Source organism: Chitinophaga sp. YIM B06452, assembly GCF_039655965.1.
GTDB lineage: Bacteria > Bacteroidota > Bacteroidia > Chitinophagales > Chitinophagaceae > Chitinophaga.
The window spans coordinates 461,372-519,042 of record NZ_JAWLKY010000003.1 but is presented as its reverse complement, the minus strand read 5'-3'; the positions used below and the strand labels follow the sequence as shown (position 1 = coordinate 519,042).

Genomic DNA, 57,671 nt, shown 5'->3' with positions numbered 1-57,671 from the left:
CCTGCAGCATCATAGGTGTTCATCGTCAGTACCGTCGTCTGGGGCGTGGCGCCACTGCGCGGGTTGGTGTGGCGGACATAGCTGCTGAGCACCTTGCCGTTAAAATCATAGAGGCTGGTTACAATGTCTTTGCCGCCGCCGGTATTGTCGCTGATGGCTTGGATCACCCGGCCTTTGTTGTCATAAAACATCGTGGTGGTCAGCCATTGGTCAGATGTACCCAGCACCTTTATCCGGCTACCGGTGGTCAGCCCTTTGGTCATGGTGCTGGCGGCGGTGACAGATTCCGCATAAGGATTGGTACCTGCCTGGGGCTTGGAAAGGTCTGCCGATTGCAGGCTGTGGCTGCCGGTATACGTGTAATTATCGTAAAAAGTATAGGTCAGTGGCTGGTAGCCAGTGATGCTGGGCAGCGGGTTGCTGACGGTGAGCTGGGTAGTCAGCCCTTGCAGGGCAGGATCGATCTCGGCCACGAACTCCGCCGCCGTTTCACTTTCAAAGCCTGGCTGAAACGTGACGCTGCCAGTGGCTTTGTAGCTGGTCAGGCCGGTTTGCCGGTTGCCCACTACCAGGTCTGCAACTCCGGGAGCGGTATAGGTTAATGTCGTGCCTGTTGTAGCGGTGTTCATTGCTGTTTGCAGCTGGTCCCGCGTGGAATTGGAGGGATAGAGCGCTGTCATTACCGGCCGGTTCAGCGCATCATAAAAGGTCACCAGCCATTCTTTGGTGGGTGATTTAGCACGCTGCACAGAGTCCTGAGTAAACACCAGCCGGTCCCGGACGTCATAGACCATCTGCACCGGTCCGGCGCCGGGAACCCGCTTTTCGATCATGCGCCTGCGTCCATCGTATTGATACCGGAAACACAGCTCGTCGGCAATGGAGGTGCTAATCACCCAACTACTATTAATGAGTTCTACGGCCCGGGGTGGGATTACACAGCGCAGGTTGTTCAGATCATCATACACGTAATACGTGCAAAGCCAGCCTACATGGGCTGTGCCAGGGGTAACTGCCAGCTGCACTTTCTTCAGGATGACCCGCTCTTCTTTGTCTTTATACTCCACCACCTGGTTGCCCGCTTCATCCTGGGTGATATTCTTATACAACTGTCCTGCGCCATATACCCTGCCAGCTGCACTGGTCGGAATAGTGACACTGGTGGGCATGTCCCAGATATGCACTGAATCATTTACCGCATTAACCAAATATTGCAGGCTTACCGGTTTGTTACCACCTTCCAGCGCCCAGCTGTTGCCGGGTGCATAAGTGCTCAGCACCCGGTTCAAAGGAGAGGCTTCAAATGCCGTGCGTTTATAATAGATACTTTCACCCTGTGCACCGGGATTGAGTGTTGCATTCTGGTAAAAGGCGGCCTGCCCGGCAAAAGGCGCGGTCTTGAATAAACCGTCACTGGTATTACCCGTCTGGGGTACATAGGGCAGGTATTTTAGCTGCTCCCGCCCGTAAGCGTCATATATCTGCATGTTCACCAGGTCCTTACCACCGGTAGCCTCCACCGTTACACCACCGCTCATACCTTTGGATACCTGCTGGATCGGACGGCCTAACCCGTCAAAATATTGCGTGGCCTGTTTTACTTCCTTTACCGTCCGCGCCGTGGCCGTCACTACCGCAGGATCGGTGGTCGGCATGGCCGGCTCCCAGGTGCGGATGTAATTGATGGTGGGATTGGTATATGCTGCAGGAACAGTAGCCGCTGTCGCCGAAGGACGGGAGCTTGTGTTCGGGGCGTTCTGGGCCTGGCTAACATGGTAACTTAACAAACCCGCGATTAACAAAACATACTGAGGGATTCTGAACATAGGTATCAAATGGTTCAATGAAGAGATAAATAGCAAATAGCTAATAGTTCTAAATATAAATATTTTTTTTGGAAAGCAATATTTCCTGCTGCCAGCTAAGAACGTCGTAAAGACCGGGACTAGATAGAAGCAAGATGGAAGGATGACGCAGGGAAAGGGCCTGCATCAATACAGGAATAATACCGGATACGTGGACTTGCTGCGGAGATGATGTGGAAATAGCATGGAGATGCCGTAATAGTAGCATAAGGCATTTTTTCACCTAATGTAAATGGCATTTTGCATAATGAAATTGTGTTTTCTGAGAGAAAATATTGCTGTACAAAGCACGGGGTTAAACGAAAGAAGCACATTAGAGGGAAAAATGAAATGAAGGGGCATAAAGGTTCACCGGCAAGCGCTTGCCGGGCAATATCATAAGTATATTCTACAAGTTATTGCAGTCATAGTTTATTCCCGTTGCGGCGAATGAATGATCATCCCCGGCAGATAAGGCATAGGCTGGCGATAGCGCCGGGCCTGCGCTTCGTCACGGGAGTAAGTAACCGCCCCGCGATGCTCCACCATTGGCGGCAATACCGCGATCACTTCCGCAGCCGCATACTTCCTGTTCCGCAACATATACATCCGCCCATGCTCTTCCTGTAACGAAGTTACTTCCAGTATTACGCAGCTTACCGCATCCGGCGAAGCAGGTACCGTAAGCGTAAAAGCTTCCGAAGACTTACCCATTTCCAACAATACCGGTTCTGATTGCTCGGCAGTAGCTGCCGTGTAACCGGGACGGATACATACCGCCAAAGCTTTAATGCTGATATGCGTAGCCTGGGGATGCCCATTCAATGCCTCCATCGCCGGAACCGCCACTTCAATATTGCCATTACCATCCCGGGTAACTACGGGAGCAACCGTAAGCAGCCTGCCCAATTCCGCATGCGGCGTGAAACAAAAACCCTCCAACGCCCGGAAATGCCGGGGAATAAACCGTTTCATACCATGCAGGTCATCCTGCCGCAGCACGCCCAGCAAAGCCCGGTTCAGCCGGTTCCCCAATGTGCTTTCAGAAGCGGTATCCATGATACCCTCCAGGGCATGGCGTATCGCCGCACCCAGCTTGCTGGCCTTGCCAAAGCAGCGCCCGCTGATCTTACTGCGCGGGCTTTGCCGCACCCGTTGCGGCATGGAGCGCAGGTAGTACTCCCCGCCTACGCGGTAGCCGATGAGGTTGCCCAACCGGCCCGTGAATTTTAAAACACCTGTTTGTGTAGCCATAATTTAAGTTTTTAACTAAAGGTAAATCAATGCCAACTGGCCGTCCCGGGAAGCCATTCGTCAATTACGAATACCCGTAGGAACAGGCTTAGATAATTTCGAACAGGGGTTACACTCCCAATTAGTGATTATTTAAAGCCCGTTCTACCAGCATTGAATGTTTTCGAAATCATAAACCACCCGGTATTCCCCTGATGATCATTCCGTTAAAACCACCCTCCATCCAACACAATCCTGTCATTCTGTCATTTTTTTATGTATTTTTGCTGTCCTAAAAACGAAGACAGGATCATGCTGGAAACAGTACAGAAAATACACGATGAAAGCCGCCAGGGCGAGGCCATTGCCCCGGCCAGTGAAGACACGCGCACTTATTCAAAAAAATTCTATATAGAAAGCTATGGTTGCCAGATGAATTTCAATGATTCTGAGATCGTAGCCTCCATCCTCAACCAGGAAGGTTTCGGCGCCACCCGCAACGTGGAAGAGGCCGACCTCGTGCTGCTCAACACCTGTTCCATCCGCGAAAAAGCTGAACAGACCGTCCGCCAGCGGCTTACCGAGTTCAAAAAGACCAAGAAAAACAAACCCGGCTTCCTCGTCGGCGTACTCGGCTGCATGGCTGAACGCCTCAAAGCCAAATTCCTGGAAGAAGAAAAGCTCGTAGACCTCGTGGTAGGCCCCGACGCCTACCGCACCCTCCCCGCCCTCATCGAAGAGGCTGGCACCGGCCAGAAAGCCATCAACGTGCTGCTGAGCCGCGAAGAGACCTATGGGGACATCAGCCCGGTACGCCTGGACAGCAACGGCGTCACCGCCTTTGTATCCATCATGCGCGGCTGCAACAACATGTGCTCCTTCTGCGTAGTGCCCTTCACCCGCGGCCGCGAACGCAGCCGCGACCCGTATTCCATCCTCGCGGAAGCCACTGATCTCTTTGAAAGAGGCTACCGCGAAGTGACCCTCCTGGGCCAGAACGTTGATTCGTATTATTTCGTGGACGAGGCGAAGGACGAAACCGTCACCTTCGCCCTGCTGCTGGAAAAAGTAGCCGCCATCAGCCCGCTGCTGCGCGTGCGCTTTTCCACCTCCCACCCGAAAGATATCACCGATGAAGTGCTGTACGCCATGGCCCGCCATGAGAACATCTGCAACTACATCCACCTGCCCGTCCAAAGCGGCAGCAACCGCATCCTTCAGCTCATGAACCGCACCTACACCCGGGAATGGTACATGAAAAAAATAGACCGCATCCGCGAAATACTGCCGGACTGCGCACTGTCTACCGACGTGATCACCGGCTTCTGCACGGAAACGGAAGAAGACCACCAGGATACCATGGCCATCATGGAATACGCGAAATATGAGCTTGCCTATATGTTCGCCTACTCCGAAAGGCCCGGCACCCTGGCCGCCCGCCGCTACCAGGACGATGTGCCCGAAGACGTGAAAAAACGCCGCCTGGCCGAAGTGGTGGCCCTTCACCGCCAACACTCGCTGGAAGGCATGCAAAAAGAAGTAGGCAGGACCTGCAAAGTGCTCATCGAAGGCGTTTCCAAACGTTCGGACGCCCATTATTTCGGAAGGAACGATCAGAATAAAGTAGTGGTTTTCCCGAAGGAGAATTTCCAAAAGGGAGACTATGTGATGGTTAAAATAGATGACTGTACGGCCGGTACACTGATCGGTACGATCGTGCCGGGGCCGTACCAAAACTAACGGACATGGACAATATTCAAAGCATTAAGAACCGCTTCGGCATCATCGGCAACTCGCAGGCGCTCAATTACGCCCTGCAGGTGGCCGCACAGGTGGCCAACACCGACCTCACGGTGCTGATCTCCGGCGAAAGCGGCGTTGGTAAAGAAGTTTTTTCACAGATCATACACGCGCTCAGCGCCCGTAAACATAATCCTTTCATCGCCGTCAACTGCGGCGCCATTCCCGAAGGCACTATCGACTCCGAACTGTTCGGCCACGAAAAAGGCTCCTTCACCGGCGCGGTAGACAGCCGGAAAGGTTATTTCGAAACCGTGAACGGCGGCACCATCTTCCTGGACGAGATCGGGGAAATGCCGCTCGGCACACAGGCCCGCCTGCTGCGCGTGCTGGAAACCGGCGAATACATCCGCGTAGGCTCTTCCAAAGTGCAGAAAACAGACGTGCGCGTGATCGCCGCCACCAACCGCGACCTGCTGGAACGCACCGAGCAGGGCAAGTTCAGGGAAGACCTCTACTACCGCCTCAACACCGTGCCCATCCGTGTGCCTTCCCTGCGCGACCGCAAGGAAGACATTCCCATGCTGTTCCGCAAATTCTGCGTGGACTTCGCCGAACGTTATAAAACCACCTCCATCCAGCTGGACGATGAGGCCCGCGACATACTGGTCAACTATCCCTGGCCGGGCAACGTGCGCGAGCTGAAGAACATCGCGGAACAGATCTCCGTGCTGGCCCCCGAGAAACTGGTGCATGCGGCCGACCTCCGGCGCTTTTTACCGGAGCAGCCCGCGGTCAACCGCCTCCCGGCCGTGATCCCCAGCACGCACAACGGCGCAGCCGGCGGTGATTTCTCCAGCGAGCGCGACATCCTCTACAAACTGTTCTTCGACATGAAGAAAGATGTGACCGAGCTGAAGAAAATGTTCTTCGACGTGCTGCAAAACCCCGGCATGGCGCATGCCGCGGCTTTCCAGGACTCCGCTCCCATGCACAACTTCCAGCCTGCCGAAACGCCCGCCACGCCCAACATCATTGCTGCGCCGGCACAGCCGCTGATCATACACGACAACAAAATAGACCACCACGAGGAAGTGGAAGAAACCCTGTCTATCGCCGATAAGGAAAAAGAGCTGATCGAAAAAGCGCTGAAAAAACACAAAGGGAAAAGAAAGGACGCGGCGCTGGACCTCGGCATTTCGGAACGGACTTTGTACAGGAAACTGAAGGAATACAACATCAATGAGTAAATACCCTATGTCAAAATACTTTTACCTGGCCGCCTGCCTCGGCCTGTGGATGGCCCTGGGCGCCTGCACCATTAAATATTCCGCCAACGGGGCGAGCATAGACCCGGAAGCCAAGACCGTGCTGGTAAGGTTCATCGAGAACCGCGCGCCGCAAAACAACCCGCAGCTGAGCCAGCAGATCACCGAGAAGCTGCGCCAGAAGATACTCGCGCAAACCCGCCTTACGCAAACCAACGAGCAGAACGCGGATTATGAATTCAAAGGCACGATCACGGGGTATTCCGTTTCCAACGCCGCCGTAACGGATATCGACAAACCGGCCACGGCCCGCCTCACCATTACGCTGAATATTACTTTCGTGAACCGCATACCCGGTAAAAAAGGATTCGCTAACCAGTCGTTCTCCCGTTCCGCGGACTTCAACGCCTCGCAAACGCTGAATGACGCGGAATCGCGCCTGCTGGCGGAGATCGTTCCCAACCTGGTAGACGATGTGTTTAACCGGGCCTTTGCCAACTGGTAGAGGCGTTTATTTGATTTAAGTATTATTTTCATATTTTAGCATCCATGACCGCTAACAGGATCATTCACCATATTTTTAGCCAACCGGACCTCCGGAACGTTGACCAGGCAAGCCTGGAGCGGCTGGTGGAAACGTATCCCTACTTTGCGGCGGCCAGGGTGTTGCTGGCACAGAAACAATTCTCCTACACCCCGGACTACAATACCCCTGTTTTCAAGAAAGCGCAGTTATACACGAGCACGCCTCAATACCTTTACCAGCTTGCCATTGCGGGTGAAAAGCCTGTGGAAGCGGAAGAGCGCGCCAACGGGTTTGCGCCGGCAGCATACAGGAAGGAAGCCGTAGCGGGTGAAGACAATATCGTGGCGAAGCTGGAAGCCGAAGCGGAAGCGAGCCTAACAGCCGCTGACGCGGCGCCCGACCCGGATGCGCTGATGGAAACCGTTGTGGCGGAAGAAACGCCCGCTATCATTCCCGCCCCGCTCACTGTGGATGAGGAAATAGCCCTCGAAGACGAGGTAAGCGCAGAAGACCAGGCCATCCTGGATGCGCTGGAAGCGGAAGACCGTGCCACTGCCGCCAAGGCGGAAGCCGAAGCGAAGAGAATAGCTGAAGAAGAAGCTGCCAGAACGGCTGCCGAAGCCGAAGCAAAGAGAATTGCTGAAGAAGAAGCTGCAAGAGCTGCGGCTGAAGCTGAAGCAAAAAGAATTGCCGAGGAAGAAGCTGCAAGAGCCGCGGCTGAAGCAGAAGCGAAAAGAATTGCCGAAGAAGAAGCTGCGAGAATGGCTGCTGAGGCTGAAGCCAAAAGGATAGCCGAAGAGGAAGCTGCAAGAGCCGCGGCTGAAGCAGAAGCGAAGAGAATAGCCGAGGAGGAAGCTGCAAGAGCCGCTGCTGAAGCAGAAGCGAAAAGAATAGCCGATGAAGAAGCTGCAAAAGCTGCGGCTGAAGCCGAAGCAAAAAGAATTGCAGAGGAAGAAGCTGCAAGAGTTGCTGCTGAAGCCGAAGCAAAAAGGATAGCAGAAGAAGAAGAAGCAAGAGCCGCTGCGGAAGCCGAAGCCAAAAGAATTGCCGAAGAAGAGGCTGCTGCAAGAGCCGCGGCTGAGGCTGAAGCGAAGAGAATTGCCGAAGAGGAAGCCGCAAGAATGGCTGCTGAAGCCGAAGCCAAAAGAATTGCCGAAGAAGCTGCTGCCGAAGCTGAGAAAGACGAAGTGGTAGCCGTGGATTACGAAGCCGTTGAAGCAGAGATCGCCCGCACCTCTACGGAAGATGAAATTGTCGCTATCGACTACGAGGCCGCCGAGGCTGAAGCCGCCCGCACTTCCACCGAAGATGAGATCGTGGCCATCGACTACGACGCGCTGAAGCCGGAACAATACGAACCGGAAATTGAGGAGGAAGAGATACTCGTGCCTTCCCAGACCCGGCCCGAAGGCGCCGGCCTGACCCTGCCCAGGGCAGACCAGGAAACACCCCTGGAGCAGGTGGCCACAGACGATCATATTGAAGAAGCGGAGGAGCCGCGGACCGCTGCGGAAGAGGAAACGCCCATCCGCATCCACCCGATGGACACCCCGGCGGAAGAAACCGTGCTCACCTTCCAGCCACTCTATACGGAAGATTATTTTGCCTATAAAAAGTTGAAAGACCCGAACGCTGCAGATAAGATGACAGAGAAAGCCGCCGCCGAGATGAGGAGTTTTACAGACTGGCTCCGCGAAATAAAAGACAATTTTTCAGGTAGGGCCGCGAAAGACTGGTATCACCAGCAACTGCACAAGCTGTATGAAGACGACGACCCGGAAGTGACCGAAAGAGTGGAAAAGATGGCCATCCAGTCCATCACCCTCAACGACGACATCGTGTCCGAGACCCTGGCAGAGATCTGGGTACGCCAGCACCAGCCTGAAAAAGCGATTGCCATCTACCAAAAATTAAGTTTGCTTAATCCCGGTAAAAACGCTTATTTTGCGCAAAAGATAAACGAACTTAAACAACTCAGACAATAATAAATTACGACTAATATGTTGATTTTCTTTGGAGTATTGATTGTGGTGGCCTGTATTTTACTGGGCTTCTTCGTGCTGGTACAGAATCCTAAAGGCGGCGGCCTCTCCGGCTCCTTCGGCGGTTTCGGCAACCAGGTGATGGGCGTTCGCCAGACCACCGACGTACTGGAAAAAGGTACCTGGATACTCGCAGCAGCCATTGCTGTTCTCTGCCTCACTTCCACCATGTTTGTCGGCAGAGGCGGCGCTACCGGCCCCGTAAGAGGCAACAGCGCCATCGAAAAATCAGCAGGATCTGGCCCGGCAGCTACCCCGCCCGCAACGCTCCCGCTGAACCAGCAGACCGCTCCCCCGGCCCAGCCTGTAGACACCAACAAGAAGTAATATTATTTGCCAATATAATATTTGAAAGGACCTCGCCGTTAAAAGCGGGGTTTTTTATTGAATGACCGCCACTGTTCCATGAAACCGAGCATGAGAAGATTTCTCACACAGGGGAATGTTAATGCGAGGTTCCATCCGGCCTTGAAAAGACAAATATTAACGGATGAAACAAAAGACCAAAAAAAATAATTCCCCCTGGGTGCGCCGTATTGCCGTGATCGCCGCCTGCCTGCTGGCCGGCGCGCTCGTTGCCGGAGGTTACCTCCTGATGGGCCCCAACACCCGTTCTTTCGGTGATAAAAAATATTTCTACATACCCACCGGCAGCAAGTATGCAGACGTGCTCCAGGGCCTGAAAGACCAGGAGATCGTCAGCTCCCCCGCCACCTTCAACCTCGTTGCCCGCCAGCTGGATTACCCGGACCGTGTGAAAGCCGGCCGCTATGAGATCAAAAAAGGCATGGGCAACCTGGAGATCGTGCGCATCCTGCGCTCCGGCAGGCAGTCGCCCGTAAAACTCGTGATCAACAAGCTGCGGCTGAAAGAAGACTTCATACGCCTCGTATCTTCCCAGTTGGAAGCCGATTCCACCGCCCTGCGCGCCATTATGGACGACGGCGTGTACCTCCGCCAGTTCGGGCTGGACACACAGACCGTGATGTGCGCAGTAATGCCCAACACTTACGAATTCTACTGGAATACCACCGCCGGCAAAGTGTTCGAAAAACTGGAAGAAAGCTACGCCCGCTTCTGGACAGACCAACGCAAGGCAAAGGCCGCAGCCCTCGGGCTCACGCCCGCCGAAGTGGTCACCCTCGCTTCTATCGTGGAAGAAGAAACGAACCGCCACGACGAAAAACCGAACATCGCCAGCGTATATCTCAACCGGCTTAAACAAGGCATGCGCCTCGGCGCGGACCCCACCGTGAAATACGCGATGAAGAACTTCGCGCTGAAACGCATCTGGGGCGCTTACCTCGAATACGATTCTCCGTATAACACTTACCGTTATGCCGGCCTGCCGCCCGGCCCTATCTGCACCCCTTCCGTAAAATCCATCGAAGCGGTGCTGGAACCGGCGGACACGAAATACCTTTATTTCTGCGCAAAGGCCGATGGCAGCGGTTATCACGCTTTCGCCGAAACTTTCAAGGAACATCTCGAGAACGCACGCACCTACCAGAAGGAATTGAATGCAAGAGGGATTAAATAACCCTTTCTTCGTACTTTTACACCGGTCCAACAAAATCCCCGGATGATCGATGTAGAAAAAATCATTCTCAGTTCCAAGCCTGTACGTTGGGTGATCCATAAAAGCAAGTCGCTGGTGTTGCCGGGGTTCGACCGTGCGCCGCTGTACGACGTGATCGTGTTTTTCCTGAAAGAAACCGCGAAAGAAAGCCTCACCGAACGCGCCGCCGCGATCTCTTTCAACTTCCTGCTGGCTATTCCGCCCTTCTTCATCTTCCTGTTCACCCTCGTGCCCTTCATTCCTTTGCAAAACGTGGAGCCGACCTTATATGACCTCGCGGAGAGCCTCACGCCCAACTACAACAGCTACATCATCGTGCGCGACATGATCCACGACTTCCTCTACACGCAGCGCAATACCCTGCTTTCATTCGCATTCATACTCAGCTTTTATTATTCCTCCAACGGCGTAATGGGCATGCTCCGCTCGTTCGACAAGCTGCTGCCGGGCTTCAAGCAGCGCACCTGGTGGCAGACGCGGCTTACCGCGCTGATGCTCACCGTATTCCTCGTATTGCTGCTGCTCGTAACCGTCGCGCTGATCATCATGCAGGGCACCATCCTGAAAATGATCCTGCAAAAACTGGCCATTGCGGACGCCGTTTCACAATTCTCCATCGGCCTGGTGAGGTGGGCGCTCATCGTGCTGCTGTTCTTCTCCATCATTTCCGTGATCTACCGCTGGGGGCCGGCCACCAAAAAGAAATGGAAGTTCATTTCCGCGGGTTCCACCTTCGCTACTATTTCCATGATCGTGGTAACATTGGGATTCTCTTTCTGGGTGACGAATTTTGCGCAATACAACCAGATCTACGGCTCTATCGGCACCATTCTCGTGCTGATGCTCGTGGTATATTTCAATTCATTCATATTGCTGATCGGCTTCGAATTAAACACCAGCATCAGCACGCTGCGCGAAATAGCCGCAGAACGCGAAATGAAGGAAGCGCCTGAGTTACAGGGACTTTCATGACCTCTCCGTTAATATCATATCAATTTCCCGCTGAAGATTTTCTAAATTGGGATAGACGGCTTTTTATTCCCTGCGAAATGCCTTAATTTCATGTTGAACCAAATAAGGGAGCCTATGAAAAAGCAAATTCTTTTACTGCTTTTAGCAGTGCTTTCACTTGTGGCATTCCGTTTTCCCGATTCGCTGGATATCGGGGCGAAGCTGCCTAAGGCAGATATTAAAATGAAAGATATTTCCGGCAAGGAATTCTCGCTCAACGATGTAAAAAAAGCCAACGGCCTGCTGGTCATGTTCAGCTGCAATACCTGCCCATACGTAAAACGTAACCAGGACCGCACCCGCGAAATATGCCAGTTTGCACTGAAGAACAACATTGGCGTGATACTGATCAATTCCAATGAAGCCGAACGCAACGGCGGCGACTCTTACGAAGCCATGCAGAGCTACGGCAAAGGGCAGCGCTACGGCTGGCCTTATGTTGTAGATAAAGACAATGCCATCGCGGACGCCTTCGCGGCAGACCGCACGCCCGAATGTTACCTCTTCAACAAAGACGCCACCCTGGTGTATAAAGGCGCGATAGACGACAATCCCGGCAGCGCTGAAAGCGTACAGACCAAATACCTGCACAACGCCATCGCCGCCATGGTCAGCGGTAAACCAGTGCCGGTAACCAGCACCGCATCCGTAGGCTGCGGCATCAAACGCAAAATGTAAGATCAGCTCATCTTAAAAGCCGTTTAAAAATCATTCCCTGATTTGCTTACAAGCTTCAGGGGTTTGCATACATGCGCGCGGTTTGGCTTACCGACCTTTGGATCATGGAAATAAAACAAATTGCATTGGGCAGCCAGGGTTTGGTGGTGCCCGTGATCGGCCTGGGCTGTATGGGCATGACAGGTTTTGAAGAAGCACATATGTACGGCCCTGCAGATGAGCAGGAAGCCATCGCGACGATCCACCGTTCGCTTGAGTTGGGCGGGAATTTTTTGGATACTGCCGATCTATACGGGCCGCTGAAAAATGAACAGCTCATTGCAAAGGCAATCAGCGGTAAACGTGATCAGTATATTTTGGCCACCAAGTTTGGCTGGGAAATCGATGACAACAATAAAGTGACCTGGGCCATCAATGGTAAAAAGGACTATGTAAAGAAATCTTTAGAGCGTTCGCTGAAGAATCTCAATACCGATTACATCGAGCTGTATTACATGCACCGCCTGGATAAAAATACGCCAATCGAGGAAACGGTTGAAGCCATGGCCGGGCTGGTCAAAGAAGGTAAAGTGGGCTATATCGGCCTGTCGGAAGTTTCGTCTGAAACGGTTAAACGCGCATATGCCGTGCACCCCATCACCGCAGTACAAAGCGAATATTCTTTATTTGAACGGACGGTGGAAGAACGCGGGGTGTTAGCCACCTTAAATGAACTGGGTATCGGGTTTGTAGCTTACTCACCATTGGGCCGTGGTTTTTTATCAGGGCAGATCAAAAGCATCGATGACCTGCCGGAGAACGATTTCCGCAGAACGATCCCGCGTTTCCAGGGCGAAATGTTCAATAAGAATATTGAATTGGTCAAGGCTATTGAAGCCATGGCTGAAGCAAAGAACGTCACGTCTTCGCAGCTGGCCCTGGCCTGGATCATGAGCAGGGGGATTTTGCCGATCCCGGGAACGAAACGCAGAAAGTACCTGGAGCAAAACCTTGCGGCTACTGCCATTGAGTTGACGGAGGCGGATCTTTCACAGCTGGAAAGCATTGTGCCTTTGGGTACGGACACGGGCGCGCCTTATGATGAGTTCAGCATGGGTTTAATTGATTAATTTTGTGTATGCACGCCATTAATTCCATATCAGAATTTCACCGGTTGCTGTCATTGCCCGAACCCCGCCACCCGCAGGTGAGCGTGATCAACCTGGCGGAAAGTGTTTTTTTGGAAGATGAGATCTGGAAAGGTTTCGTTAACCGCTTTTATTGCGTGGCGCTCAAACGCGACGCCAAAGGCAAGATCAGGTACGGACAGCAGCATTATGATTACGATAAAGGCGTATTGAGTTTTACCGCGCCCAACCAGGTGCAGCAACTGGACCTGCAAAATATGGAATGCGGGTCCGGTTATCTCCTGATCTTTCACCCGGATCTCCTGTTACATCATACGCTGGCGAACAGCATTCATCACTACGGTTTTTTTGATTACGCGGTTAACGAAGCGCTGCACCTGTCTGCCGGCGAAGAAGATGACCTGATCACGATCCTCCATAAAATTGATAAGGAGTGCCAGCATATCGATAAGCATACCCACGAGATCATCCTGACGCAGATCGAGAGCCTGCTGAAATACTCCAACCGTTTTTATGAGCGGCAGTTTTTGACCCGCAGGAATAATAATTCAGCGCTGCTGACCAGGTTCGAACAGTTGGTAGATGCCTACTTTAACAGCGATGTACAGGGTTTGCTCACGGTACAATATATTGCTGCGCAGATGAACCTGTCGCCGAACTACCTGAGCGACCTGCTCCGGGTTCATACCGGGCAGAACACGCAGCAGCATATTCATGAAAAACTGATCGCGAAAGCCAAAGAAAAACTCTCCACGACCAGTCTTTCTGTCAGCGAGATCGCCTACGCCCTGGGCTTTGAGCACGCGCAATCCTTTAGTACGCTTTTCAAAAAGAAGACAAATTTATCGCCGCTGGAATTCCGTCAGGCTTTTAGCTGAAGTCCGTTATTTCCGTCATTGCCCCACCATAAACACCGCGTTGCCAAATAGCAGCTTCCCGTTCTCCCAGAAGCTCCTGAACAGCGGGTTATCCACCAGCAGCACCACTTCCCCCTGCCCTATTTCCTTCACGCCAAACAGCATGCCGTCGTTGAGGCGGAGCTTGGTCTGCGCGCCCACGAAACCGGTGAGATAATCGTTTTTCTTCAGCACGCCCACATTCCAGCCGTCCGATTCGATGTAAGAAACCAGCTTGTCGCTTTGCTTGAGCGTGTAATAATAATCGGGATAACCGAATGCAAGCGGATGCGTTCTGTCCATATGCACTTTGTAGATCGCGCCGGGAATGAATTGTGACACGCTCTCGCGCTCGCGGTTGGCGTATGGTTTCAGGGGGAGGTAGGGGTCTTTTTTCTCTCCTTCTTTTTTATCCTTGTCTTCCTCCTCCTGTTCTTTTTTCAGTTTAAAGCCCCATTCGCCCTGGGCAAGCTGTGCAACGGCGTCTTCCACGGCAATGAGCCTGCCGCCGGCATTCACCCAGTCTTTCAGGCGCTCTGCAGCCTGTTTGTCTGCCAGCGCGGGATAATAACCATCCGGCAGGATAAGTACGTCCAGGTCGCGCCAGCCCGCATTGCCGAGCGCCGATGCGGGAATAACGGTGAGCGGGTATTCGATCTGCTGTTCAAAGAAATGCCATATTTCGCCCATACCCAGGGACGACACACCGTCTCCCGCCACCACGGCCACTTTCGGCTTGCGGATATACCGTATCTTGTCTGACCCGAAGTCTGCTCCTTTATCCACGAAACCGGTAGGCACTTTCACCAGCGTCACTTCCATTTTTGCGGCGATAGCCGTTACCGCGTCCAGCGAGGCATTGCCGGCCTTTGTAATAATGAGCGTGCCTTCGGGATATGTTTTCTCTCCGATAGTGAAAGGCGCTTCGGAGTAGCGCACTTTAATATTCCTGTTCAGCAGCGCCGCGAGGAACTTCAGGTCCTTGGTACTGTTCCAGGGCGCAAGGAAGGCATATGTATTGCCCTCCGCGGGCGCGATAGCCGCCTTTTCAGGCTGTGCGCTTACAGCGGGGTCGATCTTACCGGCCACGGCGTATGCGGGCAGGCCGTAGGCGTAAGGAAGCGCCCAGGCGGTGATGTCGTAGGTCACGGAGTCGGTGAGGCGCGCCACCGGTTCGAACAATACTCTCACGAGGTTGGAACGGGGCTGGTAGGCGCTTATAACAAGATCGCCTTTTTCGATGTTGAACTTCTCCGTTTTGCCGGTGAAATAATTGAAGCCCGTGCCTGCGCTGCTGCCGGTGGCAAAGCCGGTCACAATGTCGTTGCGGCGCAGGGTTTCGGCGAGGGTCTGCAATTTTTCGGTGTTGCCCGCTCCTTTCACCACGTACGTTTTATAATCGCCGGAAGGCTTGCTGCGCGCGTCCGCGAAGTATTGGGCGAACTCCTGCACGAGCTTGTCCGCATGGGCGGAAGATACTTCCACGGTGGCGATGCCGGTGGTGAAATGATGTTCTATCCTGTCTTTCAGCGTGAGCGTGTCGCCCTGCCGGGTGGTGATGGCCAGGCCTGCGCGGCCGCCCCCGCCCTGCTCGTAGGTCATGCCGATGGAGCCGTTGTAAGTGGGATAGGTATCGCCGTAGCTGGGGTAGAACAGGTCGAACTGCTCGCGCGTGAAATACAGCCAGCCTTTGGCGTCGAAATACGTAGCGTTGTGTTTGCCGATCTGCACCTGGAAAGCGCGCTGCCATGCGGTGATCGCGTCGTGCAGCGGCTCTGCCGCGGGCGCAAAATAATACGGCGCATCCACGCCCTGCTCATGAAAATCCACATGCACCTGGGGCATCCAGCGGTTGTATTGCAGCACGCGCTGCCGCGATTCGGTTTGCGTTTGCCAGGCCCAGTCGCGGTTCAGGTCGAAATAATAGTGATTGCTCCGCCCGCCCGGCCAGGGCTCGTTGTGCTCCCTGGCGTAAGGCGTGGCATCGGCATTTTTGCCGCGGGCAGCATTATAGAAGTTCACATAACGTTCCCGCCCGTCAGGGTTCAGGCAGGGATCGATGATGATCACGGTATTCTTCAGCAGTTCCTGCCGGCCGGTCAGCAGCGTATACAGCGTTTTCATGGCGGCTTCCGTGCTTACGGCCTCGTTGCCGTGCACATTGTAGCTGAGCCAGACGATCACGGGCTGCGCGCCCTGCGCATTGCCGGATACAAGGCCCATGTTGTGCGTGCGGATCTCTTCCAGGCGGGCCATATTTTCAGGACTGGAAATTATGGCCATCATCAGCGGGCGGCCTTCATAGGTTTCGCCATAGGTCTCCAGCTTCACGTTTTTTGCCGTGGCGGCCACCTCGCGGAAATATTCCATCACTTTAAAATGCGGCGTGAACCGCGTTCCAAGCGGGTACTTCAGGTAGGTTTCCGGGGACGGCTGCGCCTGCGATGCGGTAACGGCGGCAAAGACAGCCAGCGCTAAAAATATATACTTCATAGTTGGATTGTATCCCCCTAAGATAGGGGAAATTGTGGCGTGGATTCGCTGGAAAATAATATTAATTTAGCCGGAAAAGATACCGGCAATGATGCGTTCCCTGATCTTTCTCCTATGCATGCTTTCCCTGGATGTGCTTGCCCGGCAAACGGGGCCGAAGCCATATTCCGTCACCAAGCGGATAGAAGCCCGCAAATACGCCGTGGCCTCGGCCCATCCGCTGGCCAGCGAGGCAGGCACGGAAGTAATGAAAGCAGGCGGGAACGCGTTTGACGCAGCCATTGCCACCCAGCTGGCGCTGGCCGTTGTATACCCGGAAGCGGGCAACCTTGGCGGCGGCGGCTTCCTCGTGGCCAATATGCATAACGGCAAAACAGTCGCCATCAACTACCGCGAAATGGCCCCCGGCAAAGCCCACCGCGATATGTACCTGGACAGTGCCGGCAACCCCATCGTAAAAAAGAGCCTGGAAGGCCACCTGGCCGCGGGCGTACCGGGTACCGTCGCAGGATTGATTGCCACGCATGCTTATGCCAGGCTTCCGTTCGCCAGGCTGGTGGCCCCTGCTATCCGTCTTGCAGAACACGGTTACATCATCACCGCCGCCGAAGCGCGCGGGCTCAACCGCCACCGCGATAATTTCCTGCGGCTGAACACGCGGCCCACAGCCTTTGTAAAAGATACGCCCTGGAAAGAAGGCGATACGCTCGTGCAGAAAGACCTTGCCCGCACCCTGCGCCTGATCGCTGAAAAAGGCGCGGCCGGTTTTTATGCAGGTGAGACCGCACAGAAGATCGTGGAAGAAATGCAACGCGGCGGCGGTATCATTTCCCTGGAAGACCTGCAAAACTACCGCGCCGAAGTATTGCAGCCCTTGCGGTTCAAATTCCGCGGCTACGACGTGCTCACCATGCCCCTGCCCAGCAGCGGCGGCATCTGCCTGCAGCAATTGCTCGGCATGGTGGAGAAGCACCCGATGGAAAACTGGGGCTTTCACAATCCCAAAAGCGTGCAGCTGATGGTAGAAGCGGAACGCAGGGCGTATGCAGACAGGGCGGAATACCTCGGCGACCCGCATTTCGTGAAAGTGCCCGTTAAGACCCTCACCGATACCGCTTACCTGCAGCGCCGCATGGCCGATTTCACGCCGGGCCTCGCTTCCCTCAGCGCGCGTGTACCCGCCGGCGTTATCAAAGAAAGCGAGCAGACCACCCACCTCAGCGTAGTGGACGCACAGGGCAACGCCGTGGCAGTGACCACCACCCTCAACGGCGGTTACGGCTGCGATGTAGTGGCAGGCGGTGCAGGCTTTTTGCTCAACAATGAAATGGATGATTTTTCCGTGAAACCCGGATCACCCAATATGTACGGCCTGCTGGGCAACGAAGCCAACGCCATCGCTCCCGGCAAACGCATGCTCAGCTCCATGACGCCCACTATCGTGCTGAGGAACAAACAACCGCTGCTGGTAACCGGCACGCCCGGCGGCTCCACCATTATCACTTCCATGTTCCAGACGCTGGTGAACGCGCTGGTGTTTGGCCTGGATGCGGACCAGACCGTGAACGCGCCGAAGTTCCACCATCAATGGCTGCCCGATGTAGTGTATATCGAAAAAGGATTTCCGGAGCCGGTGAAACATTCGCTGGAAAGGATGGGTTACAAATTCACCTCCCGCGAATCCATTGGCAGAACGGAACTGATAAAGATCCACGGCAAAGGAAAACTCGAAGCCGTTGCCGATAACCGCGGCGACGACAGCGCTGCCGGAGAATAATTGTACATTCGGCATATAAAAACAGACCGGTTATGAGCATTTACCTGGACAGCCTGAAGAAACGCCTGCTTTCTTACAGGGAACTCGCAGAAAAGACATTCGCCCAGCTGAACGACGAACAGATACACTGGCAGCCCGCCGGCGATCCCAACAGCATTTACATTATCGTGAAACATATGAGCGGCAACATGCTCAGCAGGTTTACCGACTTCCTCACCACAGACGGCGAAAAGCCCTGGCGCAAACGCGATGCGGAGTTTGAAGACAACGAGCCGGAGGCCACCAAAGCGGATATGACCGCCATCTGGAACAAAGGCTGGGACTGCCTGCTGCAAACGCTGGACAGCCTTACCGATGCAGACCTTTCAAAGATCATCCATATCAGGACCGAACCTTTGATCGTGATAGACGCGCTCAACCGGCAGCTGGGCCATTACCCTTACCATGTAGGCCAGATCGTGTATCTCGGCAAGATCATGAAGGCAGGAAACTGGCAAAGCCTTTCCATTCCCAAAGGCCAGTCACAACAATTCAACGATCAAAAAGCCGCCGGCAAATGAAATCACTGATCTATACCTGCTGCCTTGCAGCCATATTCGCATCGTGCAGCAGCGGCAAGACCAATGCGCTGCTGCAGCACAAAAAATGGAAGGTCTACGACGTGGCCGTACCTCCGTCCGACCCATACAACAACGCGCAGATCACACAGGCGCGGGACTTGAAGGACGGGTATTATTCCGACGCCCATTACCAGTTCCTGGACAACGGCCTGTTCATCGCCACCATTGCCGGCGTGCCGGACAGCGGGAAGTATACCCTGCTCAGCAACGGGAAGATCATTTCCATCACCAGCTCCAACGGTTCCCGCAACGCGGAGCACCTGGTGGAGATCGAAAAACTGGATGAGAATAATTTCGACATGAAAGTAGCCTCCGGCGACTACCATTTTATTTTACGCACCCGGAAACAATAATATGTTCAGCATCACAGACAGCACGCCCGGCAGAACGGCACAGATCGAAGGCAGGACCTGCCTTTTCTTTTCGGGTTTCGCTTACCTGGGCATGCATGTTTCCCATACCTTCCGCGACCTGCTGGCCGAAAGCCTGGCGCGTTTCGGCAGCGTATACCCTTCCTCCCGCATCGGCAACCTGCAGCTGCGGCTGTACGAAGAGCTGGAACATGCGCTGGCTGCGCATCTTCACCAGCAAAGCGCTGTTTGTTTTTCCTCCGGTTACCTTGCCGCACAGGCGGCCGTTACCTATGCCGTGAGTAAAGGCGAAGCCCTTTATTCGCCGGGCGCCCACCCTGCCATCCGCTTTCCCGGCGCGCAGGTACCATGGGGCAGCTGGGCGGCGTGGATGGAAACAGTGGTGGAAAAGATCAACAAAGGAGAAGACCACCAGTACGTGATCATCGCCGATGCGGTGAACCCGCTTACCGCTACCATCAACGATTTCAGCGCACTGAAAACATTGCGGCGCAAAACGCTCGTGCTGGTGGACGACAGTCACGGGCTGGGCGTGCTCGGCCCCGAAGGCGAAGGTATTATTTCCCTGCTGCCCGCCAACGAAGCTATCCATTACCTTATCACCGCTTCGCTGGCCAAGGCCTATAGCCTGGAAGGCGGCATGGTGGCCGGTCACGCCGCGGATATAGCCGCCATCCGGAAGCTGCCGCAGTTTACCGCCAGCACCGCCATGATACCGGCCTATGCCCATGTTTTTTTACAGGCGCAAAGCGCATTCGCCAACGCGCGCAAAAGGCTGCAGAAAAACATCCTTACCATGGAAGGGCTCACAGAAGGTATTGCTGCCATCCGCCACCAGCCCGGCCTGCCTGTATTTGTGCTGGACGATCGGGAAGAAGATGTGAAAGACTACCTGCTGGGCCGCGACGTCATTATCTCGTCATTCGCCTACCCGGATCCGCAGGGGCCGAAGATCCACCGGGCAGTGCTTTCCGCGCTGCACACCCGCGCCGACATCGAGATACTGATGGTGCAGCTTGTTCAATTTTACACCCAACTATAACCATTGTATATGATCAAAAGAACGTTTGCCACACTGGCCGCCATTTGCCTGCTTTTACCCGCCTTCGCCCAGCAATCGCTGCTGTATAGGATCTCCGGCAAAGGCCTCAAACAGCCCTCCTACGTGTACGGCACCATCCACCTCATTTGCCCGGATGATTTTTTCCTTTCTCCCAACCTCCGGAAAGCATTCAACCAGTCCAAATCCATTTACCTGGAAATAGACATGGACGACCCCGCTATGATGGCCACCATGCTGGGCCGTTTGCAGGAGCAGGACGAGCAGTATTCGCTGGAAAAGGCTTTCCGGCCTGACGATTACCGTAAGCTCGGCAAATACCTCAAAGACAGCATGGGCATGGATGTGAGCGTATTCAAAAAAATGAAGCCACTGGTGATCCTTTCCATGATACTGCCCAAGATGCTGAACTGTTCTGCCGCCGTGGCCTACGAGACCAAATTCGTGAGCATGGCCAAAGAGCAGCAGAAACCCGTGCTGGGCCTGGAAGGGCTTGACGACCAGATAGACGTCTTCGACGCATTTCCCGATACCCTGGAAGCGCGCATGATCATGGATTATATCAACGACCTGCCCAAACAAAAAGCCATCTATAGTCGCATGGTGGCCGCGTACAAGAAGCAGGACATCCAGCAGCTGCATAACTTCCTCCGCGAATCGCCGGAGTTTGCCGGGTATGAAGACAAGCTGGTGTATAACCGCAACCGCAACTGGATACCCGTGATGGAAAAGGCCATGCAGCAGGAAACCGTGCTGTTCGGCTGCGGCGCCATGCATTTGGGTGGGGACCAGGGTGTGGTGGAGCTTCTGCGTAAAAGAGGCTATAAAGTGGAGCCTGTCACGAAATAGGCGGCATGGCTCGCCGGAATAGCAGATTGTTCAAGCCTTCGCAGCCAACATTTTTTACATTTGTTCTTATCCTGTGAATTTTTTTTTAGTTTGCCGGGGGGAAAATCGGTCATTAAAGATAATTGTCATATCATCAGACATACGGCGTGAGAGAACTGCTTTTGCGGATAGCAGAAGGGGATCAGCAAGCTTATGCCGCTGTATTTCACCTGTACCGGGAGAAGATCTATTCCCTGGCTTTTCATATCACCTCCTCTGTTTCAGCCTCTGAGGAGATCGTACAGGATACCTTTCTAAAAGTATGGCAGCAACAACAAACACTGCCCGGTATACAGGATTTTGACAGCTGGCTCTTCATTGTTGCCCGGAACCATATCTACACCACACTAAAAAAAATGGCCAGGGACGCTACATTTCCCCTGCCGGAAGAATATGAGGCGGCAGATATCACCACTGTAGAAACCGAAATGGATGAAAAAGAATTCAGATCGGTGCTGGCAGAGGCCCTTGAACGTCTTTCCCCCCAGCAAAAAGAAGTTTACCATTTACTTAAAGAAGTAGGTATGACCCGGGAAGCTGCCGCTGCCCAACTGGGTCTCTCGCCGGAAACCGTTAAAGTCCACCTCGCCCGTGCCATGCGGTCCGTCAGGGCATATATCGTTGCCAGGTTCCCTCTTTCCATCGCTTTGTTCATCCTGTGGAGATACCTCTGATTTTTTTTTCCGGGTGGTGTAACCCATAATGTTTTCCATGGAGTCTTTACAGTAAGAGAGAATGCAAACACGCCTTTTATATCTTTTTGACCGGTTCCGGGACCGTAGTATAACCTCCGCTGAGCGGGAGGAACTGGCTTTATTGTTACGTGATGCCGCCAATGAAGAAGAAGTGAAAGAATGGATCGATAAGCTGGCTTCCGGGGAAGTGCCGCATTATCCTATGGACGAAACCGCCGCCGGCGATATTCTCGAAGCAGTTCTGAAAACACCATTACCTGCCAGGCCGGCGAAAAAGATCAGTTTGTTCCGGACCTGGCATTGGGCCGCGGCGGCGCTGGTATTAATGATAGGTACATACTTCCTGGGGGAGCGATACCTGGTACAGAAAACGCCTGGTACGGCACAAACAAAAGACCTCATAAGGGATATTGCGCCGGGTAAAGATGGTGCGATACTTACGCTGGATGACGGTTCCCAGCTGGTGCTGGATAGTTTGCAGAACGGAAATGTCGCTGTTCAGAATGGTGCGCGTCTCACCCTTCACAATGGCCAGTTAACCTATTCGCCGTCCGCTAAAGCGGCGGGAGAGCTGGTCTATAATACCATTACTACTCCAAGGGGGCGGCAGTTCAGGGTTACTTTGCCGGATGGCAGCCGGGTTTGGCTGAATGCAGCCAGTTCGATCAGGTATCCTGCCAATTTTCCTGCTCATGAACGAAAGGTTGATATCACCGGGGAGGTATATTTCGAGGTGGCCCGGGATGCGGCTGCCCCATTCCTGGTGAATATCAATAACAAGGCAGACATAGAAGTGCTGGGCACCAGTTTCAACATAAATGCCTACGAAAACGAAGAACATGTCACCACTACCCTGCTGACCGGTTCTTTGAGAATAAAAAAGGATGGCCGGGAGCGGATCCTGAGACCAGGCCAGCAAGCCAGCCTGCTGAATAATATCCAGGTGACAGAAAATACAGACCTGGGAAAAGTGGTGGCCTGGAAAGATGGTTTCTTTGATTTCAGCGGGGTAGACCTGGAGCATGCCATGCGCCAGATCGCGCGGTGGTATGAAGTAGAAGTGGTATATGCCGGCAAAGTGCCCAATGTCCGGTTCTATGGAAGGATCAGCAGGGATATCAGTCTTGCAGGGCTGATCCGGGGATTGAACAGTACGACGGATGCAAATATGAAAATTTCAGAGGGGAAATTAATTATCAGCCAATAAAAGTTATTTATCAACCATCAAATACAGTCAGTAAAAAGTCAGGTATCAACCAAAAAAAAGAAACCGGAAGCAGTGAAGGGCTTCCGGCGATCGTCCGGCCATTAGGCAATCCAGTGTAATCAGATTACTAAAACCAAACTATTGTAAAAGTATGCAAAAAACCGCTCTGATTGAACGGGCAGGCAATCTTATGCCCACCTTTTCTCAAATGCTGCGAATTATGAGAATGACTGCTTTTATGCTTCTTGTATCCTTCCTGAGTGTCTCCGCAAACACTTACTCCCAGGAAGTCAACATTTCCGGCACCAACCTGCCCCTGAAGCAGGTTTTCTCCCTGCTGTACAAGCAGACAGGGTATGTTGTATTCACTAATGAGCGGCTGCTGGACCGTGCAGCCCCGGTAACCGTGAATGCAAAACATCAGCCGCTGATGGATTTCCTGACGGAGATCTTCAGTACGCAGCCGCTGACTTTCACTGTTGAGGGCAAAACTATCTTCCTGTCGGAAAGAAAAACGGGACCCGTGGCAGACACCGCGCTGATACCGGTGTTGAAAGGCCTGATCCTCGATTCCGCCGGCACGCCCATACCGGATGTAACCGTAACCCTCCGGAATACAAAAAGGATCACCATGACGAACACACGGGGCGAATTTACAATTGAAAACGTACCGGAGGATGGCATATTACTTCTTACCAGTATCGCCTTCAAAGGAAGGAGTGTAAAGATCGAAGGTCGCAGTACCCTGACCATTACAATGGAAAAGGATATTAAGAACCTGGGAGAAGTAGAGGTTGTACTGAATAACGGGTATGAATTGCTGCCCAAAGAGAGGGCTACCGGCTCATTTGGCGTTGTTACCACCAGGCAGCTGGGGAAGTATCCTGTAGTCAGTATCCTGGAACGGTTGCAGGGCCTTGTTCCCGGCGTGGATATTTCCATGAAAACAACTGCCAACAAAAGCCGTAGCGGCACCGTAAAGATCCGCGGGCTCTCCACGATCGTAAGCAGTTATACCAAGGTATCCACGGACCCATTATTGGTAATAGACGGCTTTCCTTCACAAATAGCTATAAAAGATGGCGCGCTGGATTTCCTGAACCCGGATGATGTTGAAACGATCACTTTCCTGAAAGATGCCGCCGCCGCCTCTATCTGGGGCATACAGGCGGCCAACGGCGTAATAGTGATCCAGACCAAACGCGGTACCCGCAACAGCAAACCGACGCTCAGTTTTTCTACTACGCTGGGCACCAGCAGCAGGCCCAGCCTTGACTATGGAAAAAGGATGAGCGTACCTGCCTATATTGAACTGGAAAAGGAACTGATATCCAAAGGCCGGCTTCTGGATCCCTTGCCGTCCAGCACTCCCGGCAGTTATTATCCCGAAAATATCAGCCAGGCACAGGAGATCATTTACCGTTTCAAAAGAGGGACCATCACGGAGGCCCAGATGAATGAGCAACTGACCGAATTAGGGAAAATCGATAACAGGTCGCAGATGGAAGATTATTTGCTTCAATCCCCGACAACACAACAATACAATATTTCCCTTTCGGGTGGCGGAGCGACCAACTCCTATTTTCTTTCAGGATACATGTACCAGGAAAACCGTGTATATCGGAACAACACCAATCGCGGTTATTCTATTAAGGCAGGCAACACCTCCCATATGGCGAATGGCCGCCTCTCCGTCAGCACAGACCTTACCTTCAGCAACACGAAAGATAAAGTGAACAGCTCCGCGGTAACCGCCATGAGCGTGGTATCCGGCGGCATGCGGCCTTACGACCTTTTGAAAGATGCGTCAGGCAATAATGTGTATTACGACCTGCTGGTGATCCCCAGAGTAGCACGGGACCTTGAGGGCAAAGGTTACCTGCCGTTCAGTTACTCCCCTATAGATGAACTTAATTACAGCAACACGACCGGCACCAGCCATAACCTTTCATTGAATGTGGCTGTAAACGGGAAAATAACCTCCTGGCTGGGTGTGAACGTTACAGGAAACATCGGCAGGATGTTTGGCGAATCAGAGATCTATTGGGAACCCGAAAGTTACGATGCCCGGATGCTGGTAAACAAAGGAACGAGCATTAACAGCACAGGCGGCCGGGTGTCTGGTGTGCCGCTTGGAGGGAAACTCGATCTCAGCAGGAACAGCCGAAAAAGCTATAATCTCCGCGGGCAGGTCAATGTCAATAAAACTTTTAATGACATCCACCAGCTCAACCTGCTCTTTGGAACAGAGATCAGGGAAACCTATGGGAAAGCAGACGGAGAGATCCGGTATGGCTACGACAGGGCTATCAACACTTTCCGGACGGTCAACCCCGGAGCGCAATTCAGGGATATATACGGTTCCACGCAAACAATCGGCGCCACGAGCAAGCTCGTCACGGAAAAGACGACACGTGCCCTGTCTCACTACGCCAATGGCTCTTATACGCTGATGGATAAATACACCGTGTCTGGCAGCATGCGGTTTGATGACTATAACCTGCTGGGCGTTGAACGGCGTAAGAGAGCCATTCCTTTATGGTCCGGCGGCGTGAAATGGGATGTCAGCAAAGAGAACTTCCTCCAGCACATATCCTGGCTGAACCGCCTGGCCTTACGCGCAACGTTGGGCACCAGCGGCAACGCGCCGCAGGGATATGCCCCGGTGACGGTTATCTCCATCCTTGGAGCTGATTTTTATACTACTTTCCCTTACGCAAACATCAGCTCCCCGGCTGTGGATAACCTTGGATGGGAAAAAACCAGGATGACGAACTACGGCGTTGATTTCTCTTTATTCTCCAACCGGGTAAGCGGTTCCGTGGAATATTACCGCAAAAGGACCACAGAGATCATCTGGGAATTGCCCATCAATTCCACCTATGGTTTCAGCAAGCTCCTGTTCAACACGGCTAACCTCCAGGGGCATGGGGTGGATATCGGGTTGAATGTTAACATCATTGCTTCCAGAAAGTTCAACTGGTATAGCACGATCAATGCTTCCTACAATACCAATATCATTAAGGATGCACGGTTCGAACGGCCAACTACCAGTTTTGACCCGGAGTACCTGTACTCCGGTTATCCTTCAGATTATGTTTTCTCCTACGCCTGGGCCGGGCTGGACAATACAGGGCAATCCCTGATCAGGGACCCGAAGAACCCCGGCAAAACTTACACGGTAAATGAGTATCCCTTCGAGGATATCCGCGTTTATTCCGGCAGAAGCACTTCACCGTGGATAGGCATGTGGAGCAATACGGTACGGTACAAAGGGCTGGAATTGAATGTACAGTTCCAGGGCGCCTTTGGCGGCGTGTTCCGTAAACCTTCCATTGAATCCGTCGGCTTTACCAACAATCTTTTCGTGGGCAGAAGCGGAGACCTGGAGGAACGATGGAGGAAACCCGGTGACGAGGCCTTCACGAATGTACCCGGCCTTGAATTCGGCCCCGGCACCGTCTATTACACCAGTATAGACCGTTACCGTTTTTCTGATCTACTGATCCGCAGCCGCAGTAATATCCGCCTGCAGCAGGTGTCGCTTTCATACGAGGTGCCTGCTTACCTGCTGGCCAAAATATACACCAAAAATATTACCCTGAGCGCCGTTGCCCGGAACCTGGGAATGATATGGGCTGCCAATAAAGAAAAACTGGATCCGGAATACCTGTATACAACGGGCAATAACTATCAACTGCCCCCATTAACGAATTATTCATTCCGGATTGTGCTCACCTTATAACCGTTATAATAGAATTATATGAATACTCACATAAAAGTTTTAGGCTGTTTAATGGCAATGGCTTCGCTGCTATCGTGCAGGAAATATGTGGAAAATGTGCCTATCCAGGGGCAACGTGTGCTGGTTTATACGCAGGACTTCCGTTTACTGATGGATAACAGGGAGCAACTGGAGAAAGCCATCGGGATCCCGCCGGTCCTTAGCTCGGATGACGTAGACCTTACCGCACAGACGCTGCAGGACAATATCATGAGCAACAATATCCGCCGGGCTGTCTATACCTGGGGGAAGCCGTTTTATGTAGACAGGAACAATGATTACGATTGGGATATACTCTATGCCGCCAACTATGTTTGCAATGTGGTGATCAATGGTGTTATGGAGAGTAAGAACGGCCTGCCGGAAGTAAAGAACGCAATTTTAGGAGAAGCATTGGTGCACAGGGCATACAACTTCTTTACGCTTGTCAACTTGTACGCAAAGCAATATGATGCGGCTTCCGCAGGCAAAGACCCGGGTATCCCCATCCTGCTCAAACCGGAGCTATTGGGAAACCTGACCAGGCGCACGGTTAAGGATACTTACGAGCAGATAATTGCCGATATCCGCCAGGCTATTCCCTTTTTACCCGGTAAACCCGTATCGAATACAAGGCCCTCGAAAGCTGCTGCTTATGCTTTGCTTTCCAAGGTCTACCTGAACATGCGGGATTTTGCCAGTGCAGCGGCTTTCGCAGACAGTTCCCTGGCTATTTCCGGTCAATTGTATGATTATAATGAAGCAATAGCCGGTAGTTCTCCCGTTTTCCCTGCGCAATACAACGACGTACAGGTACTCCTGCGGAAGGTTCCCCGGCAAACCTACAGCGCCATTCAGCTCAGCCAGCCGCTGCTGGACCTGCTGGGCACCAAAGATATACGCTATGAGCTGTTTGTAAAATCCGGAACCAGGTTCTACCCCAGTTTCACCGGCCTGGGATATTGGTCGCGGCAGAACTATGGTGATGGCCCCGCAGTCGGCCTGTCGGTAAACGAAACCTGGCTGATAAAAGCAGAGTGCCTGGCCCGGGCCGGGAAGAAAGATGAGGCAGTAACGATGTTGAACACCTTACGAAAACTCCGCTTCCGGCCCGCAGACTATGCTGACCTGGCAGCAGCAACTGCCGACGCTGCATTGCAGCTGGTAGTGGATGAAAGGAGAAGAGAGTTCTTCGGAACAGGATTGCGCTGGTTTGATCAACGCAGGCTTAATAAAGATGCACTTTTTGCCAAACCGGTGACCAGGGTTTTCAATAATGTCACTTACACACTTGAGCCTGACGGCAATGGATATGTTTTCCCGCTGGCCAGTATCCTTATCACACAGAATCCTGAAATAACACAAAATCCCTGATACTTACCGGGAACGGCAGTGCTGCTTAAATAGGCTGCCGTTCCATATTATCTTTTACTGTCCGGCCGGGATCCGGGCTGGTGATTTTTTATGCCATAGATGAAAACGGAAATAATATAACAAGAGATGGAAAACAACATTGTAAGGATTGAAGGGTTATCCCATAAGTACGCTACGAAGTGGGCTATCCGTGATATCAACATGGTTATCGGGAAAACAGGCATTGTAGGGTTGCTGGGCTCCAATGGCGCAGGGAAATCCACCACGATGAACATACTCTGCGGAGCCTTAAAGCAAACGGAAGGGAATGTTTATATCAACGGGCTGAATATGAAGGAAGATCCGGCGCGCGCTAAAAAAGAGATCGGTTTTCTTCCGCAAACTCCGCCGCTGTATATGGACCTTACTGTAGACGAATACCTGTACTACTGCGCCGGCCTCCGGCTGATACCGCGCAGCAGGATGAAATCCGCCGTTGATGAGGTAAAGGAACAATGTGGCATTGCCCATTTCAGCAAGCGTTTGATCTCCAATCTTTCAGGCGGCTACCGCCAGCGTGTGGGTATTGCACAGGCTATCGTGCATCGTCCAAAGCTGGTCGTGCTGGACGAACCTACCAATGGGCTTGATCCCAACCAGATCGTCCAGGTGAGGGCGCTCATCAAAGAGATCGCGCAGGAGCGGGCGGTTATTTTTTCTTCGCACGTGTTAACCGAGGTACAGCTATTATGCAAAGAGATCAAGATGATTGAAAACGGCAGCATCGTTTTTTCCGATACGATCGATGCATTCAATAATTATGTAGAGCCGCACAGTTTGGTGCTCCGCCTGGAAAACCCGCCTGCCGCGTCCGTGCTGGAGCAGATCGAAGGCATCAGCAAAGCGGAATTCCTTACTGAACGCCAGGTACGGCTGTTCTTCAATGGAGACCAGGAAGTAACGGAAAGGATCGTAGCGGCCAGCGTACAGCATGGCTGGAAACTGCGGGAACTGAACCTGGATAAGAGCGCGCTCGACGAAATATTCAAACAATTGTCCAACCAATCATAACGACCAGCAATAAATGAAAACAATAATCAGAGTTGCAAAGACCGAATTACGCACCTTGTTCTTTTCCCCGATCGCCTGGTTCCTGATCATCATATTCCTGGTGCAATGCGCAATCGTTTACATCAGCGCCCTGGACATGTTGGCAAGGGAGCAGGAAAACAGCGGGAAAATTTTGATGAGCGTCACATCGTTTTTGTTCATTGGCAGGACCGGCTTGTTCGGTTCGGTAATGCAGAACCTCTATCTCTATATGCCATTGCTTACGATGGGACTGATCAGCCGGGAAACGAGCAGCGGTACGATAAAACTTCTTCACTCTTCCCCGATAGAGATCAGGGAGATCGTTTTGGGGAAATTTTTGTCCATGATGATCTATAGCTTTTTGCTGGTGTTGGTCATAGGGGGCTTTGTATTATCCGGCTATTTCCATGTCGTATCTGCTGATATGGGCATGCTGTTCAGCGGCATGCTGGGATTTTTCCTTTTACTATGCGCTTATTCAGCTATCGGGATCTTTATGTCCAGCCTTACCAACTACCAGATCGTAGCGGCCATCTGCACATTTGTTATGTTCGGCGTGCTTAGCAAGATCGGCGACTTATGGCAGGATATAGCCTTCGTCCGCAACCTTACTTATTTCTTATCTATCTCCGGGCGGACAGGCAGTATGCTGGGCGGCCTCATCACAAGCAAAGATGTGATCTATTTTGCGGCTATTGTATTCATGTTCCTGGGCTTCACCATCTACAGGATGATGGCTGCTATGGAATCTGTTCCTTTCGTGGTAAGAACAGGCCGGTATCTTCTGGTGTTTGTATGTACGCTGGCCATCGGTTATATCAGCTCCATCCCTTCACTGATCGGTTATTATGATGCTACCGCCGATCAATCAAGGACGCTGGCCGTAAGCGCCCAGAAGATCTTAAAGGAAATGGATGAGCCGCTGGAAGTAACCGCTTATAACAACCTGATGAGCGGGCTATTTTCACTTGGCGAGCCCAAATCATACAATACCAATATCCAAAGATGGGAACCCTACCTGCGTTTTAAGCACAACATAACGCTGAATACCGTTCAATACTACGATACTTCATACGAGAACGCGAATTTTGCCCGGTATATGGGCAACAAAACACTGGAGGAATATGCAAAGCAGATAGCGGACAACAGGGATGTTTCTTTTCAGGTATTCAAAAAGCCGGAAGAAATACGTAAAATCATCGATCTCAAGCCGGAGCTTAACAGGTATGTGATGCAATTGAAGTATAAAGGAAGGACCACCTTCCTCCGGGTATTTGATGACAACAAGCGCTGGCCCAGTGAAACAGAAGTATCAGCCGCTCTAAAAAGACTCCAGGGCGCCCGTATGCCAAAGATCATTTTCCTGATGGGGAACCTTGAAAGAGATATCAATAAGATCGGCGACCGGGATTACAGGGCGCTTACCAATCTGAAAACTTTCCGCAACTCCCTCATCAACCAGGGATTTGATGTGGATACCCTCGCATTGAATGCCCAGGATATTCCCAAAGATATTACAGCACTCGTGCTGGCTGACCCCAGGGTAAAGCTGTCCGGGCACGAAATGGATAAACTCGGGCAATATATCGATGAAGGTGGCAATATACTCATTGCAGGAGAGCCGGGCAAACAGGATATGCTGAATCCCCTGCTTTCAAAATTAGGCGTCCAGTTGAGGAAAGGCATCCTGGTCCAGACCAGCAAAGAGTTACAGCAGGAACTGGTAACATCCTACCTGACGCCGGAATGCGCAACATTCTTTCCTCCTTTGGCGCATGCCCATCATGACAGCGCCAGGGTGTCCATGCCTAATGCCAGCGCGTTTTCCTATGCAGATACCGGCTCATTCAGGATCTTCCCCTTGCTGATGACCGATCCGGCAGTTAGCTGGCTGAAAAAGGGCGAGCTGGTAAGAGATTCCGCAGAAGTGGTGTTCAATGCCGCAGACGGCGATGAGCGCGCATCTTTTCCCACCGCGCTGGGCCTCTCCAGGAAAATCAATCAGAAGGAACAACGTATTGTAGTACTGGGCGATGCGGACTTTATGAGTAATGCGGAACTGAACCGCTTCAATTTACGGAGCGTCAATTTTATGTTTTCCACCGGTCTTTTCAGTTGGTTGAATGACGGCGAATTCCCGATCGACAGCAGCAGGCCGCCACCGAAAGACATAAACGTGACGGTGACAAAAGAACGCGTGAAACTGTTAAGGATCATCTACATATGGGTGCTGCCGGGTTTGTTGCTCGCAGCCGCGGTTATTGTCCTGTTGAGGCGGAAAAGAAAATAAGCTATGCATTTCAATACAGACAAACAAACAACAGACGATCTCAATATATTCGGAAAGCCCGGGGTGGATTCTGTTTTTACAATTTACGATCATACGGCCACAAGAGGGGGCAGCGCTATGCTGGAAGAAATGTTCCGGTACCCGCTGGCAGATGCGGATGCCATCAATGACCGTATCCGGTCCATACAACACTTTGGTGCTTCAGCAACAGAGTTCCCCTTTAACTGTTCCTGGTTCAGCGGCGCTGAATTGTACCTGTCGCTGGAAGATGAGCGCACACGCCTCTCTCACGAAAAGGAAACATTGGGGGACAAGGTTCGTTCTCTTATTGCCAAAGACCATGACTACCAGGTGATCAGCAATGGCGTAGTTGCCATGCTGGACATCCTGTTTGCCCTGAAAAAATTCCTGTGGCAGGACCCAGCCGGGATAGGCGTATTAACAGAACTGCGAAGGCTGCTCGAAAACGAAGACCTCTTGCCTGTTATGCAGGAAGATGCGCCAAAAAAAATGACCCATGCCGCAGCCGTCCGCTATGATGATCTGCTGCGTTTTCGTTGCAGGAAAACATTGGGGCTTATCATGCGCAACATTTATACCCTGGATGTTTATATTTCAGTTGCGAAAACGGCCCGGCGCCACCAGTTCGCTTTTCCCAAGGTGCTTGACAAGGGGTTGCATACCGTGCACCTGGAAAATGTATACCATCCATTGGTAAAAAATGCAGTTCCGAACACATTGCACATTACACCTGAAAGTAATATCATTTTCCTTACAGGCGCAAATATGGCGGGAAAATCAACTTTTATGAAATCTCTCGGCATTGCAATGTATGTTGCGCACATTGGCTTTCCTGTCGCTGCCGGGAAAATGGAATTCTCCGTAAGGGACGGTATATACACGACGATCAACCTTTCCGATAATTTATCTTCCGGCAGCAGCCACTTTTACGCGGAAGTATTGCGCATAAAAAAGGTGGCGCAGGAATTGGGCCAATCCAGGAACCTCTTTATCATTTTCGACGAGCTGTTCCGCGGAACCAATGTTAAAGATGCCTGCGATGCCACCATTGCAGTCACCAGCGCATTTTCTTCCAGGAAAAACTGCATGTTTATCGTATCTACCCATATCATAGAAGCAGGAGAGGTTTTGAAGGAAAAGCATCCCAACATCTATTTCACCTATATGCCCACAACCATGCGGGGAAATAAACCGGTATACTCCTACCGGCTGACACCGGGAATTACGGAAGACAGGCATGGCATGATAATTATCAATAACGAAGGTATTCTGGATATCATCCGCAATGGCCGGCACAAAACCGAAGGAGCATGAGTTTCTTAGCAGATAAGCAGACACTGGAAGACCTGAGCCTGTTCGGCAGGTATAAAGGCAATTCCGTTTACAAACTGTTTGACCGTACGCTAACCAGCGGGGGCAGGCAATTATTAGAGAAGATGTTCCGGGAGCCACTAACGGATGTGGAAGCTATTCAAAACAGGGTAACCGCATTTAAGTATTTCAGCCATCATCCTGCCGTTTTGCCATTTTCCGCGGAAGATTTTGCGGAGACGGAACAATACCTTTTTGCCGGCAGTGAAAGTCTCCTGGATACCACATGGAGAGTAATTTCCCTGAAGGTCCGCAGCTCAGTAACCGGCACGGAAGAATACAAGACGCTGGAATCAGGTTGCATTAAAACCATCGGTGTTCTTAAGGTTATCCGTCATTTTATTTGCCAGCAGCAAAAAAATACAAACCATCCATACGCAGATCAATTGGCCGCCATTCAACAAACCTTTACAGATAAGCGCATGAAATGGCTGGATAATCACCCGGCAGATGGGAAGCCCACTTTGTGGCAACTGATCGGTTTCGATCATTGCCTGCGTTCGCAAATGAAACATGAAATAAAAACCTTGCTGCAGTTCATCTTCCGGCTGGATGCCGGCATTTCGGTAGGCAGGGTAGCCGCTGAGCGGGGATATACCTATGCCAGGGTTTTGCCGGCAGAGAGGAATGTTCTCCGTATTGAAGGATTATACCACCCGCTGCTTGAAAAGCCGGTTTCCAACCCTGCTTTCTTTGATGGGGACAGTAATGTGGTGTTTCTGACCGGGGCTAACATGGCAGGAAAATCCACCTACATGAAGGCAACAGGCATAGCCGTATATCTTGCACATGCCGGCTTGCCTGTTGCTGCGGCGGAAATGGAGTTTTCAATTAAGGATGGGATCTTTTCATCTATCAATGTTCCTGACGATCTTGAGCACGGGTATAGCCATTTTTATGCGGAAGTGCGCCGGGTGAAGAAAGTGGCGGAAACCGTCAGCACTCCCAAAAACCTGGTGGTGCTGTTTGATGAATTGTTTAAAGGTACAAACGTAAAAGATGCTTATGAGGCAACCTTGTCCATAACAGAAGCATTTTCCGCTCACAGGAATTGCTTTTTCCTGGTCTCAACACATATCATTGAGGTAGGAGAAGCGCTAAAGGAACGCTGCGGGCATATCCGTTATGATTACCTGCCTACCATTATCAAAGAAGGCAGGCCGGCATACACCTACCAGTTAAAAGAGGGAATTACCGCCGACCGCCAGGGAATGATGATCATTGAAAACGAAAAAATAGTTGAGCTGATCCGGCAGAATTGTGAAGTGCCCCCAAAAAGTTAGACACTTTCCGGGGACACTTCAATGCCGGGGGCGGCCTTCCCTGTTGATACCGGGAAAAAACCGGTTCGCAGGTGACCAACCCGGTTGATCCTTTAAATGGGCCTGTTGGTGTATCAAATTTTCAAGCCGGCCGGTTGCGTAATAAGTTTGCATCATCAAAATTACCTGTATGCGAACACTTTTTACGACCCTTCTTTCCGCCACTATGCTTATGACCGCTGCAACCGGCAGCGCACAGCGAAAAGACACGATCCCCGCTCCTTCCGCCAAAAGAGACAGCATCCCGGCCCCTTCCGTGAAGCAGTTAAAAGAGGTGAACGTTACCAGCAGCGCCCCGCCCATCACTATGCAGGGCGGCACGATGGTGGTGAACGTTTCCAAATCCGCCACCGCGGCTGGTTCCAATGCCTGGGAGATCGTTTCCAAATCGCCCGGAGTAACCGCGGACAATAACAATACCCTCCAGCTGAACGGCAGGAACGTATCCGTTTACATAGACGGGCGGCCGAGCCGCCTCAGCGGGGACGACCTGAAGAACCTGCTGAACAGCACGCCCGGCAGCAACATCGAAAAGCTGGAGCTGATGAGCAACCCTTCCGCCAAATACGACGCGCAGGACGGGGCCATCATCAACATTAAAATGCTGAAAAGCAAGGACATGGGCACCAACGGCTCCGTGACCGTGGGCGGCGGCTTTGGCCGTTATCCCCGCAGCAACACCGGCTTCACCCTCAACCACCGCACCAAAAAAGCAACCCTGTATGGCGGCTACGATTACATCTACGCCAAACAGTTCGTGCATACTACCGCCGAACGCTTCTTCCCCGGCAATTATACCCTCGAAGACAGCGATTACAACCGCGAAGAGCGCAACAGCCACAACCTGAAGGCAGGCGCGGATTTCGACCTGTCCAAATCCACCACCGCGGGCTTTCTCGTGAAAAGCATGTTCAACAACCGCCACCGCGCCAACGACAACCAGACCACCCTGCCGGATTCCATTTTCCGCCAGACCGCCACCGGCCGGCAGACCCTTGTGAATCCCAGCGTGAACGTATATTTCAAGACCGGCAGCGAAAAACATAAGAACGAACTGAGCATCAATGCCGACTATTTCAATCACAGCAAGGACTGGAACGACGATTTTAATGGCCACTACTTCACCGTCAAAGAAGTGCCTTCCGGCGATCCTACCTACATCCGCAACAATACCGAGTCCCGCATCAACCTGTACTCTTTAAGCGCAGACTATACCCAGCAGCTGAAGTTCGCCAAGCTGGAGGCCGGCCTCAAAACCACCTTCACCGAAACGGACAACGATACCCGCTGGGAAAACCAGTTCAACGGCCAGTGGGAAAACGACGGCGGCAAGACCAATCACTTCATTTACAAAGAAAACGTGAACGCCGCGTACGCAGGGCTTACCAAGACCATCAAGAAATACACCATCCAGGCCATGCTGCGCGCCGAGCATACACATGCCACCGGCAACAGCCTGACCATGGACCAGAAATTCGAGCGCGACTACGTGCAGCTGTTCCCCAGCGCCAGCGTGAGCTACATGAAAAGCGCCAGGGACCAGTTCAGCTTCAGCTACCGCAGGAGCATCACCCGCTTCGGCTTCGATATCGTGAACCCCTTTGTAACTTACCAGAACGCGTACAGCTACCGCCAGGGCAACCCAAACATCAAGCCCGTGCTGTCGCAGACCATCCAGGGCACCTGGAGTCACAACTACTCCCTGTTCACCACACTGGGCTTCAACATCGTGAAAGACAACCTCAGCATGATCTTCAACCAGGACCCGGACACCAAGGTGCAGATCACCAGCTTCGACAACCAGACAGACTTCAACGTGGCCTACCTGAACCTGGTATGGGTAAAGCCCATCACCCCCAAGATCCGCACCACCTGGACCGTTACCGGCCTCTGGCTGGACATCAGCACCAATATGAACGGCATCGCCTACCAAAAGAGCAGTGTGACCGGCATGGTGAACATGCAGAACACCTTCACCCTGCCCAAAGGCTTCACCGCAGAGCTGAACGGCAACTTCCGCGGGCCTTTCATGGCAGGCTACGCCGTGATGAAACCCGCAGGCGGGCTGGACTTCGGGGTGACCAAGAACGTGCTGAAGAACAAAGGCTCGCTCAAGCTTGGCATCGTGGACATTTTCAACACCCAGCCGATGCGCTTTGAAGTGAAATACGCCAACGTGCACAACCTTGCAAAAATGAACAACGACACCCGCGTGGTGAACCTGACCTTTAACTATAAGTTCGGCAGCAACACTGTGAAAGCGGCCAAAACCCGCAAGAACGCCATCGAAAGCGAAGCGGGAAGGACCAACGCACAGCAGGGCTTGTAACAGCGATCTCCTGGAAGCTTCCTTTTAACCAGCAACGCCCCGTCATTGCGAGGAGCAGCAGAGCCCAAGCGGGAGGGCGACGAAGCAATCTCTCTCATTGAATTGGAATACTCCAGGCCAGGGAGGAGATTGCTTCGTCGCGCTTCCGGTTGCACAGTACCCCCTGCTGCTCCTCGCAATGACGGTCTTTCGGGGCAATGAAGGGATTTTCCCATATCGGGAGAATCAAGCGGGAAATCATTATTTGTTATATTTGAATAAACACAGCAAAAACCACCATGTTACTGGAACAAACAGCCAAATTCTTCAAAACGGAATGGAAACGGATACTGATACTGGCACTTATCGCAACGGTATTTTTCCTGTTCTTCTACGGTTTTATCTACACGCTCGACCCGCAGGCCACCACCCGGGCGTACGAAAAATACGGCGGGTTCATACTTTCCACACTGAAGTCCATCGCCGAGTTTACAATTACCTATTACGTCCTCATATTCGTGGCCTGGCTACCTTACCTGCGCGACAGGAAGCTGGGGAGGTTCTTCTTCTTGATCCTGCTGCTGTTTGCCGCCAAGCTGCTGTACACATTCCTGTTCGAGTACAGCAAAACCGATTTTAACGCCAGCAACAACCCGCAGTCCATGCGGGACTTCATGGTCAGGAATAAATTCCTGTTCTATAGCTTCATTACTGTTTTCTCCTACCTGTTCCACCTCTTCGTCGGCTTCGTAGTAGCCATCTTCATAGACAACAATCACCGCAACAAACGGGAAGACGAGCTGCAGAAGCAAAAAATGGACGCCGAGCTGAGCGCCATCAAATACCAGATCAACCCGCATTTCCTGTTCAACTCCTTAAGTTTTATTTACAGCAAAACAGTGCCGCTGAGCGAAGAAGTAAGCAACGCCGTGCTCCTGCTGTCAGACATCATGCGGTATGCCCTGGGGAAAGAAGAGGACGCGGAAGGGAAAGTGGCGCTGTTCAAGGAAATAACGCATATGAAGAACGTGATAGCGATCAACCAGATGCGGTTCAACAACAAGCTCAGCATTCAATACAGCGAACAGGTAGACAATCCTAACGCGCGCATCACCCCGCTGATTCTCATTACCCTGGTGGAAAACGCCTTCAAACACGGCGACCTGCTGGACCCCGCCAACCCGCTGGTGGTCAGAACAGAATCCGACCAGCAGCTCATCCGTTTTTACATCAGCAACAAAAAGAAAGCCGGTCCCAAAGAGCTGAGCACCGGCATCGGGCTGAACAATGTAAAGCAGCGCCTCCAGCTGATGTACGCCAATAAGCATACCTTTACCACTACTGAAAACGAACATTTTTACACCTCCGAACTCATCATAAACCTGTAGTATATGATCAACTGTATTGTGATAGACGACGAACAGCACGCCATCGACCTGCTGGCGCATCACATCAAACAAACGCCCTTCCTCAACCTGCTCTACTCCACCACCGACCCGCTGGAGGGGCTGCAGTTGCTGCACCAGCACAAAATAGACCTCATTTTCCTGGACGTGCAAATGCCGTCTATGACCGGCATCGATTTCATAAAGGCCATCAACGGAAAGTGTAAAGTGATACTTACCACCGCCTACAGCGAATACGCCATGGAAGGGTTTGAGAACGAAGTGGTGGATTACCTGCTGAAGCCCATCTCCTTCGCCCGGTTCATCAAAGGCGCACAGCGCGCCCTTTCACTCATAACACCCGTTACGCCCGGCGTGAAGGAAGAGAACGATTTTATTTTTGTGAAAACCGAGCAGAAAGGCAAGCTGATCAAGATCAACATCAAAGACATCCTGTTCATAGAAGGGCTGAAGAACTATGTGAAGATACATACCCGGCTGGGCGAGAAGATCATAGCGCTGCTGAATATGAAGGACCTTGAAGAACGCCTGCCGGCAAGCGATTTCGCACGCACGCACAAATCGTTCCTGCTGGCCACCGGTTTCATCAGGATGATTGAAGGCAACCTCGTGTACCTGGAGCATACGGAAGAAGCCGTGCCCGTGGGGGATACCTACCGGGAAGGGTTCATGAACCAGATGAAGGAAAAGATCATGACGAACAAGAAATAAAAAAAGGCCCCGGAGCGATACCGGGGCCCTTTTTTTCATCTACAGTAATCAAATCAATTGCTATGCTTAATTATTGATTGAGCAGTTGCACTTTCCAGACGATCTCCCACTTCCCCGGCCTGAAGATCTGGAAGAAGACGGCCGCGAACATATCGTGCCGCGCGTCTTTCCCGAAGGATGAGCCGGGCACCCACCACTCAAACTCCCGGGGATTGCTGCCTGCGTTGAAAGGATACGCACAGTCGTACTCCAGGCGGTCGCTGAACTTGCGGTAGGCAAACACGAAGTCTTCCAGGCGTTTGCCTTTCTGTTTGCTGCCTTCGGGGAATTTGCTGGGATCCATGATATTGCCGTTCTGGTCTTTGAACTTCCAGGTCATCATACTGCCGGGCCCCATGTATTTGAAGCTCTCGATCTGGATGTTCACGGAATCGAAATAAGGCGCGCAGTTGTCCCAATCATAATCCGCGCACACGATCCAGGCGTAGTCATTGCGGTATTCGAAGTCCTTGCCTTTTACCACGTTCACTTCCACCGCGTCTTTGATAATGCGGGAACCCGCGCCGTTGGTCACTTTCACGTCTATCATATACACGTTCGCCGCCATGTCGTAGCTTTCTTTCCTGAATTTCAGGCGGCCGTCGGATTTATTGATCTCGAACACCGGGCGTTTTACGATCTGTTTTTTGGCTTCCAGCTCCTCCAGTGTTTTTTCCTGGCCGGTGAATTCCTCTTTCCATTCCACGGCATCTACTTCCTGGAGCATTTCAGGAGCAGGTTTGCCGTCTTTGGTATGGATGTCTACCAGTTCCACCGTAATAGGGCCGGTGGTACGGTCGAGGATAAGGTCGCCTTTCATGATATCGCGGCCTGTTTCCAGGGTGATGATCTTGTCTTTGTAACGAATGGTTTCAGCGATGTAGCCGTCCTGTAGGTCCACCTTACGGCACCCGTACAGGATACCGCCCAGCAATGCCAGGCCCAGGGCTGCTTTTACCATTATATTCTTATGAGTCATGATGCAAAGTTTTAAGTACCGTTCAGATAATCGGGTCTATTTGTAAGGGAAATTGAAGGTATGGGAGCCGTTCAGCACCTGGATGTTGCCGTTGGTAGCCTGCAGATCGCTGGTGATCACGTTCCCGCTGTTCACCCAGGGATTGTAGTACTTCGGGCCGGGCTCCTGTGTTTCAGGCCAGGTGTTGGCCGCGTCGAACCTTCTGGAGCGGGCGTATGCATAACCGTTCGGGTACCAGATGCGGATGAATTTCGGGCCGGCTTCTTTCACGCCGTTGTAATCCTGCCGCGCAGGGGCGTCTACCAGCATGGAGTCGCCTGCCAGGTTCGTAACGTAGTCACCGCCGCCGCCGGGTACGTTGAAGAATGATACTTCATCTCTCCATATCTTTTTGTTGGGGATGATGTATTTCATCATCGCGGCCTTCAGCTCAGCAACAGGCACGTCTTCCAGCTTCGTGCCGCCTCTTTTCTTCAGGTAGTTGACGATGCAGAGGTCCTTGGGCGCGAAAAAAGTGATATTGTTCTTCTTCACTTCTTCCGCCAGCCCGGTCTTATCCAGTATCTGCACGATGGTATCAAATTCGAAGGGGCGGGATTGCAGGAAGGAATAGATATCCGTATCCAGCTTGCCGGTGTGGGTACCGCCGTCTTTAAAGTGTTCTTTTTTACAGGATGCTGCCGCTGCGATCAATGCCGCGCCAACCAGGAAATATTTCAGTCTGAATCTTTTCATCACAAATAATTTTAAAGATTAATAACGTTGCCAGTAACGTAACTGCTCCATGTTGGGATTGTCGGTAAAGGCTCGTTGTGATACGGGCCAGGTCCATGCTCCTTCGTCAAAGTCCGTCTGGGTCATATCGGGCCTGGTGGGAATTTTGTTATAATCCGGATCGGTGATGAACCCGGTTCTTACGAGGTCATAGAAATAATGGCCTTCGCCCAGCAACTCGCGGCTGCGTTCCCTGAATATTTCGAGGTAAAGGTCTGCATCTGCGCCGGTCCAGTTGTCCAGCCACACCCTTTGGCGGATGGTGTTCAGGTCTGCCCTGGCGGCGGTATAGTTCTGCTGGCGGGCGTAGCATTCGGCGCGCAGCAGGATGATGTCTGCCATGCGGAAGATCACGATGTTGGCATCGAACAGGTTAGCCACGGGGTCTACGGCGTAGCCGTATTTGGCGAACACATAGGTTTGCCCTACGGTAGCTGATACCGGGCTGGCCAGCAGTGTAAGGAAACGTTCGTCTTTCGTGCTGTCAGGATAGATCATTTTCGGATCGGAGATGCGGGTAATGGCGCGGTTGCCATTGGCCGGGTCTACTTTCATATAGGCGGGCGACCAGTAGGGCTGCGACCTGGTGGAGTACACGCCGCCGAAGAGCGTCATGTTTGCCAGGGAGCCATTCCTGCCGTATTCGCCGGTAGCCGCGTCGAAGTCGATCTCGAAAATGCCTTCTACGGTGCGGCCTTTCCAGATAGTGCGGTACAGCGGGTTCACAATGCTGCCGCCGGGTGCGGGCTTGGTGTCTTTTATGAGCTTGTACACGCCGCCGTCTATCACTTTGGTGGCCCAGGTAATGGCTTCAGCGTCTTTATGCCGCCAGGCAAGGCTGTGCGCGAGGGTTGCGTATGCGGTGCCTTTCGTGGCGCGGAATGCGTTGCGGCCTGTTTCAGGGTACTGCAGCGGGAGATTTGCCTCAGCTGCTTTCAGCTCTGCATCCACGAAATCGAGCACGGCGTTCATATCGGTACGGCCCAGCTTGTCCGTGGTCTTGGATTTGGTGACTAAAGGCACATTGCCCCATACGCGCACGATGTAGAAATAAGTAAAGGCGCGGATAAAGCGGGCTTCAGCCACATACAGGTCGCGGTTGTACCTGATGAACTGGTTGTCCGGCACACGGTGCGCGTTTTCCAGCACGATATTGCATTGTTCGATCACCTGGTAAAAAGCCGCCCAGTTGAACAGTATGTCTTCCCACTGGCGGGTGCCGCCCAGTACGGAGCGCAAGCGATTCACTTTGATATCGTTATCGATATTGGCACGGATGGGGTCCTGCCCTACGGCCATGAAGTTGGACGCGCGGCGGTCGCCATACATATAAAAACGCGGGTGGTAACCGTTGTCGTCGTTGTTGTTCTTCGGGCTTTCAGACAGGGTTTTGCGCAGCAGCGCATAAGCCCCGGCCACAGCGCCGTCGAGGTCCCTTTCTGCGGACCAGAAAGTGGCGTCGGGTATCTGGTCGATCGGGTTGATCTCCAGCTGCTTGTTGCACGACAGCACGGAGAAGCCCACCAGGCAAAGCATCACATAATATATTCCTCTTTTCATACTCTTACTTTTAAAACTGATTAGAAGGTAACATTCAGGCCCAGTGTCATTTTGCGGCTCAGCGGGTAGTTCCTGCCACGGTCGTAGCCGGAGGGGAACTCGATCGCTTCAGGATCGCGGCCTGAGTATTTGGTAAGGATGAACACGTTCTCCGTGTTGCCATATGCCATTACGCGCTCGATGCCGAAGCGTTTGAGGAACTTGCTGGGTAGGTTGTAGCTCAGCATCACGTTCTTCAGGCGCAGGAAAGAAGCGTCTTCCACGAATGCGCTCTTATAGTCGTAAATGTTCCAGAACGTTTGTATGGAACCGGTCCAGTAATCCAGCGTGGGGAAACGCGCGTCTTTGCCGCCGCGGTCGCCGGGGGCGAAACCATAGATATCAAATTCGCTCATGGGAGGAATGCCGCCCCAGTCCAGCGAGTTGCCGTTGAAGTAATCGAAGGTGGTGTAGTTCGGGTTGTAGCCGCCCACTACCTTGGTAGAGTTCCAGTAACGTTGTAAAGCGGAGTTCACCACTTTCACACCCCAGCGGAAGTTGAACATCAGGTCCAGCGTAAAACCTTTCCAGGAAACGGTATTCACCCAGCCGCCTTCTATCTTCGGGGTAGGATCGCCCACCCAGGTGCGGTCGTTCACTTCGCGGGCGCCGTCGCCGTTCAGGTCATTGATCTTGTAATCGCCGTTCAGGTCCAGGAAGCGGGGCGCGCCTTCGCGGTAAGGGAGATACCCGTAATCGAAGTACAGTTTTTTACCGGTGAAGGGATCAACCGGCACTTCGCTGTTGCTCTGCCATACGCCGTCGTTTACCATGAACACGAAGCCATAGGGGGCAGAGCCCACTTTCACCATGGTCACGTTGTCCAGCATAAACGGACGGTTGTTGTTGGGCAGCTTGGCCACCTGCGTGGTGTTGCGCGCCAGCATGAAGCGGGTGGTCCAGCCTACAGGACTTTTATCTTCTGTCACTTTAACCATCAGCGTCAGTTCGAACCCTTTGTTCAGCATGTCTATGCCATTGCGTTTGATGATGCTGTAGCCGGAACTGGTAGGCAGCTGCTCATCGTAAGTGCCGCCTTCGGTATAACGCTGGTAGAAATCGCCGATCAGGCTGACACGGTTCTTCAGCGCGCTCAGCTCGATACCAAGGTTCGTCTGGTCTGAATATTCCCATTGCAGGTCGAGGTTCTGCATCTGGTTAAAATTCTGCACGGCTACTTTCGTACCGCCATAGCTGCTCACGTAAGTGTAGGAAGGTTCATTGAAACCGCCTGCATTGGCATTCAGCGAGCTTACGCTGGCGAAGTTCTCCACGTACTGGTTAGCGGTCTTACCCCAACTGAGGCGCACTTTCGCTTCGTCCAGCCAGGGCAGGTTGTCTTTTACCCATTGCTCTTCGGCAATGCGCCATGCGGCAGACACGGTGGGGAAATAACCCCATCTTTTGTTCGGTGAAAGTTTGGAAGAACCATCCGCGCGGAGAGACGCATCTATAAGATATTTTTCGCGGAACCCGTAGTTCACCTTACCCAGCACGGAAGAAGTGGCGTTGGCGCCATAACCGGTCGTGGTACTGGTTCTGCTGGGACTGAAGCCCTGCACGATCTGTATGTTGTCTGATGAACCTCCCTTCGCATCTATCCGCGTGGCCTCGATGGTGTTCTTGTTGAACTCCTGTACGAGGAACGCGCCGAAGTTGTGGTCGTTGTTCCTGGTGTAATGGTTCCAGGACAATTGGTTGGTCCAGGTATACGCATTGCTGAGCGCATTGTACTGCCCCGCGTCGGAAGAGTTGTTGTTGGCTACGGAAGCGAAGAAATAATCGCGCTTGTCGTTCGCATAGCTCAATGAGCCGGTGGACGTGAATATCACCTCCGGCGTGATGGCGTACATCAGCTGCAGGCTGGTGTTCACGGTATTGGTGAAGTTCTTGTCCCTGTTCAGCCGGTACGCATCCAGCATGCCGCCGCCGTAAGGGCTTTTGTCCGGGATCATATAGGTAGAGGAAGGGATGCTCCAGATGCCCTGTGAGCTGATCCCCTGGCCGTTCTTGCTGTTGCCGCGGCTGCGGTCCGTACGGCCCAGGTAGGTCTGCATCACGATGGTCGTCTTTTTGTTGGGCAGCAAACGGCCGGTGAAGTTGGCCGTGTAGCGTTTGAAGCCGGTGTTGATCACGATGCCGTCTTCACTGTAATAACCGCCGCCGATGCGGTAATTACCCATGTCGTTGCCGGCTGAAATGCTGGCGTCGTAGTTCTGTATCCTGCCGGTGCGGAAATACATGCTCTGCCAGTCGGTAGAGTTGTTGAAGAAGGGGTTGAGGGAATCCGTCATCTGGATGGGCATGCCGCTCATTCTTGCATCATACGGCGCAAATCGGTTCCAGATGTCAACTTTCGCGTCGCGCTCTGCTTTACCGCCCAGGATGGGGAACAGCGAAGGCGCGAAATTGATGCCGTTGTAAGCGCGCAGGTCGATCTTCGGTTTGCCGGTTTTGGCGGTCTTTGTTTTGATGATGATAACGCCGTTGGCGCCGCGGGAACCATATACAGCGGCGGCGGCGGCATCTTTTAACACGTCGATGGATTCAATGTCGTTCGGGTTCAGCCAGGAGATAGGACTGTTGCCCGTACCGAGGGCGTTGGCCGTGAAACCCTTGGCTGATGCGCGGTCCGCCGGCACCTGGATACCGTCCACCACAAACAGCGGATCAGAGAAAATACGGTCGTCGTTGAAGCTGGAAGCCACGCTGGCATTCCCCCTGATGAACACGGGCGCGCCAACGCCGGGCATGCCGCCGTTGTTCACTACTGACAAACCGGCCACCCTGCCCTGCAGCAGGTTCACCACGCTGGCAGCGGGAATGTTCTGGATCTCTTCAGCATCCAGGCGGGTCACGGAAGTGGTCAGCGTTTTGCGCTTCTTCAGCTCGTAACCCGTGATCACCACATCTTTCAGCTGCTGCGCGTCCGTCTGCAGCACAATGTTGTAGGTTGCCCGCCCGTCAACTTTGATGGTGGTTTTGGCATAACCCAGGAAAGTGAGTTCCAGCACCGGGTTGTTACCTTTTAATGTAAGTGTGAATTTACCGGTCACGTCAGACGCGGTTCCGTTGGATGTTCCGGCTTCCCGGACAGATACGCCTGGCAGCGCATCGCCCTTACTGTCCTTAACAGTGCCGGATACTTTTCGATCCTGTGACATGGCGGAATACACCATCCCCATGAGGATGACCAACAAAAAGAGTAGCTTTCTGGTCATAGAAATTGAATTGATAAAATATAAAACGGTGGTTGATCTAGTCCCTGTCCAATTAAAAAGAGTCGCTTATCATTACAAACTATCAAACGAAAGGTATAAACTCTAAAAATTTGTTAAAACTGCGGTATTATAATCATGATAATCCGCAGACAATTACGGGAACTTGTGCTACATGGTAAAAAAACAGCCGGCCCCGGGCACTACCTGGTAGCTATCAACTGCTTATGCAGCCTATATTTTAGCAAATATGAAGAGCAGGAATTTTCACAATAAAATCATACGGGTTTGAGTTAATTTACTACCTGCCGGCAGGATAGCCCATGACACTGTAATGACAATTTAATAAATAGAACTTTTTACTGCTATGACGGGATCTATGCGGGAGATGGCCCGGGAAGGTACTCACAGTGCAGGCTACACTGAACTGGAACGCCTGCCTGGCACCGCATTATGCAGCAAGACCAGATTCAATTGGCAAACATTTTGCGAATGACTATTTTTGTCGGATAAATAATGCTGTTCCCTGAGAAAAGTACGTAAAATATTGACCATCACCCTGCTGAGCCTGCTGGGACTGGTACTGTTGGTCAGTATCCTCATCAATATCCCCGCCGTACAAAACCTGCTCGTGCGGGAAGTGACCGCGCGCCTGTCTAAACAGCTGCAAACGCGCGTGGAGATCAAACACGTCAATTTCCGCCTCTTCAACAGCATGCGCCTCGAAGGCGCCCTCATCGAAGACCGCCATAAAGATACCATCCTCTACGCCGGCGCGCTCCAGGTGCGCATTACAGACTGGTTTTTTATACAGGATAAGCCCGTGCTGAAATTCATCGGCCTGGAAGACGCGCTGATCAACCTCGTGCGCCCGCGCAATGATTCGCTCTGGAACTACCAGTTCATCGTGAATGAATTCGGCGGAAGCCCCTCCCCTCAGCCCGCCACCAAAAAACAATCCGGCATTTCCCTCGACCTCAAACGGGTGGACCTTCGCCGGGTGAAATTCAATATCATCGACGCATGGGTGGGCGAAGACATGCAGGTGGCGGCCAACCGCATTTACCTGGACGCCAACCGGCTGGACCTCCGCGCGCACGACGTGCACATCAACGAGCTGTCGCTGGACAGGCCGGAGTTCATTATCTCCAGCTACGCCGCCAGCCCATTGCGCAAAAAACGGCCGCCGTCCGTAGCCTTGCCCAAACCGGAGGCAGATTCCCTCAAACCCGTGCCCCTGCGCTGGAATGCGGACAACTGGAAGCTGGTCGTGAAGTCTATGACCATCAAAGACGGACTGCTGGGCGTGAACAACCTCAGCGACACCGTGCCCAGCACACCCGGGGAGTTCGACCCCTCGCGCATCCGCTTCGGCAACATCAACCTCAGCATTACGAACAGCAGCCTGGTGAAAGACAGCATTTACGCGGACCTGGCGCTCAGCACCAAAGAGCGTAGCGGGTTTGAAGTGAGATCACTGAAGAGCCGGTTCAAAATGAGTCCCGTGGAAATGGAATTCAGCAACCTGGACCTGCGCACCAACAACAGCCACATCCGCGATTATTACACCATGCAATACGAGGACCTGGGCGACATGAACGACTACGTGAACAACGTGATCATGCGCGCCAGGTTCAAAGATACCCGGCTGGCTTCGGAAGACATTGCTTATTTCGCGCCGCCGCTTTCCACCTGGGACACGGAGCTGAAGATCAACGGGCGGGTAGACGGTCCTGTGAGCAATCTTTCCGGCGACAGCCTCGACATCAAAGGCGGCAACCATACCCGGCTGAAAGGCACGGCAGACATGCGCGGCCTGCCGGATATCAATGAAACCTTCATCGATTTCACCGCGAAAGAACTGGTGACCAGCGGGCAGGACCTCCGGCAGTTCTTTCCCATGCTGAAAGACATCCCGCAGGTGCGCACCGACCTCATCACCAGCCTCGCTTTCCAGGGATCGTTCTCCGGGTTCGTGCACGACTTCGTGGCTTACGGAAAATTCCAGACCAACCTCGGCAACCTCGATTCCGACCTGAACTTCAAGACCAATAAAGACGTGCCCGTATATTCCGGGAACCTCACCACCTATAACTTCCAGCTTGGCACCCTGCTGAACACCGGCCTGGTGACCACCGCCAGCCTGAAAGCCAAAGTAAAAGGCGAAGGCTTCAACTTTAAAACCCTCAAAGCCTCCGTGGATGCGGATATCCAGAAGATCGGGCTGTATGGGTACGATTACCAGAACCTGAAGGCCGCCGGTGAAATGAACCGCAAGTTCTTCAACGGTTCCCTCACCGCCGCCGATCCCAACCTGGACATGGATTTTGCCGGTACCATCGACTTCAACAGCCGCCTGCCCATATTCAACTTCTATTCCGAAGTGCGCTACAGCGACCTCAAGGCCCTGCACCTCACAGAAGATTCCATTACCCTCCAGGCCAAAGCAGACCTGAACTTCGCCGGCAGCAACATAGACAACTTCGACGGCACTGCCCGCCTGTACGACCTTTCGCTGTTCAAGAACAAGAGCCGCGTGGAGTTCGACTCATTATCCGTTTCCACCCGCACCGAAAACAACCTGAAGACCCTGCGCATCCAGGGGAACGAAGTGAACGGTTACGTACAGGGCTCTTACAGTTTCATGGAACTGCCCAATGCCTTCAAACTTTTCCTCAACAAATATTACCCGAGCTACTTCAAAAGCCCGCCCGCGGCCAATGCCGGGCAGGACTTCACGTTCTCCTTCGAATTTGGCCAGGTAGACAAGCTCATACGGGCCTTTACCGATGAGGTGAAAGGGCTGAACGGCACCCAGGTGTCCGGCGCGCTAAACACGCTCAGCGGGCAGGTGACGCTCAACGCAGCCGTGCCTTACGCCGCCTACAACGAATTTGGCGTGCGCAACCTGCTGCTGAAAGCCAACGGTGATTTCTCGAAGATCAATGTGAGCACCAGTCTCGGCAACGTACTGTACAACGACAGCACCATATTCACCAATCCCCTTATCGTGGCGAGTTCCGGCAGGGATACGTCTTTCATTAAGCTGGACCTGAAAGCGGAAGACACCACTTCCCTGGACGGGTTCTACGCCCGCGTGATCACGGTGGGAGATGGCGTGAAGGTGAACTTCCTCAACAGCAGCTTTACGGTGAACGGCAAGCAGTGGAGCATGACGCCCGGCAACGAGGTCTATTGGAGCACTCACTTCCTGACGGTGAACAACCTGCGCATTTCGCGGAACGACCAGAGCATCACTATCAGCACCAACGAGTTCAATCCTGATGAATCCACTTTCCGCATTGCGCTGAAAGACCTGAACCTGGCAGACATCATCCCCGCCGGCATTACCAATACGCTCATAGAAGGCCTTGCCAACGGCAACATCAACGTGCATGACCCTTTCAACAACCTGCAGGTGGATGCCGATATCAAAACCACACAACTGCGCATAGACAACGATTCCATCGGCCTGGTGAACCTTAAGGGCGGTTACGACAGCCGCATCGGCGAAGTGCAGTTCGATGTGCAGTCAGACAACTCGCTGGCCAGCTTCAACGCCAAAGGCACCGTGGGCGTGAGCGACAGCAACCGCGTGGTGAATGCCTCCACCAACCTCAACAATGCATCCATCAGCCTGCTGGATAAATACCTCGGCGATTATGTGAGCGAGCTGACAGGCTCCGCCACCGGCCAGCTGACCGTTACCGGCACTACCGATAAACCCTCCTTCCGCGGGAATGTGAAGGTGCAGAACATCGGCATGAAAGTGAATTACCTGGGCACGTATTACAAAATACCCCTGCTGCATGTGCATAACATGGACGACAACCTGATAGAAATGTATCCCTTCACGATGATCGATAAGTTTAAGAACCAGGCCACCGTGAATGGTTTCATCAGCCACCAGAACTTCTCGAAGATGAATTTCGAGTTTGACGTACAGTCGCAGAAATTCCTCTTCCTCAATACCGGTGCGGCAGACAACAACCTGTATTACGGCGACGTGATCGCCCAGGGCAGGGTGTATTTCACCGGGCCCATGGACAACCTGCAGCTGCGCGTGCTGGCCCGCCCACTGAGCGGCACGCACTTCTACCTCCCGCTGTCTGACAGCAAAGACATCGGCAAACACGAATACATCACCTTCAAACAATACGGGAAAGTAGTAGAAGAACCGAAGAAAAAGAGCAATGTTAAGCTGAACGTAAAGATGGACATCGCCGCCAATCCTGATGCGCAGATAGACGTGATCATCAACGCCGCCACCAACGATATCATTTCCGCGAACGGCACCGGCGCCCTTACCATCAACGTGAACCTGGACGGGGATTTCACGATGTACGGCAATTACACCATCAACACCGGGACATATAACTTCAGCTTCCAGCGCCTCGCCAGCTGGAAATTCGACATCGACAAGAACAGCACCATCACCTGGAACGGCGATCCCGTGGACGCTAAAGTGAACATCACCGCCAAATACAGCCTGCCCAAGGTGAGCCTTTACAACCTCAGCACCGCCGCCGTCACGGGCAACACCAACGCCAGCAACCAGGATGTGCTGAGCCGTTCAGAGCGGGTAGACATCCTGCTGTACCTGCGCAATTCCCTCATGCAGCCCACCATCACTTACGAGATCACCCTGCCGGAAGTGGGTTCCCTGGCTTATGAGAGCGGTATTGCCAGCCAGCTGAAAGAGATCAACCAGGACCAGAACAAGGCCCTGTACCAGATCAGCTACCTGCTGGCCACCGGCCAGTTCCAGCCGCCAGACGGTTCCGCCAACGTGGCCATCACCGGCAAAAACAGCGTGGGCCAGGCTTTGAGCGCGCAAGCCTCCGCCATCCTCAACAACTTTTCCAACACGTTCCTGAAGAACGCCGGCATCGGCTTCAACGTGAACTATACGGCCTATAACTTCAATAACAGCGCCAGCAGCAGCTACGACAGGAACCTGGTGAGCACCGGCATCACGAAAACCTTCTACAACAACCGCATCCGCGTGTACGTAGGCGGCGATTATGACTGGGGAAGGGTGAGCGCCACCTCATCGTCGCAGAACTTCGCGGGAGACTTCAGGGTAGAGTACCTGCTCAGCCCCGACGGCCGCGTGCGCATCAACGCCTTCAGCAAAACCGACTACGACGCCTACAGCTTCGACAACCGTACCCGCAGCGGCCTGGGCCTCTCCTACGTGCGCGACTACAACAAACTTTCCGAACTGTTCAGCGACAAACGCATCCGCCGCATTGCAGACAGCACCAACCGCGCCGCCGCAGCGCGCCGGGCGAAAGAGGATAGTGTGAATGCTGTACCGGCGGATACGGGTAAAGGGCCATCAAAGTAAACTGTATTTCCCAAGTTTCTTCTTCCGATGCTCTTTACATTTTAATACTATAGTATTAAAATAATCGGCTTCATTTAAACCTAAAAGTTTAAATGAATATGGCTCCTATTTCCCATCCGATAAAAAAAGCCGCTCCCATCGGAAGCGGCTTCGCATATCATTAAAAAGTTGAGTTATCCTTTCAATATCTCATGCCCCAGCTTATCGCGCTTGGTTTTGAGGTAGAACTCGTTGTGCGGGTTGGGCGATACCTCGATGGGCACGTTTTCCACCACTTCCAGGCCGTAGCCCTTCAGGCCGGCGCGTTTGCGCGGGTTGTTGGTGATCAGGCGCATCTTGGTAACGTTCAGGTGGCGGAGGATCTGCGCGCCAACGCCATAGTCCCGCTCGTCCATGCCGAAACCCAGTTCCAGGTTCGCTTCCACGGTGTCTTTCCCTTCTTCCTGGAGCTTGTAGGCCTTCAGTTTGTTCATGAGACCGATGCCGCGGCCTTCCTGGTTCATGTAGAGGATGAGTCCTTTGCCTTCTTTTTCCACCATCTGCATGGCAGCCTGGAGCTGCTCGCCGCAGTCGCAGCGGAGGGAATGCAGGATGTCGCCGGTAAAGCAGCTGGAGTGCACGCGCACCAGTACCGGGTCTGCCTGGTTCCAGTCGCCTTTTTTGAGCGCCATATGCATATCGCCGGAGTTCACCTGCTTGAAGGCTACCAACTCAAAATTGCCGTATTTGGTGGGCATCTGCACCCGCACTTCTTCTTCAATGAGCGATTCCGTACGGAGGCGGTATTCTATCAGGTCTTTGATGGAAACCAGTTTCAGATTGAATTTGCGGGCTATTTCGCGGAGCTCGGGGAGGCGGGCCATAGAGCCGTCCTCATTCATGATCTCTACCAGCACCCCTGCCGGCTCGAAACCTGCCAGGCGGGCCAGGTCTATGGTGGCTTCGGTGTGGCCGGTACGGCGCAGCACCCCGCCTTTTTTGGCCTTCAGCGGGAAAATATGACCGGGCTTGCCCAGTTCTTCCGGGCGGGTATCGGGATTGATCAGCGCCTGGACGGTCTTGGCGCGGTCGTGGGCGGAAATGCCGGTGGTGCAGCCATGGCCCAGGAGGTCCACCGAAATGGTGAACGGCGTCTGGTGCAGGGCGGTATTATCTCTTACCATGAGCTCCAGGCCCAGCTCTTCGCAGCGCTCCTCAACGAGCGGGGCGCAAATGAGGCCCCTGCCGTGCGTGCTCATGAAATTAATGATCTCCGGTGTTACGTTGCGTGCAGCCGTGATAAAATCCCCCTCGTTTTCGCGGTCTTCATCATCCACTACAATAACCAGTTTCCCCTGTTTTATATCCTCAATGGCGGATTCGATGGTATCCAGCATAATATGTTCCTCGTTAGTATAAAAGATGTGCAAAGTTAGCACATAAAGTTGAGGTTTTGGGGCATGGCCGTTGGGCGCTACCCTTTGGGTAACTGTGGATAACTTGTCATATTATATTTATTTTAATTCGAATTATTGAAAATTCTACTGTTAATGATAAACAATTCGGTCCTGAAAACAGTTATTACAGGGAAGAAATCAAAATCTAACCGCTCATAACTGCAAAATGGCTAACATGTAACAATTTGTTAATTTCAAGTTAAAGTTCGAAAAGCATATTTCATCATCTTTGCAGGATCATCAAATAGTTTGTTATGGGATTTAAAAAGTTACTCACTACATGCCTATGCATGCTGGGAATCGCTGTGGCTTCGGCGCAGGTGACCACCAGCGGTCTTAACGGAACCATCAAAGACGCAACGCAGGGACTTCCCGGCGCCACTGTAAAAGCGACACACCTTCCTTCCGGAACTGTTTACGGAACCACCACCCAGCCTGACGGCCGCTATACCATCCCCAACATGAGGGCTGGCGGTCCTTACCGCGTGGAGGTATCTTTTATCGGCTATACAGCGCAAACGTTCAACGACGTTCAGCTGAAGCTCGGCGTATTTTATAAACTGGATGCCACCCTCGAAAGCGGTTCCCAGCAGCTCAAAGAAGTGACTGTTTCGGGCCAGCGCGGCGGTATCATCAACCCCAATAACAGCGGTACCGCGGTGAACATTTCCCGCGCCCAGATCGAGAACCTGCCTACCGTTACCCGCAGCGTGCAGGATTTTGCCCGTCTCAGCGCGCAGGCCACTTCCTATAGCAGCGGCTCAGACGGCTCTCCCCTGGGTATTTCCTTCGGCGGCCAGAATAACCGCTACAACCAGTTCGCGGTAGATGGCGCCATGGCTAACGACGTGTTCGGCCTTGCGGCCTCCGGTACCAATGGCGGCCAGGCAAGCGGCAACCCGATCTCCATCGAAGCCATCGAGCAGATACAAGTGGTATTGAACCCTTACGACGTGAAACAGAGCGGTTTCGCGGGCGGCGGCATAAATGCTATCACCAAAAGCGGTACCAACGATTTCCATGGCGCGGCTTACTTCCTTTACCAGAACAGGAACTTCGTAGGTGAAAGCCCCAATGCGGCCAAGCTGAAATATGGCAAATTTAACAGCAATACATACGGTATCGGCCTCGGCGGCCCGATCATCAAGAATAAATTGTTCTTTTACCTGAATGCCGAAAGAGTAGAGCGCACCTCTCCGATCGATTTCAACCCGGCTGATCCTGGCACCGGCACCACCAACTACACCGAAGCACAGCTGAAAGCGATTTCAGATAAGGTGAAAAATACCTGGGGTGTGGATTTGGGTGGTTATACCGCGCAGGAAAAAGAATTCACCAATACGAACATCCTGGGTCGCATAGACTGGAACATCAGCAGCGTCCATAAACTGACTCTGCGCCACAGCTACAGCGAAGCATCCAATGTAGCGGGCACCAGCCGTTCCAGGGACGCAGCATATTTCTATAACAGCTACTACAGCTTCCCTTCCAAAACTAACTCTACTACGCTGGAACTGAACTCCATCTTTTCCAACAGGCTTAGCAACGAGCTGCGTATCGGTCTGAATATTGTTAGAGATAACCGCCAATATAACGGCGATCCTTTTACCAACGTGCGCATCAACGATCCCGGCACTACGTACAACGTGGGCAGCGAATTCAGCTCACAGGTGAACGCGCTGAAACAGAACATTATCACCATCACAGATAACGTAACCCTCTACAGGGGCAAGCACACGATCACCATCGGTACCAGCAACGACATCTACAACATGAAGAACGACTTCATGCAGGGTGCATTCGGCGCTTATACCTTCGGGTCGCTGAACGACTTCCTGAACGATGGCAAGCCTACCCAGTACCAGATCACTTATACTACAAACGATACCCTGGCACGCGATGGCGTTACTTTCAAAGCCGCACAGCTGGGCCTGTACGCACAGGACGAATGGGATGTGACCCAGAACTTCCGGCTTACCTATGGTTTGCGTGTAGACATGCCGATATTCCCCACCGATCCGTCGAAGAACGAAACATTTGCAAAAGAATTCCCAGGTTATTCTACAGACGTGTTGCCCAAATCCAAACTGCTCTGGGCTCCCCGCGTAGGTTTTAACTGGGACGTAATGAACAACGGCAAAACGCAGATCCGTGGCGGCGTAGGTATCTTTACCAGCCGCGTGCCTTTCGTGTGGATCTCCAACCAATACAACAACACCGGTAACCTCTATACCGTTGTAAACCTGAATAATGCCGCATTGCCTGCCAGCTTCAGGATGCGCTTCGATAAAAACGATCCGTTCTACGGCCAGTACAGTGTAAAAAACCTGCAGGCCATGGGCATTTCAGTATCCCAACGCGCTTCTGCCATCAACCTGACGGATGAGAACTTTAAGTTCCCGCAAACGTTCAAAACCAACCTGGCACTCGATCAGCAGCTGCCCTGGGGCGTGATCGGTACGTTGGAACTGAACTACTCTAAGACCATCAACAATGTGATCTGGACCAACCTCGCCACCGAGCTCACTGGTAACACCTTCACCCTTGGCGGCCAGGATACCAGGCCTACCTGGAGGAAAAAGACCACGCCTTCGGGTTTCGAGCAAGTTCTGCTGCTGGAGAATACCAGCGAGGGATATACTTATAACCTCTCTGCAGAGTTCACCAAAACCACTTCCAACGGACTGTTCGCCAAAGTGGGTTACTCTTTTGGCGAAGCCAAATCTCTCAACGACGGTACTTCTTCTACCGCCAACTCTAACTGGCGTTTTCCACCGAACGTGAATGGCCTGAACAACCTGGACCTCGGTTACTCTAAATACCGCATGGGCCACCGTGTATTTGGTGCGGTTACCAAGGCTTTCCGTTACGGCAGCCAGAAACAATGGGCTACTTCCGTGGGCCTGTTCTATAATGGCCAGTCCGGCACGCCTTATACCTGGGTATACTTCAACAACACAGACCCCACCGGGGACGACCTGGGCGGCAGCGGCAACAACGACCTGGTATACATCCCCACTGCAGCTGAAGTAACCACAATGCGTTTCGACGTGATCACCAAAAGAAACGCTATCACCGGCGCTGTAGAATATACCCGCAGCGAAGCAGAACAACGCACAGACCTGGAAGAGCTGATCAAGAGCGACAAATACCTGAACTCTCACAGGGGCCAGCGCGCAGATAAATACGCCGTGAGAACCCCCTTCGAGCATGTGTTTGACTTCAAATTGGTGCAAACCATTCCCATCATCAAACAACACAAGGTGGATATCACTTTCGATATCATGAACGTTGGTAATCTCCTGAATAATAAATGGGGTCGTTCCCACTTCATCACAAATAATGTGGCCACTCCCATCACCTTCAGAAGCAACAGCGGAGGTACACCTATATTCCAATACGACAAAACCCGTCTGAACGATACAGACGGTAAAATGACGCCTTACTTCGTGAATAACTTTACCGCCCGCTGGCGTGGCCAGCTGGGTGTGAGGTACAGCTTCTAAACGAATACCAGCATACAATAAAAGCCGGCTCAATTGAGCCGGCTTTTATTCTTTAATGATATTTGCCATCAAAACTTCACCGCCACACTCGCCAGGAAGTTGACCATCTTCTGCGGCGTGCCGGAAGAGTTCCAGTATTCTTCATTCAGCAGGTTATTCCCTTTCAGGGAAATGCGGTATTTCGGCTGATCGTAATACAAGGCAGCATTCAGCAAAGTATATCCCGGCAATACCATCAGGTTGGCAGCTTCAAACCAGGAATCGGATACATAGTTGCCGCCGATACCAAAGCCCACGCCCTTTATTTTCCCGCGGGTAATGAAATAGCTGGCCCAGAGATTGGCCACGCTGGTCGGGCTTGCGGCTAACCGCTTGCCCTGCACCGCTGCGGTCGCTTTCTTATACGTATTCTCATTGTATGCATAACCGGCCACAAAGTTCAGCCCGGAAATGGGGTTGGCGATCACTTCCACTTCGAAACCACGGCTGAGCTGCGTTCCGTCCTGCACACTGTAGGTTTTGTTATCCGCCCTTACTTCGTTGCGGATGGAATTGGTCACGTCGATATTGTAATAATTAATGGTTGCATTTAGTTTGTTGCTGAATACGTCGAGCTTCACACCGCCTTCCCATTGATTGGCGTATTGCGGTTTCAGCTCCAGGATGGAGCCGTCCGGCTGCGTGGAAGGCGCAAAATTCGCGTAGCCGTTCATGTAGTTGGCGAATAAAGAAACTTTGTCTTTCACTACCTGGTACACCAGCCCCAGCTTGGGCGACAACGCATTCTGGTTGTAAGCGCCGGTATACTTCCCATCGGCAAGCGCGTAGGTGCCGTCTGTGGTAAAATGTTCCGCGCGAAGGCTCAGCATAGCCATCAGCGTGGGTGTGATGTTGAACACATCAGAGATATAAGCGGCGTAGCTGTGCGTTTTGGTGGTAGTGCCCCTGAAACCGGCGGCATAAGAACGGTCGTCGATCCTTTGCGCGCTCATATCAGGGATGGCCTTGCGGAGGTCCACCGTGTCGTAGTTGAATATCGCGCGGTACAGTTCGTTGTAGTTATAGTTGTAATCCAGGCCGATCACTACCCTGTTGCGGAAAGAACCGATCTTGAAATCGCCGATGAAATTCTGCTGCAGCTGGATGTTGCCGAAGGTTTCCGGCGTCTGGTTGCGCATGCCGCGTACCACGGAATCTTCGCCCATGAACGTGAGCGTGGTCCACAACAGGGATTTATAGAATCCTTCCGAATAAAGGTAGTTCGTCTCTGACCGCCACTTGTCCGAAAACTTGTACTGGAACTGCGCCTGCACGTTATTGATCCCATTGGCCACGTCCACGCCGTTGTTGATGAGCGATTGTTTGTAAGGAAGATGCAGGTCCCTGAAGCTGCGCGTCTTCATTTTATTCGCCAGCGCGCCGGCGTTGAAGGTAATGGAGGTAGTGGTATAGTTCCCTCTCGTCAGTTCCGCTTCCACGCTCAGTTTCGCGCGGTCGTTGATCTGGTAGGTGAAGCTGGGAGCGATGGTGAAATTCCTGTTATATCCCTGGTCCTGGAAGGAACCTTCGGACTGGTAGGCGGTATTAAGGCGGAACAGCATGGTCTTTTCTTTGTTGACGGGCGTATTCACATCTGCCGTTACCCTTACAAACTCAAAGCTGCCGCCGGTAAAGGTCACTTCCCCACCAAAATCTTCATAAGGTTTCTTCGTCACGTAGTTGAATACGCCGCCGAAGGAAGTATTGCGGTTGCTGCCGAACAGTGTGCCGGAAGGACCTTTGATAGCCTCCACGCGCTCGAGGATCACGGGGTTGAGGGGAACGATGGCGCTGGTGGCCATGCCGTTGCGCATGCCGATGGTGCCTGCAAAGCCGCGCATGCTGAGGCCCTGGGAGCCGCCGGCGGAAAAGTTAGGCACAGCGCCGGAGATGTTGCGGTAAATATCGGTCCGCTCTATCACCACCTGTTCTTTCATGACGATCTGCCCTACGGTATGGTATACCTGCGGGTTTTCGAGGTTTTTGATCGGCAGGCGCGCGATCTGCTCGCTTTCTTTGGTCACAAATTTATTGGAAAC

General features: G+C 52.7%; 37 protein-coding genes (2 of these 37 running past the window's edge). 28 read left to right on the top strand and 9 right to left on the bottom strand.

From position 1 onward, the window contains the following. Positions 1-1,787: the beginning of a DUF6443 domain-containing protein gene (locus R3I13_RS18940; RefSeq protein ID WP_346319531.1), read on the bottom strand. It extends 2,692 nt beyond the left edge of the window; the window shows 1,787 of its 4,479 coding nt (coding positions 1-1,787); its start codon is at positions 1,785-1,787; its stop codon lies off the left edge, out of view. A 489-nt stretch (positions 1,788-2,276) separates the two neighbouring features. Beyond that, a complete protein-coding gene (locus R3I13_RS18935; RefSeq protein WP_346319530.1) occupies positions 2,277-3,098 on the bottom strand; it encodes a hypothetical protein in 822 nt (273 codons plus the stop codon). A gap of 291 nt (positions 3,099-3,389) precedes the next feature. Between R3I13_RS18935 and miaB the strand changes: the two genes are divergently transcribed. The 10 genes from miaB to R3I13_RS18885 all read left to right on the top strand — a co-directional run bounded on the left by miaB (position 3,390) and on the right by R3I13_RS18885 (position 13,926). Then, the gene (gene miaB, locus R3I13_RS18930) at positions 3,390-4,817 is read left to right on the top strand and encodes a tRNA (N6-isopentenyl adenosine(37)-C2)-methylthiotransferase MiaB (RefSeq protein WP_346319529.1); all 1,428 of its coding nucleotides are present in this window, start codon (positions 3,390-3,392) and stop codon (positions 4,815-4,817) included. A 5-nt stretch (positions 4,818-4,822) separates the two neighbouring features. After that, entirely contained in the window at positions 4,823-6,067 is a 1,245-nt protein-coding gene (locus tag R3I13_RS18925) for a sigma-54 dependent transcriptional regulator (protein ID WP_346319528.1), read from the top strand. A 7-nt stretch (positions 6,068-6,074) separates the two neighbouring features. Next, entirely contained in the window at positions 6,075-6,590 is a 516-nt protein-coding gene (locus R3I13_RS18920) for an LptE family protein (protein WP_346319527.1), read from the top strand. A gap of 44 nt (positions 6,591-6,634) precedes the next feature. Next, positions 6,635-8,596 (top strand): hypothetical protein, encoded by a 1,962-nt coding sequence (locus R3I13_RS18915; protein WP_346319526.1) that lies wholly within the window; start codon positions 6,635-6,637, stop codon positions 8,594-8,596. A 15-nt stretch (positions 8,597-8,611) separates the two neighbouring features. After that, a complete protein-coding gene (gene secG / locus R3I13_RS18910) occupies positions 8,612-8,980 on the top strand; it encodes a preprotein translocase subunit SecG (protein WP_346319525.1) in 369 nt (122 codons plus the stop codon). Between the two features lie 163 nt (positions 8,981-9,143). After that, positions 9,144-10,193, top strand: a complete 1,050-nt coding sequence (gene mltG / locus R3I13_RS18905) for an endolytic transglycosylase MltG (RefSeq protein WP_346319524.1) — start codon at positions 9,144-9,146, stop codon at positions 10,191-10,193. A 42-nt stretch (positions 10,194-10,235) separates the two neighbouring features. Then, positions 10,236-11,204, top strand: a complete 969-nt coding sequence (locus R3I13_RS18900; protein WP_346319523.1) for a YihY/virulence factor BrkB family protein — start codon at positions 10,236-10,238, stop codon at positions 11,202-11,204. A 114-nt stretch (positions 11,205-11,318) separates the two neighbouring features. Further along, positions 11,319-11,921 carry a thioredoxin family protein gene (locus R3I13_RS18895; protein WP_346319522.1) on the top strand — a complete coding sequence of 201 codons (603 nt, stop codon included), beginning with the start codon at positions 11,319-11,321 and terminating at the stop codon, positions 11,919-11,921. Between the two features lie 104 nt (positions 11,922-12,025). Beyond that, positions 12,026-13,030, top strand: coding sequence for an aldo/keto reductase (locus tag R3I13_RS18890; protein ID WP_346319521.1), 1,005 nt, complete (start codon positions 12,026-12,028; stop codon positions 13,028-13,030). A gap of 8 nt (positions 13,031-13,038) precedes the next feature. Continuing rightward, positions 13,039-13,926 carry a helix-turn-helix transcriptional regulator gene (locus R3I13_RS18885; RefSeq protein WP_346319520.1) on the top strand — a complete coding sequence of 296 codons (888 nt, stop codon included), beginning with the start codon at positions 13,039-13,041 and terminating at the stop codon, positions 13,924-13,926. A 15-nt stretch (positions 13,927-13,941) separates the two neighbouring features. On the opposite strand, the gene R3I13_RS18880 is transcribed toward R3I13_RS18885, so the two are convergent. Then, positions 13,942-16,437, bottom strand: a complete 2,496-nt coding sequence (locus tag R3I13_RS18880) for a M14 family metallopeptidase (RefSeq protein WP_346319519.1) — start codon at positions 16,435-16,437, stop codon at positions 13,942-13,944. Between the two features lie 88 nt (positions 16,438-16,525). Between R3I13_RS18880 and ggt the strand changes: the two genes are divergently transcribed. The 16 genes from ggt (at position 16,526) to R3I13_RS18800 (ending at position 38,692) form a co-directional block, all read left to right on the top strand. Continuing rightward, on the top strand, positions 16,526-18,214 hold the full coding sequence (ggt, locus tag R3I13_RS18875; RefSeq protein WP_346319518.1) for a gamma-glutamyltransferase: 1,689 nt from the start codon (positions 16,526-16,528) through the stop codon (positions 18,212-18,214). A gap of 32 nt (positions 18,215-18,246) precedes the next feature. After that, on the top strand, positions 18,247-18,774 hold the full coding sequence (locus R3I13_RS18870) for a DUF1572 family protein (RefSeq protein ID WP_346319517.1): 528 nt from the start codon (positions 18,247-18,249) through the stop codon (positions 18,772-18,774). Then, positions 18,771-19,187 (top strand): hypothetical protein, encoded by a 417-nt coding sequence (locus tag R3I13_RS18865; RefSeq protein ID WP_346319516.1) that lies wholly within the window; start codon positions 18,771-18,773, stop codon positions 19,185-19,187. Before R3I13_RS18870 ends, R3I13_RS18865 begins: the two co-directional genes overlap by 4 nt. 1 nt (position 19,188) lies before the next feature. Then, on the top strand, positions 19,189-20,247 hold the full coding sequence (locus tag R3I13_RS18860; RefSeq protein ID WP_346319515.1) for an aminotransferase class I/II-fold pyridoxal phosphate-dependent enzyme: 1,059 nt from the start codon (positions 19,189-19,191) through the stop codon (positions 20,245-20,247). A 9-nt stretch (positions 20,248-20,256) separates the two neighbouring features. After that, positions 20,257-21,114, top strand: a complete 858-nt coding sequence (locus R3I13_RS18855; RefSeq protein ID WP_346319514.1) for a TraB/GumN family protein — start codon at positions 20,257-20,259, stop codon at positions 21,112-21,114. A 146-nt stretch (positions 21,115-21,260) separates the two neighbouring features. Then, positions 21,261-21,827, top strand: a complete 567-nt coding sequence (locus tag R3I13_RS18850; RefSeq protein WP_346319513.1) for a sigma-70 family RNA polymerase sigma factor — start codon at positions 21,261-21,263, stop codon at positions 21,825-21,827. 61 nt (positions 21,828-21,888) lie between these two features. Then, positions 21,889-23,055, top strand: a complete 1,167-nt coding sequence (locus R3I13_RS18845; protein WP_346319512.1) for a FecR domain-containing protein — start codon at positions 21,889-21,891, stop codon at positions 23,053-23,055. Between the two features lie 220 nt (positions 23,056-23,275). Then, positions 23,276-26,800 carry a SusC/RagA family TonB-linked outer membrane protein gene (locus R3I13_RS18840; protein ID WP_346319511.1) on the top strand — a complete coding sequence of 1,175 codons (3,525 nt, stop codon included), beginning with the start codon at positions 23,276-23,278 and terminating at the stop codon, positions 26,798-26,800. Between the two features lie 51 nt (positions 26,801-26,851). After that, the gene (locus R3I13_RS18835) at positions 26,852-28,192 is read left to right on the top strand and encodes a RagB/SusD family nutrient uptake outer membrane protein (RefSeq protein ID WP_346319510.1); all 1,341 of its coding nucleotides are present in this window, start codon (positions 26,852-26,854) and stop codon (positions 28,190-28,192) included. Between the two features lie 126 nt (positions 28,193-28,318). Further along, positions 28,319-29,242, top strand: coding sequence for an ABC transporter ATP-binding protein (locus R3I13_RS18830; protein ID WP_346319509.1), 924 nt, complete (start codon positions 28,319-28,321; stop codon positions 29,240-29,242). A 13-nt stretch (positions 29,243-29,255) separates the two neighbouring features. Beyond that, positions 29,256-31,553, top strand: a complete 2,298-nt coding sequence (locus R3I13_RS18825) for a DUF4350 domain-containing protein (protein WP_346319508.1) — start codon at positions 29,256-29,258, stop codon at positions 31,551-31,553. 3 nt (positions 31,554-31,556) lie between these two features. Further along, the gene (locus R3I13_RS18820) at positions 31,557-32,888 is read left to right on the top strand and encodes a DNA mismatch repair protein (RefSeq protein ID WP_346319507.1); all 1,332 of its coding nucleotides are present in this window, start codon (positions 31,557-31,559) and stop codon (positions 32,886-32,888) included. Beyond that, positions 32,885-34,228, top strand: a complete 1,344-nt coding sequence (locus tag R3I13_RS18815; RefSeq protein ID WP_346319506.1) for a DNA mismatch repair protein — start codon at positions 32,885-32,887, stop codon at positions 34,226-34,228. Before R3I13_RS18820 ends, R3I13_RS18815 begins: the two co-directional genes overlap by 4 nt. A gap of 169 nt (positions 34,229-34,397) precedes the next feature. After that, the gene (locus R3I13_RS18810) at positions 34,398-36,596 is read left to right on the top strand and encodes an outer membrane beta-barrel family protein (RefSeq protein ID WP_346319505.1); all 2,199 of its coding nucleotides are present in this window, start codon (positions 34,398-34,400) and stop codon (positions 36,594-36,596) included. 278 nt (positions 36,597-36,874) lie between these two features. Next, positions 36,875-37,963 (top strand): histidine kinase, encoded by a 1,089-nt coding sequence (locus tag R3I13_RS18805; protein WP_346319504.1) that lies wholly within the window; start codon positions 36,875-36,877, stop codon positions 37,961-37,963. Positions 37,964-37,966: 3 nt separating this feature from the next. After that, positions 37,967-38,692, top strand: a complete 726-nt coding sequence (locus R3I13_RS18800) for a LytTR family DNA-binding domain-containing protein (RefSeq protein WP_346319503.1) — start codon at positions 37,967-37,969, stop codon at positions 38,690-38,692. 70 nt (positions 38,693-38,762) lie between these two features. On the opposite strand, the gene R3I13_RS18795 is transcribed toward R3I13_RS18800, so the two are convergent. From R3I13_RS18795 to R3I13_RS18780, 4 genes are read right to left on the bottom strand one after another with little or no spacing between them, the layout of a single operon-like run. Continuing rightward, a complete protein-coding gene (locus R3I13_RS18795; RefSeq protein WP_346319502.1) occupies positions 38,763-39,710 on the bottom strand; it encodes a DUF5007 domain-containing protein in 948 nt (315 codons plus the stop codon). A 36-nt stretch (positions 39,711-39,746) separates the two neighbouring features. Continuing rightward, a complete protein-coding gene (locus tag R3I13_RS18790) occupies positions 39,747-40,445 on the bottom strand; it encodes a hypothetical protein (RefSeq protein ID WP_346319501.1) in 699 nt (232 codons plus the stop codon). 18 nt (positions 40,446-40,463) lie between these two features. Beyond that, the gene (locus tag R3I13_RS18785; RefSeq protein WP_346319500.1) at positions 40,464-42,044 is read right to left on the bottom strand and encodes a RagB/SusD family nutrient uptake outer membrane protein; all 1,581 of its coding nucleotides are present in this window, start codon (positions 42,042-42,044) and stop codon (positions 40,464-40,466) included. 20 nt (positions 42,045-42,064) lie between these two features. After that, positions 42,065-45,304, bottom strand: coding sequence for a SusC/RagA family TonB-linked outer membrane protein (locus R3I13_RS18780; RefSeq protein WP_346319499.1), 3,240 nt, complete (start codon positions 45,302-45,304; stop codon positions 42,065-42,067). 544 nt (positions 45,305-45,848) lie between these two features. Here R3I13_RS18780 and R3I13_RS18775 point away from each other — a divergent pair. Beyond that, positions 45,849-50,651 carry a translocation/assembly module TamB domain-containing protein gene (locus R3I13_RS18775; protein WP_346319498.1) on the top strand — a complete coding sequence of 1,601 codons (4,803 nt, stop codon included), beginning with the start codon at positions 45,849-45,851 and terminating at the stop codon, positions 50,649-50,651. Between the two features lie 173 nt (positions 50,652-50,824). Here R3I13_RS18775 and R3I13_RS18770 read toward each other — a convergent pair whose 3' ends face one another. Continuing rightward, the gene (locus R3I13_RS18770) at positions 50,825-52,027 is read right to left on the bottom strand and encodes a bifunctional 3,4-dihydroxy-2-butanone-4-phosphate synthase/GTP cyclohydrolase II (protein ID WP_346319719.1); all 1,203 of its coding nucleotides are present in this window, start codon (positions 52,025-52,027) and stop codon (positions 50,825-50,827) included. A gap of 350 nt (positions 52,028-52,377) precedes the next feature. On the opposite strand from R3I13_RS18770, the gene R3I13_RS18765 reads away from it, so the two are divergent. Next, entirely contained in the window at positions 52,378-55,593 is a 3,216-nt protein-coding gene (locus tag R3I13_RS18765; protein WP_346319497.1) for a TonB-dependent receptor, read from the top strand. 68 nt (positions 55,594-55,661) lie between these two features. Here the strand turns inward: R3I13_RS18765 and R3I13_RS18760 are convergent, their stop codons facing one another. Then, positions 55,662-57,671 carry the 3' portion of a TonB-dependent receptor gene (locus R3I13_RS18760; protein WP_346319496.1) on the bottom strand. Its footprint extends 357 nt past the window's final position, so the window shows 2,010 of its 2,367 coding nt (coding positions 358-2,367); its start codon lies beyond the right edge, outside the window; it ends in the stop codon at positions 55,662-55,664.

Coding starts and splice junctions, on each gene's coding strand:
- R3I13_RS18935 (WP_346319530.1), bottom strand. CDS start 3,098: ATGGCTACACAAACAGGTGTTTTAAAATTCACGGGCCGGTTGGGCAAC.
- miaB (WP_346319529.1), top strand. CDS start 3,390: ATGCTGGAAACAGTACAGAAAATACACGATGAAAGCCGCCAGGGCGAG.
- R3I13_RS18925 (WP_346319528.1), top strand. CDS start 4,823: ATGGACAATATTCAAAGCATTAAGAACCGCTTCGGCATCATCGGCAAC.
- R3I13_RS18920 (WP_346319527.1), top strand. CDS start 6,075: ATGTCAAAATACTTTTACCTGGCCGCCTGCCTCGGCCTGTGGATGGCC.
- R3I13_RS18915 (WP_346319526.1), top strand. CDS start 6,635: ATGACCGCTAACAGGATCATTCACCATATTTTTAGCCAACCGGACCTC.
- secG (WP_346319525.1), top strand. CDS start 8,612: ATGTTGATTTTCTTTGGAGTATTGATTGTGGTGGCCTGTATTTTACTG.
- mltG (WP_346319524.1), top strand. CDS start 9,144: ATGAAACAAAAGACCAAAAAAAATAATTCCCCCTGGGTGCGCCGTATT.
- R3I13_RS18900 (WP_346319523.1), top strand. CDS start 10,236: ATGATCGATGTAGAAAAAATCATTCTCAGTTCCAAGCCTGTACGTTGG.
- R3I13_RS18895 (WP_346319522.1), top strand. CDS start 11,319: ATGAAAAAGCAAATTCTTTTACTGCTTTTAGCAGTGCTTTCACTTGTG.
- R3I13_RS18890 (WP_346319521.1), top strand. CDS start 12,026: ATGGAAATAAAACAAATTGCATTGGGCAGCCAGGGTTTGGTGGTGCCC.
- R3I13_RS18885 (WP_346319520.1), top strand. CDS start 13,039: ATGCACGCCATTAATTCCATATCAGAATTTCACCGGTTGCTGTCATTG.
- R3I13_RS18880 (WP_346319519.1), bottom strand. CDS start 16,437: ATGAAGTATATATTTTTAGCGCTGGCTGTCTTTGCCGCCGTTACCGCA.
- ggt (WP_346319518.1), top strand. CDS start 16,526: ATGATGCGTTCCCTGATCTTTCTCCTATGCATGCTTTCCCTGGATGTG.
- R3I13_RS18870 (WP_346319517.1), top strand. CDS start 18,247: ATGAGCATTTACCTGGACAGCCTGAAGAAACGCCTGCTTTCTTACAGG.
- R3I13_RS18865 (WP_346319516.1), top strand. CDS start 18,771: ATGAAATCACTGATCTATACCTGCTGCCTTGCAGCCATATTCGCATCG.
- R3I13_RS18860 (WP_346319515.1), top strand. CDS start 19,189: ATGTTCAGCATCACAGACAGCACGCCCGGCAGAACGGCACAGATCGAA.
- R3I13_RS18855 (WP_346319514.1), top strand. CDS start 20,257: ATGATCAAAAGAACGTTTGCCACACTGGCCGCCATTTGCCTGCTTTTA.
- R3I13_RS18845 (WP_346319512.1), top strand. CDS start 21,889: ATGCAAACACGCCTTTTATATCTTTTTGACCGGTTCCGGGACCGTAGT.
- R3I13_RS18840 (WP_346319511.1), top strand. CDS start 23,276: ATGAGAATGACTGCTTTTATGCTTCTTGTATCCTTCCTGAGTGTCTCC.
- R3I13_RS18835 (WP_346319510.1), top strand. CDS start 26,852: ATGGCAATGGCTTCGCTGCTATCGTGCAGGAAATATGTGGAAAATGTG.
- R3I13_RS18830 (WP_346319509.1), top strand. CDS start 28,319: ATGGAAAACAACATTGTAAGGATTGAAGGGTTATCCCATAAGTACGCT.
- R3I13_RS18825 (WP_346319508.1), top strand. CDS start 29,256: ATGAAAACAATAATCAGAGTTGCAAAGACCGAATTACGCACCTTGTTC.
- R3I13_RS18820 (WP_346319507.1), top strand. CDS start 31,557: ATGCATTTCAATACAGACAAACAAACAACAGACGATCTCAATATATTC.
- R3I13_RS18815 (WP_346319506.1), top strand. CDS start 32,885: ATGAGTTTCTTAGCAGATAAGCAGACACTGGAAGACCTGAGCCTGTTC.
- R3I13_RS18810 (WP_346319505.1), top strand. CDS start 34,398: ATGCGAACACTTTTTACGACCCTTCTTTCCGCCACTATGCTTATGACC.
- R3I13_RS18805 (WP_346319504.1), top strand. CDS start 36,875: ATGTTACTGGAACAAACAGCCAAATTCTTCAAAACGGAATGGAAACGG.
- R3I13_RS18800 (WP_346319503.1), top strand. CDS start 37,967: ATGATCAACTGTATTGTGATAGACGACGAACAGCACGCCATCGACCTG.
- R3I13_RS18795 (WP_346319502.1), bottom strand. CDS start 39,710: ATGACTCATAAGAATATAATGGTAAAAGCAGCCCTGGGCCTGGCATTG.
- R3I13_RS18790 (WP_346319501.1), bottom strand. CDS start 40,445: ATGAAAAGATTCAGACTGAAATATTTCCTGGTTGGCGCGGCATTGATC.
- R3I13_RS18785 (WP_346319500.1), bottom strand. CDS start 42,044: ATGAAAAGAGGAATATATTATGTGATGCTTTGCCTGGTGGGCTTCTCC.
- R3I13_RS18780 (WP_346319499.1), bottom strand. CDS start 45,304: ATGACCAGAAAGCTACTCTTTTTGTTGGTCATCCTCATGGGGATGGTG.
- R3I13_RS18770 (WP_346319719.1), bottom strand. CDS start 52,027: ATGCTGGATACCATCGAATCCGCCATTGAGGATATAAAACAGGGGAAA.
- R3I13_RS18765 (WP_346319497.1), top strand. CDS start 52,378: ATGCTGGGAATCGCTGTGGCTTCGGCGCAGGTGACCACCAGCGGTCTT.